Origin of the sequence: Bacillus sp. ISL-4, from assembly GCF_018613275.1 — a bacterium.
GTDB classification, from domain to species: domain Bacteria; phylum Bacillota; class Bacilli; order Bacillales; family DSM-1321; genus Peribacillus; species Peribacillus simplex_E.
This window is the reverse complement of record NZ_JAGGQN010000002.1, coordinates 1-57,671: the sequence shown is the minus strand read 5'-3', so window position 1 is coordinate 57,671 and position 57,671 is coordinate 1. Positions and strand designations below refer to the sequence as shown.

Here is a 57,671-nt window from a genome sequence, read left to right as displayed (position 1 = left end):
CAGTTTGACAGCAGTTTTCCCATATGAAAAGCCCGTTCATTTTCTGCAATCACCGCCAATGCTTGGCCCCGCATTTCCCAGCCGTCACAAAACGGACAGCTGAAAACACTCGTTCCGTATACATTCTGTATGCCTGGAATCTCCGGCAAAACATCCCGAAGACCTGTTGCGAGAAGCACTTTTTTCGCCATGTAATCCGTTCCGCCTTTCGTTTGAATTCGGAACACACCACTGGCTTTTTCAATAATCTCCACCCGCTCCTCCTTAATGGAGACGGACGGATATTTTTGGACATCCGTTCTTGCCCGCTTCTTGAACTCTGACGGCTTTACCCCATCCTGTGTGATAAATCCGTGCGACTCCTGCGTCACCCGGTTACGGGGTTTATCCTCATCAAACAAAATTGTTTTCCGTCCAGCACGCCCCATGACCAATGCGGCATTCAGTCCTGCAGGTCCTCCACCAACAATTACACAATCCAACACATGAAACACTCCTTCTTTATAAAATCTATTAAAGACCCTTAATGTCCTTAATTTGTGTAAAAAAATTTATTTTTCTTTTTTTGTTTCCTGACACTGCTCCGCAATGCTTTGAATCGTTCGTCCAGCCAGTTCTTTCTTCATGTTGCCTTCCGCCTCGATCATCACGCGCTCAATTAAACACTCGCTTTCTTCATGGTCAAACGCACAGTTGAAAAGCACCGACTGACCTTCAACCGCTTCAATAACATCCAGAAACGAAATGTCCTGCGCGCGGCGCGAAATACTGTAGCCGCCTTTTGCCCCTGGCACTGATTCAATTAATCCAGCCTTCACAAGCTTCGTCAAAATCTTCGATAAGTACGTCGGGGACAAATCCTGCATGTACGCCAGCTGATCCACGCTTACCGTCTGACCTTTTGATTCCAACGTTAAATGCACCATTGTATGTAGTGCATAATTGGTTGCCTTTGAATACTTCATTGATGCACCTCATAATTAAAACTATTACAGACTTTTAATATCCGTAATTGATTGTAACTCAAGCTGCAAAAAACCGCAAACTTTTTTCACCTCACCTAACGATTGATCATCCTTCTAAAATCTTATCTTGTAATAATTTGACTGGTTACAAACCACACGAGAAAGTAAGGCAAAAAAAAGTATAAGCCCTGTAAATACAGAACTCATACTTTTTGGGTTGAACACGTTTTTTACAACCTCTATATTTCGATTGCATTAATCATCAGGTTATTCACCAAGCTTCTTCCGGATATCCGCTGCTATGTTCTTTAGCGCTTTTTTTGATCCCCGTTCAAGGTCGTGGTTCAATTTCCTTTCTTTATAGCTGACAAATAAAGTATTGAGATCATAGCCTTCAGGATATAAATCGGCGGCCTTTATTTCCAGCTCGAGCCTATTGGCATGAATCTCCTTGAAGGTATCTTCGAAAAGAACGACGACATTATTGTATGAATCCTTTTTCTTATAAACGATTGCATATCCATTCAGTTCGCTTACCTTCACTTTGTCACCGACTTCAAATTCATAAGATGCTTCCTTAGGAGCGGCCGCTGGCTTCGCTTTTTTGATTTTACCTTCCTGGACACGCTCCAAGTCGTAGTCTTTATTGTCGATATAGAGCTTTGCCTTTTGCAGAACCTTTTCACGAACATTCATTTTTTTGGCTATCCAGAGGGCATTGCTTTCCCCGGATTGACCGATCAACAGCTTGTATTTTGGCTCAAGTGTTTCACTGTTGAATTGCATGGCCGCATTCATGAAATCACTGTGTATTTCCGAATAGCGCTTGATTTCACCATAATGGGTGGTCGCAACGGTTATGCAGCCCCTCTGATAAAATTCCTCGAGGATGGCAATCGCCAATGCGGCTCCTTCATTCGGTTCCGTTCCGCTCCCGATTTCATCGAACAGCAGTAAGGAGTTATTGGTTAATGCCCCCATGATTTCCGAGATGTTTTTCATATGCGATGAAAACGTGCTCAGTGCATTCTCGATGCTTTGATTATCACCGATATCAACGAAAACCTGATCGAAGACGGCAAGCTCCGTCCCTTCTTTCCCGGCAACATGCAGCCCTGACATGACGGCCAATGTAAGGATGCCGATCGTTTTCAGGACGACTGTTTTACCCCCGGCATTAGGGCCTGTAATAATCAAGCTGCGATAGTCCTGACCGATTTCAAAATCCAAAGGTACGCTGTCCTGCGGCAAAAGGGGATGTTTACAGCCCTTTAATGTAATATAACCATGATCATTGATTTTCGGTTCGATGGCATCCATGCTTTTACTGAACTTGGCTTTTGCGAAGATCATGTCATATTGACTGATTAACTCGATGTTTATCTTGATCGGTTTCAGCTGTTCGAAAACCGTTCCAGATAATGTGGCCAAAAGTTGATACTCTTCCATCGATTCCTCCGCTTTTAAACTGGCCAATTCTACATTCAATTTCGTCACCGAGGCAGGTTCGATGAACACGGTAGCCCCTTTTGCAGATACTTCCACGATCGTTCCGGCCACTTGATTTTTATAGGAGGCTTTGATCGGGATGGTGTAGCGCTCATCCTTTTTACTGATGAAAAATTCCTGAATGAACTCTTTATTGGCTCCGCTCTTCAAGAACTTATTCAGCCGTTCCTCTATTTTGCTTTCTGCCTTGATGATTTGGTTCCTGATCCGTTTCAGGTCCTTGCTTGCTTCGGAAACAACAGCATTTCCTTTTATGGTGAATTGAATTTCTTCTTCAATGCTCCTGAATTCAGTCATGGAGCGGGCATAGGAATGCAGTGTTGGTGCAAAGAACTCTTTATCGGTCATGAATTTCTTGATATTCCTGCAGCCTCTTAAGAAGTCTGCTATCGCCACTAACTCTGACGGCTCCAAAATCATTCCTTTTTCCAGTTTGTCGATATGGAGTCCAATATGTGAAATGCCTTTCAAGGGAATATGGCTTTCTGCATTCAGTAAGTTCCTTGCCTCCGTTGTCTCGTTCAAACGATTTTTTACGACTTTCAAAGTGCTGCTCGGCTTAAGCTGATCCAATAACGCTTTTCCTAAACCACTTACGCAATGGTTTTTCACCATTTCCTTGAGTTGGATATATTGTAATTTTTCATAAGTCATTGTATTCATTTAATGATCCTCCTTGAATGAGTGAGTGATTAAAATTCCCGAATACAAAAAATGCCCGCAATGGTCCCCCTACCTTCAAATGAACAAGCCATTTGAGTAGAAAGCTCCTGCGGGCACGTCCTTATCTATAGATAAGGACCTAAAATCGATAACAAATTGGGCAGCTCGAATAGACCTGCGTACACAAAAAAGCATGATAGGACAAATCCCACCATGCTTTTCGCCGTAACACCTGCATGTTACACGATTTATGGAAAAGGAAGCAGTCTTAAGGTAGGTATTCACAATGCAGAATTGCACTGTAAAAAAAGGCATACTTAATCCACTGACATATCAGTGATTAAATACCTTATTCAACTAAATTAGTTGATACCTACTCCCGACATAAAACACCACACCTTTTCTTAGATTGGAATTAATATACCATATCAGTAAGAAAGAGTCAATTCATTTTTTACGTTCTCCAAAGTTGAATCATTCATTAAAAGAGTCGATCAATCAAGAATACAAAAATGCGCCAAGCCCATAAGTAACTCCATTTTCAGTGTCTGAATATTCACTTTAAAATGGGGGTATGTTATCCTTATATTAACATAAACTGAAAACAGCCCAATAAGCTAACACTTGGTCACAACTAACTTACTTAATCGTCAGAAGAAGAACCATTTCCATCTTGGGAGGATGAGTGGTTCTTTTTCCGTTTCTTGGCGAACACAGACAGGATAAGACTGGTTGCTACAGCAACAAATATCTCTTTACCCATATCAGTAATTAAGTTCAATAAGAAATGAATCATGCGGCCACCTCCTTCCCCATCTATCATTAGATGGAAAAGTAAAACTGTGACCTACCACTCTATCCTCTGTTGTCCCTCTATTTTATTATATTTTTACCTATATGGTAATTATATGAAAATTAAATTATCCATAAGAGAGCGTGCGTCTTGCAAGTGCAACTAACATTTGACGCCTGTTTAGACATTAAAAATAGGGGATTATCCATTGGATAATCCCCTTTGCGGTTTAAGCTTCATCACTCATTATGAGAGGGACTGTTTTCCCTTCATTCACGTTGATCAATCCATGGTCGGTTATTTTCAGGGCCGGGCTGACAGGAAGCGATAAGGTGCTTAATGACATGATGACATTATAATGTTCGTAGCCTAACGATTTAAGTGCATCTGTCAGGTGCTGAACCTGCCTTGATACGATGTCCATTGGCTCTTCGGAAAGGATCCCACCTACCGGAAGAGGAATCATGGATAGGACCTTGCCGTCTTCAACACAGCAGACTCCGCCTTGCTTCCTTATTACTTCGTTAGCGGCAATCATCATATCCTGCTTATTATGGCCAATCACCAAAAGATTATGGTTATCATGCGAATAGGTTGTGGCAACCGCTCCACGCTTCAAAACATCACCGGTGATCAATCCGTGCGCCCGATTACCGTTTTTTCCGTATCGTTCGAATGTGGCGATTAAACCATAAGGGCTTTCTTCCCAGCATAATTGACCATTCTTCCCATCTAAACGATCATGGGTTTCAGATGTGAAAGTAGAACCATTCTGCACGTTTATGATCCGGCACTTGCTGCGTTCAGGCATATCCGGGATTGTGATGGTAAAATCGTTTTCCGTAAGTTCGGCTAGCTTCACACTTTGATAGAAATGCCCAGGAAATTGTCTTTCCTTCACTTCTTGTACATATGGCCGTGAAGATTCATAAACAAGCTCACCTTTTTTGTATACTTGTTCAATTTCAAATGTTTCCAAGTCCGATAGCAGCAGGAAATCTGCCGTTTTTCCAGGTGCAATGGCGCCCCGGTCATACATCCTCATCCGCTGTGCAGGTGTATAGGTGCATGCATAAATGGCTTTTTCCGGAGTCATCCCCATTTGAATGGCTTTCTTTAAAAGGACATTCAGATGTCCCCTGTTTTGGAAAGAGTCGGTCATGACATCATCGGTGACAAAGCAGAAATGCTCATCCAGCTGATTTTCCTTCAAGTAATCTATCACTTCTTCAGTCATTGATTTTTCTTGAATTTCAATGAACATTCCGGCAGCGATCCTCGCATCCATCCCTTCCACGGTCTGGTGTGTATGATCTGAATTCACTCCGGCATAAACAATCTTCTGCAAGTCCAAGTCGAGCAGCTTTGGAACGTGCCCCTCTATGATCAGATCTGGATAACGGGAACGGATATGGGACAAAATCTTATTCGTTTTGCAATCCGGGTCGGATATGACCTCATAGTAATTCATGATCTCACCGAGACATATAATGTCCTCAGTTTGCATCAATTCATCTATATCATCTATTTCGATAGAACCGCCTGTTGTTTCCATCGATGTGGCAGGAACGGAACTCGGGATAGCATAAAACATATCCGCTACGCAATCTTTACTCGCTTTGATCATTTCCTTCACACCGGAAATTCCGAAAACATTGGCCATTTCATGCGGTTCCGGCACGATTGTCGTCACGCCATTCTTGATTAACCCGTAGGAAAAAGTCGCAGGCGTCACCATCGTACTTTCAATGTGGAGATGGATATCGATCAGGCCTGGAACCATATACCTCCCTTGCCCATCAACGATTGTATCAGCATCGAAGGCATCCAATTCACGGTCTCCAATATAATAGAACTTTCCATCCTTGATGGCTGCATTCCCTTTAATAAATCTTTTAAAATAGCTGTTAAACACGTTGATATCTCTTACAAGCATATCCATTCGCATAACTTACCCTCCTAAGCTAGTCAACAAGCACCATCTGGTTTTTCGGAATTTCAAGGATGATTTCCTGACCCGTCCGATAGGATTCCGCCATTTCCTTGTTCACGGTGAAATCCCCTATTGGAGTTTCAACGACATATTGATAGCTTCTTCCCAGATAGGTACTTACCTTAACCCGGCCAGATAAACTATTTTCCTGAACAGCTCCAGTGTTATCTTTTTCCCTGATCCACAGATCGTCCGGCCTGATGGCGCCTATTTTTCCCGTTGTATTGGTCATTTGTGCATCCTTGTGCAGCACAAATGAGTATCCGGATTTGTTCAGTTCAATTTTACCGTCCTGATCTGTCCGCTTATCGAAGTCAATGAAGTTCTTGAAGCCGATGAAGTCTGCGACAAATTTGGTTTCAGGATATTTGTAAATGGTCGCAGGATCACTTAGCTGCTCGATGATCCCTTTATTCATGATCGCCACCTGGTCGGATATCGAAAAGCATTCTTCCTGGTCATGGGAAACATATACCGTTGTAATCCCCAGCTCTTGTTGGATACGGCGAATCTCGACCCTCATATTCACCCTTAAGTTGGCATCAAGATTGCTCAATGGCTCGTCAAATAATAGGATGTCCGGTTCAATCACCAGCGCCCTGGCAATCGCAACCCGCTGCTTTTGCCCCCCGGAAAGCTCTTGGGGATATCTCTTTTCAAACCCTTTTAAATTAACGATTTCGAGTACATTCATTACTTTTTTTTCAATTTCACTTTTAGAATTCTTTCTCAGACGAAGACCGAATGCAATATTATCGAATATCGACAAATGCGGAAATAATGCATAGTTTTGGAACACAAAGCCAAAATTCCGCTTGTTGACGGGCACTTTCGTATAGTCCTTTTCCTTGAATAAAAACTTCCCTTCGTTCGCCTGTAAAAACCCGGCAATTAAACGCAGGGTCGTCGTTTTCCCACAGCCGCTCGGGCCAAGAAGGGATACCAGTTTCCCTTTTTCAATCTCAAGATTGAAATCTTTTAATATATTCTGTTTGTTATATGCTACAGATATATCTTGTAAAGTGAATAAAGCCATCCATCATTACCTCCTTATCGTTTTGTGAAATAAGACAATCCCATGAGCCGTTCTACTATAAACATGAAGAAAGCCGTTATGAACATGAGTAATACGGAAATGGCCGAAATGGTAGGGTCGAAGTAGTTCTCTACATACGTCAGCATCTGAATCGGAAACGTACTTACCCCAGGGCCTGTCATATAAACTGAAATGTCTACATTATTGAAGGATTCCAAGAAGGCGATCATGACTGCCGCAAGAATACCTGATTTTATATTCGGAAGGACGACTGTAAAGAATGTGCCCAATTTACTGGCTCCGAGACTCTCCGCCGCTTCTTCAATGGAAAAGTCAAAGTTTGATAAGCTTGAAGAAATCACGCGGATGATGAACGGAAGCATGATAACAGTATGTCCCACAAACAGTGCCGCATAAATCGGAAGCTGATAAGTCCCCACAATATAACGTAAAAACGCAAAGCCCAGCACAATTCCCGGTATTAATATGGGAGAAACGAAAAATGCATTAATCACGCTTTTCCCTTTGAAATCAAATCTGCTTAATGCATAGGCAGCCGGCACTCCCAGTAACAGTGCCAAAAGGTTGCCTGCCAGTGAAACAAGGATGGACGTTTTAAAAGCGACCAAAAACATTTCCACATTAAAAATATTTTCATACCATCTTAAAGAAAACTCTTCTGGCGGGAACTTCAAAATATTTCCGCCTTCGAATGACGTAACGGATATGATAAGCAAAGGCCCTAGTAAAAAAAGGAACACCAGGAGAGTAAACAGGGCCAATCCTCGATTTTTTTCCTGCATACACCTCTACCCCTTTGGATTTAATTTTTTTGCCAAACCATTCATGATCGATATGATAAGGACGGTCACCGCAATCATGATGGTGGCGACAATCGATGCCACTTGCCATTCGTTCAATGTAATCGCGTTTTGATAAAGAAATGTCGAAATGACCCGCTGTTTCCCGCCTAATAAAGCAGGCGTTGTATAGGCAGTGAAGCTCCCTACAAAAACAAGGATGCTGCCAATGACCAAACCTGGAACCGAAAGCGGAATGACCACTTTTGAGAATACTGCCAACCTTGATGCTCCAAGGCTCTCCGCCGCTTTTAATAAGTCAGTCTCGATGTTCTCCATCACACCCACCAGCGTCACGATGATCAATGGCAGGAATAAATGGACCAATCCGATGATGATGGCCGTAGGCGTGTATAAAATATCCAGCGGCTTTTCAATCAAGCCCATGCTCATGAGCAATTTATTCACCACACCGTTTTTACCGATAATCACCATCCAGCTGAATGAGCGGACCACAGGGCTTGTTAATAGCGGGAAGATCGTCAGTAAAAGCATGATGGCTTTTTTTCGTTGTTTCAGTTTTGAAATATAATAAGCTGCTGGAAATCCTAATAGAATGCAAATGATTGTCGTGAACAGACTCACCCTAAGTGTCGTCAGCAGAATTTCAATAAAGTATCGATCTTGGAAAAAATCGAGATATCCTTGTATGGAAAAGCCGCCGTTTTCATTAAAAAATGTCGTGCCAATCGTCATTAGGATTGGAATGATCATGAAAATCGTTAAAAATAGAACGCCTGGAAACAGCAACAGGTATAGATAGCGTTTTTTCACCTCGGAACCCCCTGTTCGTATTATTTAAGAATTGATTATGCGAATAAACAGGTCGAAAAACGCTTCCGCATCGACATCCAGACAAACATGCGCATTTGGCGGCTTCATCAGCCTATTTTGAAAGTCGCAAACCATCTGTCCGTCACAAAGCTCACTCTTTGTTTCAACATCCACATAATATTCTTCTCTGATGACAAGATCTTCTTGCAAAGCAATCGCAACAGCCAATGGATCATGCATCGCACATGCCCATATACCGTTACGTTCAAAATACCTTTTCCGATAATCTGATGTACTTTCCCTTATATAGTCAGCAAGGGCTTCGTTTTGAATTAATTGGATATGCTCTTCACCCAATAGAACCTTTCTCGTGACATCGAGACCAACTTGCGTGATGGATGCGAATCCCGCCTGTAAAACGATTTTGGCTGCTTCAGGATCGACATACGTGTTATATTCAGAGGTTGGCGTGACATTGCCAACCCCTTGAACAACTCCGCCCATGAAAATGACTTCTTTAACGAGCTTGGTGATTTGCGGACATTTTTTCACCGCTAAGGCCAAATTCGTAAGAGGTCCCGTCATGACAAGCGTCACTTCACCAGGAAAATTCAAAATGGAATTGATGATGAAATCAGAAGCAAATCCATCATCAGGCTGCTTTTTGACTGGCACATCCTTCAAGGCTCCGCCAATCCCGTCTTCGCCATGGATCCGGTGTTCAAAATAGGGGCTCCTGATAATTGGGCTATCGGCCCCTTTTATGACTGAAATGTCCTGTTCACTCAATAAATCCAATATTTTGCATGTATTCAATGTGGCCGTATCAAGCGATACATTCCCGTTCACTGTTGTTACCGCCAATATGTCGAATTGACGGCTTTTAACAGCAAGAATGATCCCAATCGCATCATCTATTCCAGTATCCACATCAAGAATCATTTTTCTCTTCATCAAGCACACCTCGTTTCTTTCTTAGTGTGTAAGTTCACGGTTCCAACGATCGATCCATTGTTTAGAGTCTTCATTTACAAACTTCATGTCCAATACACGCAGGCTGTTAATGACGTCATCTCCATAGGTTAAGCCTTTCGCTTCCGTTTCAGAGAGCTTGACTTCCGTATTGACAGGAGAATCCACTTTCGCTTTCGCTGATTTTTCCTGAACTTCCTTGCTTAAGATGTAATTCATGAATTCGCCGGCCAATTCTTTTTGATCGCTGGCTTTAACAATATTCACCGTATTCATCACTGCGTAGCCGCCTTCTTCTGGAGAAATGAACTTAGCATTAGGAACGGCTTCCTGTAAATCGCCAAAATACATTTCCATGATCGGGCCTGCAGCGATTTCCCCTTGCGAAAACATGTTGACGAACTCTGATGTTTGCCCATATTCCTTAACCGCATTCGGCATGATCTTTTTCATTTGATCGAAGGCTTTATCTTCATTGAACTCTTCACTTCCGCTAACTTTTGAAGCGGCATCCAAAAACATCGGTCCAGTTGTTGAAGTGATGGATGGGATCGTGATCTTCCCTGCCAAATCCTTGCTCCAAAGATCTTTCCAAGAGGTGATCGGTTTACTCACTTCATCAGGATTATAGGCAATGCCAAATTGCGCAATCGTATAGGCTGGTCCAAAGTCCTCGCCATTCGGCGCTTTTGCTTTGTCGTATATATTATCAATATTCGGAATTTTGCTATCGTCAATTTTCTCAAATAACCCTTCATCGATGCCCTGCTGTGCATAGTAATCGGATAAATAGATAACATCCACGTCGCTATTCGCTTGGCGTACTTTGTTCAATCGATCTGCATTATTTCCTGAATCAACGACAATCTCGACATTGTGCTCCTTTTCAAATGGCTCATAGACTTCCGGACGGAAGAAATCATCGGCGAATCCCCATGTGGAAACGACTAATTTGGCTGGTTTTTCCTTTCCATCCTCTTTTGAAGAGCATGCAGCTAAAACTAATGTGAAAAGCGATAACATCATCAATATTTTTTTCATCATTCAAACCCCCAATTTTATATTGTTTAAAATTTCCTTTTTACTGATATAAATGTAAAAAAAGACAATCTTAAATAGAATTAAAATTCTACCCAAGATTGTCTTTTCTTTGTAAACAAAGATAAAACTTATCATTTGGTTCTCTTGTGGCGTTCCCTCCAGATATATCCGAAGGGAAATCCATTTATATGATTATATAATTTTTTCCTTCAATACAATATTGGTGAATGCCAGCTGCGTCGCTGAGTCATAATCCCTCAGGACAGCTTCAATATCCCAATTCGTTTGCGTTTCCAGCTTTTGTTTCAATTTCTTTTTATAAAGCAGGGACATATGGAAGTCAACCTCCTGCTTCAGGCTGGGAACTTCCCCTTCTAAAGCTTCAGAGCGCGGGGCACGTCGATGTTTGGCCTGGAATGTAATCACATTCTGCTCAACAGTAACCTTCAGCAGCGTCGTACCAAAGCCGAACAATTCCTTCGATACCTCATTATACATATGAGAAAGCAATTTCTTCGTTTCGTTAGAGTTTATCGGTAAGATGACTATCACCTGCCAAACTATCGTTTGAGGTAATTATATATACTTTTTTTTAATTGCACAAGATAATATTCGGATTTCAAACAAAAAAATGTTTTTTTTTAATTAAATAGTACATTTACTGACCAATACACGAATTATAAAAATAAGCATATGGGGATTTCAATATATTTATATAACTTTATATCCAATCCAGCACTTCTATTAATGAAAACTTTTTCAGAGAAATAAGCGCAGGATTGAAAACAATTGATATAACCTTGCATCGTATTGAAAACGCTATCATCTGGATTTAATATAGTTAGTACAGAGCGATTAAAAATAGAGAGTATCAAAGGCTCGTTAAATGAGGGAGGAATTATTATGAAGAAAGCTTTTGAGAAAGCGCAACAGTTCGGTAAATCTTTTATGCTCCCGATTGCCGTTTTGCCAGCGGCCGGTTTATTGCTGGGAATTGGCGGTGCTCTTTCCAATCCAAATACAGTTGAGGCCTATCCTTTTTTAGACTTTGCTTGGCTGCAGGCCCGATCATGAGTTCTGCAGGAAGCATCGTATTCGGCAACTTGCCGGTCATTTTTGCCGTAGGTGTTGCAGTAGGACTGGCACGTTCGGATAAAGGAACCGCTGCACTGGCAGCCATGATCGGCTACTTCGTCATGAACAGTTCAATAAATGCCCTGCTTCAAATAAACGGGGAACTTGCCAAAGAGAATTTGGCAGGTGCCGGACAGGGAATGGCGGTCGGGATCCAAACACTGGAGACCGGTGTGTTTGGCGGTATCGTAGTTGGTATCGTTGCCGCACTTTTGCACAATAAATATAATAAAATTCAGCTTCCGCAAGTTTTAGGGTTTTTCGGTGGTTCCCGTTTCATTCCGATCATCGTTTCCTTCGCATCCATCTTGGTTGGAGCCGTGCTTTTTATCGTATGGCCTTATTTCCAACTTTTCATAAACCAATTAGGTGCGCTGGTAACGAGCACAGGTACGATCGGGACTTTCTTTTACGGATTCATATTACGGATGCTCGGGCCGTTAGGGTTGCACCACATTTTCTACCTTCCCTTCTGGCAAACAGCTTTAGGCGGAACGATGGAGATTAAAGGGCAGATTGTAAGCGGGACCCAGAATATCTTTTTTGCGCAATTGGCCGACCCGACTACCGTCAAGTACTATGAAGGTGTTTCCCGGTTCATGTCCGGACGGTTCATCACGATGATGTTTGGTTTACCCGGCGCTGCACTGGCCATTTATCACTGCGCTAAACCTAAAAATAAGAAAGTTGTGGCCGGCTTGCTTCTTTCAGCTGCCTTGACCTCTTTCTTAACAGGCATCACCGAACCGCTTGAATTCAGTTTCTTATTTGTCGCCCCGATCCTTTATGTTTTTCATGCCTTGTTTGATGGACTTGCCTTCATGATGGCAGATATATTCAATATAACGATCGGTCAAACCTTTTCTGGAGGATTTATTGATTTTACTTTATTCGGGATACTCCAGGGTATCAGTAAAACAAACTGGATTTATGTACTGCTAGTCGGCATTCCATGGTTTTTCCTATACTACTTCACTTTTAAATTCTTGATCAGGAAGAAGAATTTGAAAGTGGTCGGCCGTGAAGATGATGAACAGGCCGCCGTTACACAAGTAACCGCATCAGAGAGAACCCAGACCATCGTCAATGGTTTAGGCGGACAGGAAAATATCGATATAGTCGATTGCTGTGCAACCCGTCTGCGTGTCACGGTAAAGGATGAATCATTGGTGAAAGAGGACGTCATTAAACAAACCGGTTCAAAAGGCGTCGTAAAAAAAGGAAATGGCATTCAAATAGTTTACGGTCCCCAAGTGACGATCATCAAAAATGAAGTGGAAGAATACTTGGGTCATTGAGAACATAGATAACGATAAGGACGTGTTAAACATGCAACAGGTGCTGGATAAAATTCACAAAAGCTTAATTGTATCATGTCAAGCATTGGAAAATGAGCCGCTGCACAGCTCATATATTATGGGACGCATGGCCATTGCTGCCAAAGAAGGCGGTGCAAAGTGCATTCGCGCAAACTCTGTAGCTGACATAATGGAAATCAAGAAAAATGTGGACCTTCCAGTCATAGGGATCATTAAACAGGTTTATGGACAAAACGATGTCTATATCACTCCCACCATGGCCGAAATTGATGCATTGATGGAAACCAAAGCGGAAATCATTGCGACGGATGCTACATCCCGGGTAAGACCAGACGGTAAAACGCTAAAGCAGTTTTATGGTGAAATAAGAACAAAATATCCCGATGTTTTACTAATGGCGGATGTATCCACCATTGAGGAAGCCATATTCGCTGACGATTTAGGATTCGATATCGTAGCGCCCACTTTATACGGCTATACAAACGAAACGTTCGGCCAGAAAATATATCAGGATGACTATGCTGTGCTCAAAGAGATAGTGAAAGCAGTGAAAAAAGCGAAAGTGATCGCGGAAGGAAATGTCATAACACCAGAAATCGCCCGCTCTGTATTGGATATGAATGTCCATGCAGTAGTAGTGGGCGGTGCCATTACCAGGCCGCAGCAAATCACTAAAAGATTCGTGGATGCTATCCAAGAATAAAACGTTGCACATAGTAATGAAAAGACCCAGACTGGCAACAGTTTGGGTCTTTTTTACGATTCATGGTTCCTCAGGTTATTGACGCCCCTAATGGATACATTAAACTATGAATACATATAAGAAATTTGAAATGGGTGATCAAATGGAATATCTCGCAGAAAACCTCATATATGGCATTGAGTGCAGCATGGACAAATTCACTAAAACAGAAGAAGAATTGGCCACTTACATTCTGCAGCGCCCTGAAGAAGTAAGTCAGTTAACCATTAGTCAAATAGCTAAAAAGCTTCATATTTCACCTGCAACCATTACGCGTTTTTGCCAGAAACTAGCCTTTTCCGGGTTCAATGAATTCAGGCATGAGTTAAAACGGTTCGTGGATCTCCGAAATACACCGAAAAATATGAAGAACATCAAGCAGGTGGATTATTTCGCTAAACTATATCAAGATCACTTAGGTATCATTGACAATACCTTTCATATAACCACATATGACGATATCCAAAAAGCTGTATCTTACCTTACACAGGCAAATAAGATTCATGTTTATGGAATAGGGAGTTCAGGTATAGCGGCCCAGGAGTTCAAGTCAAAGTTTTTCCGTATCGGCTTAACTGTTGAAGCTATTACAGATCCCCACCAGTCAATGATGGATGCAGCTTTAAGTAACGAGAATAGTGTTGTCATCGGTATTTCCATTTCCGGAACAACGAAAGAAGTGATTTCTGCAGTTAAAATCGCAAAGAAGCAAGGCTCACGCATCCTGATCTTTACTGGAGATAAGAATTCCGAGCTCTCACAGCTTGGCGATATATCGCTATTGGTTACGAGCAAGAACAGCATGCATATGGGGCAAAACATCTCTCCATTGCTTCCGCTGCTATTACTTTTTGATTTAATATATACAGAGTTGGTTGCTAAAGATTATAAAAACAGGATAAGCATCAGGGAAAAGACTTTGAAGGTATTGACCGAGAAAGACTGACTTTCGGACGATCCGTAAAAAGTACATTTACTTACCCATACACGAATCATAAAAAAAAACTGCATCTCCAATTGCTTCGATGTTACTAACAATTGGGGTGCAGTCCACTTTAAAAGACGTCTATTTTTATGTTCGTATTAAACTAAATTCCTTATTACTGGCATGGAACGTTCTTGGAGGACTTCGGAAAGAAGACTATACGCAACTACTTTATTCTTGTACTGTTTGACTACATCCACATGGTCGTTGTAAATGTACACAAATAATCGAACATCGTTTTTTCCTCTTTTAGTATCAATCATTATTGGAATCCCACTGTTCTCTGGATGTAAAAACAATTGCTCGTTCCCTGGGAATATATGAATTTTTTTCAAAAACTTAGCTTCGTTAAAATAATTAATTACTTGAATTTTGTCTTCACCTTCCAAACGTTTTCCATCAAAGGTTACGATTGCATTCGCGCCACTAATTTCTGAATGTATTTTAAATTTACTCAGAATCCAATTCACTGCATCGGTTGGAAGGCAGGTAACTAATAATTTAAGTAAACTTAAGATAATTGTCAAAATCAATACAGGCACTGTCATATTTCATCATCTCCGCTACGTTATAATTAATGTTTAATTGAAAGAGGCGGTCAGTTTTTCTTTGAAGTGACCGTTCTATTAACATGTTTCTTGTTCACTCAGCTTACAATGGTGATTTTTCCACGTATCAATTAGATTCTTTTCGTTCACATTTTCGCCACATATGTGAACAAATTCACATTTTGCCACAAATAGAGTATGCCTTGTAAATCACTCGTACAAAACATGAGCTTTATACAAGTAAGCCTATATTTCTATGCTTTTTGATATGCTATTATAATAATCATTCACGTGATATCTTAGGCTAATTTTATTACGAAGTAAATGATGCCCACAGTTAATATTAGGGCAAGACCAATATAAATATAACTAAGGTTCAACAAATTCCCTCTCGTTGCTGCAGAATAATCACTATCACTCTTCCCCGCTAACGAAAGGGTGCCAACCAGGGCAACTAAACTAATGGCTACTACTAATATTACGCTTATCGTCATGATTCAACGCCTCCCCATATTATTATCTATTTCTGAACCATTTCAAATTATTCCATCGTATTTCGTAGTGTAACTTCATAAAAAATCGTTCCTAATTGGCATATCAAAATTAAATGGTCCAGGTAGATCGCTCTTCGTAAATATATTAGAAAACCCTACTTCTCTATAATAAAAGAACAACCAATTTTAGGACCATCCAATCAAGTGAAATTTACACCATCCACTTGCTGAATTCTTTCGTTTATACATAGAAAAGTAAAAGCGCCACTGTAGAAATGACTAAGATATATTTCAAGAACTAAAGACTAACTTGCCCTCCTCGAAAAAGACAATAGTGGTTCGGTTTTAAAAAATACCGACCCCTTTTGAAATTCCCTTTGAATTTTAGCCTATAGTTAAGAGATTAACATGTGTGGAATCGACGAATACGTGCTCTGTACTTACTAACTTTGACTAATATAACTGGATCAATACTTGGGCGTCCTATCTCTGAATATATATCTTTCGCCAAATCATAAATGAAAGTGCAGTCAATGGCAGTCCCAATTTTACGAACCAAATGGTTCTCAGGCACCAGCTGATCTAAAGTAATCATTTCAAGTTGATCACACTGAATAGAATCATGTTTAGAAAGCATCCTCATCTCCTCAGGTTTTATTAAGACTGTTTTAAAACAATAAAGACTTTAAGCAAAGGAGTTCTATCTAAAAGTTAAAACTAAGTTGATTGGAACGGAGGGTGAACGGGAAAGCGTGGCCAGGGGAGACCTCGTCGAGGAGGCTCCCGGACCGCCCGCGGAAAGCGAGTGCCTTAAGGGGAAATCAAACGATCAAATTGCACTAACCGCTAAAAAGACTGTAGACAAACTCGATTTTCATCTAGTTTGTCTACAGTCTGAGAATATCATTATAAACTTTTTACAGCCTCTGCAAACCTTTTGATGCCTTCGTGAATGGAAGCCTCATTTTCCCTTGCAAAAGTAAAGCGTACATATTCCTTATTTGTACCTAATGTTGAACCGGGAACGTATATGACTCCCCTTTTGATGGATTCCTCCAGTAACTTTATCTCGTTCAATGGCACTTTCAGCTTACACCACAAATGAATTCCACCATTTGGCGAATAATACTCAACTTCTTTATGCAGGAATTGTTGAAGACTCGAAACTATTGCATCCCTTCTTTTTTCCAGTTGCCCCCTTAAGTAGGCAATATGGGCAGGAAAATACTCTGAATCCAAAAAATCATTTGCTATCCATTGAGTGAATGAGCCATGGCCGAAGTCAACCTGCTGCTTAGCATCAGATAGTCTCTCTATAACTGGTTTCGGTCCTATAATCCACCCAATTCTTAATCCGGAAGCAACAATTTTTGACAAAGAGCTTATATATAAAACATTTCCGTTGTTGTCCATCGATTTAAGAGTGGAAATTTCTTCACCGGCAAAGGAAGTTAAACTATAAGGATCGTCTTCTATGACCGGTATTCCATATTCAGATGAAAGTTCCAGAATCCTTTTACGACGGTTGATATGAAGGACAGTTCCTGTAGGATTTTGAAATACAGGGTTCAAAAAAATCATCCTGATCCGATGTTTTTTATGGAGTTCCAGTAAATCCTCCGGGTTGATGCCATCTTTATCAACTGGTAAAGGAAAAATCCTTAGCCCCGCGGATTGAAAGATGGGAAGGTTGTAACTATATGATGGATCTTCCAAAACAACGGCATCTCCTGGCTTTAACAAGCACTGGACTACCAGATGAAGGGCTTGCTGTGCACCAGAAGTAATGAGTATGGAAGATGGATGCGTATCAATTCTCCTATACTGTTTAACATGTTTGGTTATCGTATCCCTTAAAACCGCATTTCCTTGAGGGTGATCATAACCCAAACTACCAATGAAGGACCTATTAGAAATGATTTCACGTAAGGATTGGACTGGAAATAAGTCTTCTGAAAGCTCCCCGCTAGCTAAGTTAATAAGGTTATGCCCTTCCGTCTCTTTACGTATTCTTTGGGTTACTGGCATATTGGGCAAAAAAGAACCCGCTTCGATATATCTATTCCAACTAGGTATACGTTTTCGTGTAATTCCCCAAATATCCTTGCTGACCATCGTTCCGCTTCCTTTTATTCGTTCAACAAGTCCATTTGCTTCCAATTCATCATAAGCCTTAACAACTGTGCTTCTGTTAACTCCCAGTTCACTTGCCAAGAAGCGTTCAGACGGTAGCGGCTTTTCCAATAAAAATGTTCCATCAGCAATGCCACTCTCGATGTAAGCCGCTATTTGTTTATATAAAGGCTTCTTGGATTTTCTGTCAGTTTTCCATTCCATAAGCTACATCCTTTAAAATGTTTAGTTAAAAGCGTACTAAAATATTAACTTTATATACTTATTCATTCCCAAAAGCAGTAAAACCTTTTATTTTTAGTATAATCTTCAGCCGAGATTATTGCACTTTTAGGATAAAAGCTGTACTACAAAATAAAAACGAAAGCCCCCATTCCTTAAATGAAATGGAGGCTTTCGTTTCATCTTTTTCAACTATGCAGACTCCCCTTCAGCCAAGGGCGATCCCGATAGTATCCGATCGGGATTTGGATCAGGCTCGTTTTCCTCTGACCGCCTATCCTGTAAAGTTCATCACACATATTCACATCAAAGCCGAGCAGCGGGTGCCCGTTCATTCCGAGGGCTGACGAAGCTAGCAGTAATTTCTGAACGAGCATCCCCGCCTCCATTTGCTTGATGCGGTATCCTCTATATCCAAGTTGCGTTTTGGAATGGTCCCGCTCACCAACTACATGTATGCAAATCGGCACTTGCTGAAAATTCATGATATCGAGGGACATTCCGTATTGCAATCGGAGCCGCTGATCTCCTGATTGTATCTGTTGTAATGAATGTGTCGTGCTGTCGTAATGGTATGCACCATCTTGAATGTCTTCCACATTATACAAACATGCATATATTGAAACGCGATTTTCGTTGTTCTCGTTTTTTCCATCCAAGTCATTTCGATAGGAGAACGAAGCGGTTGCCTCCTGCAGGAGAGCAGCCAGTTGCCATTGACTGACTTTTCCGAGTACGAAGTCCATTTCAGGTGAAAATCGCTTCCGGCAAACTGATGCCAAGTCATAGGACAGCCGCTTCACGATAGGAAGAGCTACAATATGTCCTTCAGATTTCGCCCCATTCTTCGGATTGATCCGCCGGAATGATTGGGTGGATTCGATCATGGATGCTGCATTCATTTTAGTCAGCATCGGAAATTCCCTGATTCTTTGCGACCGAACATAGTGTTCAGGCTGAATATCCGTCAATTCCGGCAATAATTCCGTTGAGGTGACAGGCCGGTCCATACTCCTTTCTTCTCTAAATCTAAAAGAAGGTTCTGCCGATAAGGGGATCACCGCATACGTGCTCTCTTCCCCTTCCGAAAGCCCGAGCAGATGATTGATGGCCCGATCAAGGAATTGGAAGCACACCCCAGCGGCGATTCCAAACCGTTTCGCCACTTCGAGCAACTGTCCAAGAAGCACACCTGCATCAAGACCTTGCAGACGGTATGAAAAGTTATTATATTTGTAGAAGTTTTTCCAAAACATCGTCGATATAAAAACCGTGCCAAAGCATGCGGACATATCAAAGTTTTCACCAAGAGCTTTTGTTATATATGAATCAAAATTCCCTTCCCGCAGCAAAACCAGCCGGTGGTGTGCCGCATCATAATGGTATACACCAGCAGGTAATCCCTCCATCTTCAAGTACACGTACAATTCGCTTGGATACAAAGCTCCCCCTGATGGCGGAAAACGCCGGAATGACTGCATGAGTTCCTCAGATTCCGAGGAACTCTTTACCTGACTGACTTGGGTCAGGCCATATGCATACCAGAGGAAATGACCGATTCCTTTGAGGTCCTGTTTTGAAGGCCCGCCGCACCCCTCTAGCGTCAGCGGCACCTCCAGTGATAGCGGAAAAACAGGCAAGTCACGGTAAAGCTTATACGTCAGCGGTGCATCATCCCAATCCACTTCCCAATCCGGCGGACTTGCCTTTTCGATATCAAAATGCAAATTGTGCAAAAATGCCTCTAGATTCATCCTCAAACCTCCTAAATCACCGCTTATGGAAAAGGATGCGGATGCGGATTGAGCTGTTCGAATTCAAGCGGCCGTTCAGCATATCCAAGTTCCATCGGAACCCTCAGTATTCTCTCAAGCCCCGTTATTCGGGTAAGATGATGGCCGAATGTCATCGGCAGCATCCCCGGTATCATCACTTTCACGCAATGTAATCCATTCCGCGCAATTTCCGGTGTCGTCTGATCCACCACAATCACCTCGAGTTGCAATCGGCGAAACTCCTGAAGGATTTCCTGCAAATCTTCCGTCAAGTCCGGATGGTTCACCTTTTCCCCGTATTCTTCAGCGAATGTTCGCATTGGGCGATCATCATCCAGCAGAAACTGCAGTCGCTCTTCGGCTTGCGGTAAACCGTACAGCATGCCATGATCATCCATTTTCCGTACAAGTGAAGAATCATGCAGCATTTTCTCAACCTCATCCTGATTCTCTTCCAATTTATCGTCAAGTGTCAGCATCATGCCAGCCAACTCGAAGACCGCGCTTTTCACGGCCCGGATCGGGTCCAGATGGGCCCCTGCCGCACATATGATATTCAATCCTTTTTGTTTCCTGTTTTTTGCCAACGCCCATACGCTCGGGATACCATGTTCCATAGTCGAATTAAACAAATAGATATCATACCCCGCTGCCGCCCTCGCCCTGTCAATCATCAGCTCAAGTTCTTTGTCATTTGCAGAATATGGGTCAAGGCGTGTGAGGGGCAGCTGCGCATACCAGGTCAGAAGAAACGAATCACGTTCGACCACTTCCATGATGCCGTAGAAAATGGCCTCCTCCAAACTTCCCCCTAAAGCACAGCCATTGGAAGTTTCATAGACAAACCCATGACCGCAGCCCAAGCTGTAATAGGAAAGCAATTCCGGGACCAAGATCGGCCGCTCTTGCAAAAATGAGTGGCCCCACACCCAATCTATCGAGCGGTCAGGATTAAACGGTTGAAACGGGAAATCCCGCTGTGCATAATTTTCTTTCGAGTGTACCCCTATCCTGATGGGATCGAGCGCAATATCTTTAAGGTTGTTGTAACTGTCATGTATGACTGTCCGTTTACCGCGGGGCTCCATACCGCAATACCTTTCCAATCCCTCCAATATGGCAGTCATCTCACTGACCGCATATGAGAGAGTACGGCCTGCCGCTCCCTCATCTCCTATGAATAAAGGCAAATTAACACTTACATCAGCAAATGGCGGCACAAGGTCTATCATTTTATTATTCAAGAAACCTGTGCGATGGTCCAAGTAATCCTTGACCAGAACTTCATTCAGCTCTTCCATTGAACGGGTACGGTAACTGTCGGGACTGATTTTCGGACTTGGCTGCAACGAAATCCTAGCACGCTCCTTCGAGTCATCAGGTAATGTTGAGCAAACCGGACACAATGGATCTGGTAAAAATGAGTGCCACGAGCCATTCAGCGTTTTCAAGTTGATGATTGATACACACCCTTCCGAACGGGCGCATTCTCCTTTCATCGCCTTCCTTACCTCTGCACAAATCAAGTGGGCCATCTGTAAAAGGCCTGTGCGTGATGCAGCCGAGTCACGATCTATCCCCCCATTTCCCTCCAGCTGTTTGCGGATTTCCCACATTTCTTTTCGATCACGCCCGGCCATGAGATGCCTTTGGTCCGCACACTGTGAGCAGCCAGGAACATCCGGGCGCACCAACGGACCTATCACTCCCTCTCCAAATGATACGAACCCCCGCAGCCATGGAATGCCCGCTTGCCTTATCACCTCTTCCGCCTTTAAATGGACAGCTGGATTCCAGGCATCTTGCAGCAGAAGGACCATAGCCGTCGTTTGCGGTATTCCTGCCTCGAAATCGGTTTGGCGATTCACCTGATATTGGCCGGACAGGTCTTCAAAAACATGGTCGGCCAACACTCCTTCCCCGACAACCAATACGTCAGTTTTCACCCTGATTCCTCCTCTCGCAAAAACACCCCAAACACGCCTGCCATTTCTTCCTTCAAGAAAGGTTCCAGATTTAATTCGAAAACACAGATTCGCTTACTGTTCTTCTTTAAAACTTGAATGGCCGACTGTACTAGTTCAGCATTCCCTTTCACCTCGCATGAAGGAATCACAAGATTCAGGGGCATCTTTTCTTCCTCAAGAACAGGCGATGCCACTATACCTGGAGCTGTTAAGCAAACGGTCTGGTTTTGGACTTTCATGACGGCCTTTTGCAAGGCATTCCGTAATGCGATTGTTACATTCAAACCGACAGCTCCGGACCAGCCGTCGCTCGTTCCTGCCCAAACTACCGGGAAACCGGACACTTCCTCACCCAACGCGATGATCGGTTCTCCTTGCAGCCGGGTCAGCGCTTGTAGATAATACCTGCAGCGTTCATCTTCCACTTGAGCCAACTGCACCGACACGAGTTTCTCCTGATTGAACCGCTTATTGTCAAACTCTTTATCCAAACAGCTTTGCAGTCCACGGCAAACACATTCAGCAAATGTTTCCCCTGCTCCGACACAAACCGATTCCTTTATATCGTCTGCCCCCTGAAGCGGTGTAAGAGTCGGAATGAGCTGGCTGAGTGTTCGGGATACATATGCTTCAACTCCTGAAAGACCGGATTCCGTTCTCGCTTCCTCATGCGTCAGATCTGAACGGATAATTTCTGGCAGCAGTTCGGCCGGACCGGACGACAGCGGATCAACAACCTGAACTCGGCATTGGGCCAACGGCAGCTGTTTTAAATCTCCCTCATCCCAACGATGAAAGATCCCGGATTCCGAGGATGTCAACCGGCTGAAATACATAAACACCTTCCCCGGCTCACTCGGGTCCGCTTTCTGTTCGAGCCGCTGATCAAAATCTTCAATCCATGCAGCAGTCCCTTTTCCCGTCACTCCCGGGTGGGGAATGAACGGATGCCATTTTCCCTCCATTGTATCCATATCCAACAGATAAAAATGATTGGCTTGTTCTGCTGTCGTAACGCCTGTAGCGTCTTTAAACCATTCGAATACCATTATATTGGCCAACATCGCTCCGGCTGTGGCAGAAAAGGGAGATCGTGCCTGATTCTTTTCCAGCTCAGCTTGATGTAAGCGATGCCAAGCTGACTCCCAACACCCCTTGGAATCCGGATGGACAAGCGGACCAGCCATGCCTACTTGATTGATGATCAATGCAGGAAACAGGATTTTTTTCCCTTGCCTGCAAACCGAATGAAGTTCTCTTAACTCCTCTATATCACCCTCTTGTGACACATATAAAATTGAGTCAAAAGGCCGCACGACCTCCTGCCATTCAATCTCTTCTCCCTTTTCAAGCACGACCTCCCCTATGGAAACCTCGTCGTCTGTCTTACGCGCATGCGCCACGATTTCCTTCAATCTTTTTCTATTGGTCGGTACCGTGTCCGTAATGAAGATATGGAATGCGGGCAATCCGGATTCAATCAGCGAGGACACCAACGAAAGGAACAATGGGCCAGAGCCTATAGCCAACGCCTTTTTCTTTCGATAAGTTTCAAAACGGTAAGCCCCGGAATCGCCGCAGCTTTCCAGGAACTCGATTTGTGAAGCATACCTTTCAAGTACTTGATTCCTTAATTGATGGGGACTGTCCTGACTTACATCCCGTACAAACCCATTACCGTACAAAACCTCGGCAATTTCCATCACCCTGTTCCGGTATGAGCCAGGCAATCCATCCGTCAACTCGCTTAATGTATGGTTCCCGTTGAACATCGGTAATAGCTTTTCAATCCACTGGACGATCGAGCTGCCCTCCATACGGAACGAACTTATGTTATTCCTGAAATACACACCTCTATTCGGTTCCGGAAGAAAAAACGTATCTCTCTTCACTTTCAAACGCATAGAAGGGGTCAAATTCACCATTCCGCTCCTCCTAACCCGATGCATTCTAAGTACTGCTTTTAGCACAGCACTTCACTTTAATCCTATGTACGACAATTTGTCCCTTATGTCTAATTCTATAAAGAAAAGTCCCTGCAGCAACGCAGGGACTTTTCTTTATAAGACCTGAAACCTTAACCGCCGCAACGTCCGCAACGACCGCCGCACCCTCCGCAGCGTCCGCATCCGCCACAGCGTCCGCATCCACCACAGCGACCGCCGCAACCAAAGCAGCCAAAGCACAAGAAACAGCCAAAACAACCAAAGCCGCCCACACCAATGAATTGCCGGGACGAATCATCCAGATTGTACTGGTTTTGATCCCAAGGAATTGGCTGAGTTACCTGGAAATCATCGACATTCAGGTTTTGCAATTGATTTTGAAATTCATACATTTTATATAACCTCCGTTTATTATTTATAAGGTAGTGCTTAGAACAGGAAATCTGAACGAAATGGTCAGGGAATTAACACCACGTCAAATACTTCCTCCAACAAAATATGTCAGGGGAGTGGGTATTGCCACTGATTATAGCGCCTAATTTCAGCAATGACCGTTTACGATGAATACCTGAATGATCACTGAAAAAACAGAAAACCAGAAGGTTAACACCCTTCTGGTTTTCTTGTTTTCCTTATTTCAATAGGAGGATCCTTTATGTATAGCCATTACTTTCGAAGTCATATTAGTTCTGCAGCTGTTCATAACGATTCCAGTTCACCGATTTTTCCAGCACGATTGATATCAATACGCCCATTATGAGCCCATTCGTCAAAAATGGCTGTAAAAGCGTGGGAACGTTCGAAAATGCATTAGGCAGGATGTTCATCAAGCTCACTCCAATCAATACTGGTACGGCAAGCCTGAATATCGTGTCTGAAGTGAAATGCTGACCCTTGACGCTGTTGAAAGCCGTACCGAACAGCTGAAGGTAAGCAACGAACAATACTGCATTCCCGACTGTTATCGGCATGGTGGCCAGGAAAGAGATGAAAGGAGGAATGAGCCCAATTATGGTTAATAACATGCCTCCAAGTAAGAAGGGCCTCCGCTCATAGATTTGAGTGCTCTGTAAAAATCCGATGGATGAAGTAAAAGGTGTATACGGAACAAGTCCAAGCAACGGGGCGAAAATGGTAAAACCGCCAGTCATGAATAAAGAATTTCGATACTGCTTGTGTTCAGCTTTATCACCGATTAATTCCGATGCGGCTTGAATGGAAGCGAACGTGTTGCACAAATTAAGTAATCCTGCAAAAAAGGATATCGCTATTATCCCGAATTCCAGATTTGGAGCACCTAATGGGAAAAATGAAAAAGCGGCACCCGTCGATCCCATTTCTCCCCCTGCCTCCGGAAATAGCAGCTCGTAAAAAACCCATTCCACCATAATCCCGATCAATATGGAGAAATTGCTTATGGTCCTTGGTCCTTTTATCTTTAATATGCTTACTAAAAGTACAATACCCACTGATAGGAAACTGACCGGGATGTTAATTTCCCCATTCTCCGTAATCCCCAGCATCCCCTTGAAAAAGACAAAGATGAGCTGGAACGTCAGAAGGAATAAATAAACCGTCATGACCATTGGGGTGAAAATCTTCTGGACATAAGAAATCAGGTTGAAGGCAGCAATAATGAGGGTCACGACACCAGCTGCTATAAGGCCAGTAGCAATTCCCCCTCCTATCTCAGCATAACCGAGCCCTATGGATGGTGCTGATAACCCTAAATTCAACATTACTCCCCACAATAGACCGGAGTGACCTTCCATAAGTGGATACTTATGCCCCTTCCACCCCTGAAACACGCAAGCGATCCCGGTGAAAATGAGCGAGCTTCTCATGGTCATTTCCGTAACATTGGGAGGAAGATCAAAAGCTGCGCCAATCGATATGGGCACTACTACCGTATTTGCAAAAATAAAAAACAACCATTGAAAAGAAGAAAATAGAGTCACAGAAGATCTCCAGCTTTTCATAGATTCCATCTCCTTTGAACATGATACTTTTTGAAGCTCATGGTGAATTTCAATTGCCCTTCCCTTGAAAAAGGCGATAGGAAAGTACCATGCTAATAAACGCGGTTACAGGATGGTCTGCTGCCATTGCTGGACACATGATCTATGTCAGATGACCTTTGCAGACGCATGCGAAATGATAACGTTACCATTAATAGTAACAAAGACTGCGGCTCCCTGCTAATTTGTTTGCTTGACTAAGGCTGCAAGGCAAATGGACAAGCAGAAGCCAGTCCGTTAAAAATATTTCGGTGGAATATCGATAATGACATGGGAGGAAGTCCTTAACCAATATAGAAAAAAATCACTTCCACAGCATATAACATAAGTAAGTAAAAGTACATGGAATCGGAAGCCGTTCCATAACCAAAACGAAAAAGGAAATCCGGAAGTATCCAGAAATCCTTTTTCGTTTAGTCTTACCGTTCAATTGACTGCTTTTGTTTATATAGTGAACCGGAAACCAAGTTTCCTTTGTAAATGACCGCTTTACGTTCAGAACGCCTGGCAACTGCCTCTGCAGAACAGCTTGCGTCAACTAACACCAGACTTGCGGCATCTCCCGCTTTCGGCCATACCTGGTTACCCTTTTCGTCCAACGGGGTTTTTCCGCCGGTTATATACCCGAGTGCTCGGGAAAGCGAGACTTCATCAATCCATTTGAAACGTTCTGCTAACCTTCCTGCTCTCTCCAAGATGTCACCATTCCCAAGAGGGGACCATACATCAAAGATATTATCATTTCCTACTGATACTTCAACCCCTCTTTCATGTAATAAATCAACAGGGGGCATCTGCCTGTTAATAGGGACACTGGTGACGATGGAAATCCCCGCATCCCTAAGAATATCAGCCAAATCATAGGCTTCTTCCCTGGATACGTCCCCGATACCGAAAGCATGGCTTAATGCTACCCTGCCTTCCCAGCCCGCTTGCTTGGTCAGAGCTGCCAAACGTTTCATGGTGAACGTGCCCAGATGGCCTGGATCATGCAAATGCAAGTCTACATCAGCGTTCGCTTCCACTGCTAAATCCATCAATTGAACCAGCGATGCTTCAATATTGTTATCGACTGTGGCTGGATCGACCGCCCCGACGATTCCTGCACCGTTTCGCAATGCCTCCCTGACAAGCTTGACGGAACCGGACCGCAATAATCCGTGCTGCGCAAATGCGACGATTTCTGAACTGAGTCTATGAGAATAGCCAGCAAGCGCCTGTTGTACCTGTTCTAAGTTTTGCAATCCCACTCCCGGATAAATATCAACATGAGTCCGTACATGTGCAGAGCCAGAAGCTAAAAGGATTTCCAGTAAAGATTCAGCACGTTTACATGTGCTTGTTGCAATGGACGGCAAAACCCTCTTCTCATTTTCAAAGCGTTCAATGACACTTGAAGAAGGAGTGCACGCTCTCCAAACATCCCCCATCAGTGTCTTATCAAGATGAACATGCTTTTCGATGAAGGATGGTAACGCCAGCAATCCTTTTGCATCTTCCACGGGCAAATCTTCATGTATGGCTTCCCCATCTTTGACAATCTTCGTGATCTTTCCATCCTCCATCAACAGATGAAATAGCCCGGTCATCGTTCCTGTAACTCTTTCATTCTCTTTCCGGTAACCACATTCCAAACGAACATTCTTTAACCAATAGATTGTGTTCATGATCTTCATCCCTTCTTGAAATAGACCTTCAATTCGACTTCAAGGCAGATTCGCGATCGAGTCCGCCGTAAACCAGATTTCCATTGACCATAACCGCAGCACGTTTCGATCTCCTGGCAACCGCCTCGGCAGCACATGATGCATCCACAAAAACCATACTTGCGTCATTTCCCACTTGCGGCCATAAACGATTTCCTTCAGGGTCCAGTGTCTTGACCCCTCCCGTAATGAATTGGAGCGATTGAGACAATGCATACTCGTCCTTCCAGTTGTACCTCTCGGCCAATCGGCCAGCCTTTTCCAGCATATCTCCTGTACCGAACGGGGACCAGGAGTCATAAAAGCCATCGCATCCGAGAGCAACATGGACACCTTTTTCATGCAGTGAATCAATCGGGGGAATGACCCTGTTGATTGGAACTGTAGACATGATGGCTACACCCAGGTTTGATAATTCACTGGCCAGTTCATTTGATTCTCCTATTGAAACATCACCAAGCGCAAAAGCATGACTGATGGCCGCTCTGTTTTTCCACCCTGCTTCATCGATCAAAGAAGCCAGTTTCTTGATCGTATATAAACCTAAATGACCGGGATCATGTATATGAATATCAATATCTGCATCAAATTCAACGGCCAAATCGACCATTTCAAATAGGGAAGCTTCTATATTATTATCCACGCCGCCAGGATCCAGGCCGCCCACCAAAGACGCCCCTTCTTTCATCGCTTGTCTCATCAACCCTTTTGAATTCGTTCTTAGCAGTCCATGCTGTGGGAAAGCCACGATCTCGTATGTCATTTTCCCTTTGAAACGATATAATGCGCTTTGAATCTCTTCCAAGTTCTTCATACCGATGTATGGATCGATGTTAACATGCGTCCTTACATGCGTCGCCCCGCCGCTTAACAATAGTTGAAGCATCCGTTCAGCCCGGAGCCGACCGGTTTCAGCCAGTTCAGCAAGCTCTTTTGCTTCTAACTTTAAGCGTTCGATTAAATTCGGAACCGGAATGCATGATTTCCAGGGCAGTCCTAAATAAGTCTTGTCAAGATGATTATGCATCTCCTTGAAAGGAGGAAGTGCAAGCAGCTTTCCCGCGTCGTGAACAGGATCATCCGTTTTCAAAGGCATACTTGAAGCCAATTGCAATTCCTTTATGATCCCATTTTTTATATACATGTTGTATGCAGCTGTCTTCGTCCTATCAATTCGTTCATTCTCAAAGACAAATCCACTATCAAGTGTAACGTTTGTAAGCCAGTATGCTTCATTCATCAAATCACTCTCTTTAATAGAAGATTAAACACCTGTCGTCTCAAAAGATGAAATAGATCCGCTAACAACATTGCCCCTGAAGATGACAGCGGCACGCTTTGCCCTTCTAGCCACCGCTTCCGCAGAACAACTGGCTTCAAGCAACACGATATTCGCCTCATCCCCGACATTAGGCCATGCCTTGACCCCGTCTTGGTTTAATGGGGTCTTCCCTCCTGTTATGAATTGCAGGCTTTGCGCTAAGGAACGTTCCTCAATCATGCGAAACCTCTCGGCAAGCCGACCAGCCTTTTCCAGATTGTCCCCGATGCCAAAGGGTGTCCAATGATCAGTGATGCTGTCATTACCCAATTCGACTTTCACCCCTTTTTCATGAAGCAGGGGGATGGGAATCGTTCTGAAGATCGGCACTGTGGATGTAATGGAAATTCCTGTTTCCGAAAACCTTTCGGCTATGTCCGTTGCCTCCGGGATTGAAAGATCTGCCAAACCGCTTGCGTGGCTAACCGTGACCCTTCCTTGCCAGCCTGCGTCTTCCGTTAGTGAAGCGAGGCGCTGCATCGTGAAGAGTCCAAGGTGATCCGGATCATGTAAATGGACATCGATATCGGAATTATTTTCAACCGCGATATCCATGATCGTTTCAAGTGACCGCTCTATATTTTCATCAATCGTTGCGGGATCCACACCGCCTACCAGATTCGCGCCATTCTTCATGGCCTCCCTTATCAAACCGACGGAATTGCTGCGTAATAGTCCATGCTGTGGGAATGCGACGATTTCATATGTCAATTTATCCTTATATCCTTCCAATGCCTGAATGGTGGCTTCCAAGTTTTTCAGACCTATAACGGGGTCAATGTTGCAATGTGTGCGTATATGGGTAGATCCGAAGTCCAATAATAAATCTAGCATTTTTTCCGCTCTTACTTTAGCGGTAGGCAATAATTCTGGCAGTAAGACCTGCTCTTCTTCTATCCGGGTTTTCACGCCATTAATGGCAGGCATGCAAGCCTTCCACGGACCGCCATAATAGGTTTTATCAATGTGGATATGCATTTCCTTAAACGAGGGGACCATCAGGAGACCGTGAACATCATGCTGTGGATCCTGATCCGTTATCGATTCCTTCGCTAATAAAATCGAGGATATTTTTCCATTTTCAATCTTGATGTGGTAATTTCCGGTTTCAGTGCCGGTGATCGTTTCATTTTCATTATAAGTAAAACCATTTTCCAAGCGTACATTCGTCAACCAATACGATTGAGACATTAAACTCACCCTTCCACTCCAGATTGAATATGCATCACTTACATTATAGTTTTAAAAATCAACAAATAATTTCAGAATTTTTACTCGTTTTTATGTTATTTTTACTTATTGTGCCAAAGAAAAAGGCTCACCCAAATGGATGAACCTTTCTTCTTATTTCCTCATCACTTTATCGTTACGTCATTTATTTCCAGATAGCCTGAAGGGCTGATTGAAAATCCTTTTACTTCTTTAGCGACTGCAGCAACATTTTCAATGACCCTTACAGGAATATACGGGGTGTCACCCATCTCGATTTCCTGTGCCTCTGCGTACAGTTCTTTGCGTTTCCCTTCTTCTTTTTCCTTCCTGGCGGCATCTATTAAACGATCAACCTTTTCATTGCTGTAAAAGAATGTATTTCCTGCCGCTCCCTGTGATTCCGTATGAAATAGATTATATTGATTATAATCGGCATCCCCTGTCGCGTTTCTCCAACTGATGATGAACATTTCCGATTGCCCTTTATTCACTTGTTCCACGAACGAACCGTACTCCATCACCTGTACCTTCAAATTGATCCCGATACCTTTTAGTTGGGATTGCAGGACCTCGGCCAAGTTAACTCTTTCTTTACTGTCCATTGTCAGGATGGTTGCATCCAAGCCTTCTGAATATCCAGCTTCGGCCATCAGTTTCTTCGCTTCCTTCAGGTTGTAATCATAGGCTTCGAGATCTTCGTTGTAACCGAATACTTTAGAGCCCATCAAGGAGTTCGCCTTCACTCCCACATTATTAAAGACACCCTTGATGATCGAGTCCATTTCTATGGCATGGGCGATGGCTTTACGGACCCTTACATCATTGAACGGTTCTTTATTGACATTGAATCCTAAATATTCGGTACCATACCCTTCACTGCGGTAAACATCCATTGCCGGTGAAGATTCGACCTGGTCCATGACAGCTACAGGAAGAGGCTCTGCGATTTGCGCTTCACCGGTTTCAATCATCGATATCCTCGTGGAGTCTTCCGGGACGACCTTGAAGATGACCTTATCCACTTTTGGCTCATCTCCCCAATAGCTGTCGTTTTTCGTCAATGTGATTTCCTGGCCAGGGGACCATGAATCAAAAACGAAAGGACCGGTTCCATTCGGTTCCTGGATAATCTTTTTGCCATACTTTTCAATCGTTTTCGGACTGATGATTCCGCCTTCGTGATTCGCCAATATGGAAAGGAGAGGGGAAAATGGCTCCTTTAAAATGAATTGCACGGTAAATTCATCAACCGGTTTCACCTCTTTTACCATTTCGAACACTACCGCCCTGGGAGAAGCGACCTTCGGATCTAATAGTCGATCAAACGTCTTTTTTACTGCGTCTGCATTAAATGGCGTGCCATCATGAAACTTTACATCTTCCCTAAGCTTGAATTCCCAGGTCGTGTCATTTATTTGCTTCCATTTTTCTGCTAGCATTGGCTGTATCTCACTATTCTCATCCCGTTGTACAAGACCTTCATAGACTTTATGGTGAGTGACGCTAGCGGCGTTAATCGTGGACATGAACTGCTGATCCAAATTCTCAGCGTCGGATAAGCGGGCAATGACCAATGTCCCCCCTTCGTTTGATGCCCGGTTCGGATCACTTGCCGTTGTGTTTACGTCATTGTTAGAAGAACAGCCCGTAATGATGATAGCCATGATCATGACTAGAAAAAGCTTACCTGTCCCACGTTTTAACCCCATGGTCTTCTACCTCCCAATTTCATTTTTCGAACATTTATCTAATTATAGGAAATATTCTGACTACTTTTTTCGAATATCTTTACTATGTTTTTCATTTTCTTTACTTGTTGTCATGAATCGCTTCCGTATCGCTTATCGATTCCACGACCTTGAATGATGGCTTAAACAATTCTTTCTCGGGAAGCTCCTGATAATCTCTTTCCATATATCCTCTTCTCATCTTCTTAAAATATTGTTGTCCCTTATATTTGATTTCCGTAAAATCCAGATTGGGGATCATTTGATCCTTCATGACTATCTTTCCATTTATGATGGATAATTTAACGTCCCTTCCAGACCCGCTTACGAACATGGTTCGAATGGGATCATCGATTACCCCCATTTGAAAACTGTCCAAGTCAATCGCGATGATATCCGCCTTGGCCCCCGCTGCGATGCGTCCTAAATCGTTCCTGCCAAGAAAAGCGGCCGCATCAAGTGTGGCTGACCGAAAGAAATCGGCATAGACAGAGCCTTCCGTTTCTCCTTCCACCATCCGTGAGAGCATGCTGCCTGTCCTGACGTTCTGGAACATATCAGGAGGGAATGTGTCCGTACCAAGGGCTATATTGATCCCAGCCCGTTTATATTTAGCAAAAGATTCTAACGCCTCCCCATGCCTCCCGATGATCAGAGGGCAATGAATCACCGTTGTATTCGTTTCCCGCAGCAGCGCCAAGTCATCACCCTGTCCATATTTCGCTTTACTATATCCTGAAACAAAGTGGGCATGCGGGATCCCTGTTCTTGGACCGAGAAAGCCAAGGTCGTACAAATATCTGATCGGTGTAACTTGATGGGCTTTCCAGATGGTGTTGAATTCAAAACTTCCTTGTGCAGCATGCAGCTTTATCGGTACGTCCAATTTTTCGCTGTAATATTTAATCTGTTTTAATTGATCTGCCGTTTGGGACTCAATACGTTCTGGGGCAAGCATCCCTCTGACCATGCCTTCATAAGCTCCATCGAATTTTTCTACAAACTCGACCGCTTTTCGTAACCCCGCTTCCCCGGCTTTTTCATCCCAATGCAGTTTAATATTCCCGTCAGGCTGGACGACTCTCATTCCTGATTGGAAACTCGGTCCAAGGTAAATCCTTAACCCCAATCCAGCTGCATGTTCTGCCGCAGCTGCCAATTCATCATAGGTTTCAGCCCAGCTTTTATAAAAAACGGAAGTAATGGGCATCGCCGTCGTCACGCCATGAAGAATGAGTTGTGAATAAGCATACAGTGATTTAAAAGCTTCTTCTTCCTCGGTCATTAATTCAGGATGTCCGCTTTTTATAAAATTCTCTGACCAGAGAAGGTTTTTCTGTCTGTCAGCACCGGCCTCAAAATGTAAAATATCATGGTCAATGTCCCCTAATGCATTTAAATCTATGAACCCGGGACTGATAATGGCGTTACCGGCATCCATTACCTCGTCCACCTCTCCTGGATAATTTTTTCCGACATACAGAATCGTGTCTTTTTCATAAACGATTTCCGCGTTTTCCAAAATGACATGATCGCATCCATCATACCCAATTACATATCTTCCTTTAAGCTTGGTTTTCATCTTATTCCCCTTTCACCATCGCGGCAGCGTCTTCTCGTTCGTCATATCGCTTTTCATCTACATATGCCCTGGCATGGCCCCAGAAATATTTCGTCGGTTGCATATACTTTTCGAGCCCCGCACGCTTTATCGTTGAAAAGGCCTCCTCATTCGCTTCGTTGAGCACTGTACTTTCATGGACCGTCCTTACATTCCTCCCTTCCATGATCAATTTCCCATCCACGATGACATGCTCCACATCATTCGCCACTGCTTGAAATACAAGCCGGTGAACATGCATGAATTCAGGGGTCAGATGAGGCTGATGCAGATTGACCGTAATGACATCCGCTTTTTTCCCGATTTCAAGGGAGCCTATTTCATCATCCCAGCCAATGCATTTCGCAGCATCAATCGTGATCATTTCCAACAGCTTGCCTGGCGGTAAATAATAGTAGTCCCTAAGCGCTGCTTGGTGAACAAACTGTGTTTTCCTCATTGCCTGAAACATATCGAAACTTGTGGAAGGGGAAGTCCCATCCGTGGAGATTGCCACAGTTGCACCCATCTCCAATAATTCAGTTATCGGGGTACGGGCATGAACCTGGCCAAATCCAGGTGATGCACTGACGTTGGTACCTGTTTCTGCCAGTATTCTTGCCTCATCGAAAGAAATGCCCCGACAGTGCTGTAAATGGACATCTGGACCCAATAGGGCATTTTCCTTATCCTGTATCGCTAAATGAATCATCCCGCCAAAGGCATCAGAGTGAATGCGTGTGTTATATTTCCTGGCAATCTCCCTTATTTTCTTCGCTTGATAAAGGTCATGATCAGTCAGCCCATAAAGCCTGTCAGGAGATGTGGGATTCGAGGGATCCACGGAAGTCACGATGACAAATGGTGTAATGAAGGCTCTCGTGCGGTCTTCATTCGCATGGTTCAGCGCCTCGATTACAGCTTCCGCCCCCTGTAGCACTTCTTCATAGGAAACTTCCTTTACCACTCTCTTTCCGTCAACCCACCGGCTGAATGAATGGGGCCATGGGGGGTTGCAAGGACCCGTGCATACCACTTCCCTGATCCCCACTTCGGCGTATGCTTTTGCATGATTGATGGCAAAAATCGGTTCATCGGACCGCGGCATGGATCCTAACACGCTCACCCCAGTTGTCACGCCCGCCTTTAATCTCTCAAGTGAGGATAGCTTTCCTTCGTAATACCAAAAGTCATCTGTAACAAAATGCTTGTACGCATTCGTCATGATGGGCATCCAAAAATCAATATTCTCCATTGCGATCGTTTTGAACATGGAATGTCCCCCATGCCCATGAACATCTATCAACCCCGGCAATATGCATTGATGGCTGCAATCGATGACTCTTACAGCCTCATACTGCAATTTCAGATTTTCGGTGGAATCAACGGCTAAAATCCTTCCTTGATGTATGGCTACGGCGCCATCCGGCAGAATTCTCCTGTTTTGATCCATGGTTATCACGGTCCCATGGATTAGCAGTAAATCTATCATATTTCCCCCTCCTAATTGAGAAGACAGCATAACATCCTTATGCTGCCTTCCTTTTGTGATGAATTCCTACTTCACGGTTACGTCATCAAGCATTAAATAATTTGCCGGATTCAGCCAAAGTCCTTTAACCGTCCCGCCATATACGGCCAAGTGTTCATAGTTACGGATAGGAACATATGGAACTTCTTCCCTTTCAATTGCTTGTGCCTTGGAATATAGTTCCTTACGTTTATCGCCATCCGATTCTTTACGTGCATTTTCAATCAATTTATCCACTTCCGGGTTGCTGTAGAATGAACTATTTCCTGCAGCACCTTGGGATTTGCTATTGAAAAGATTGAATTGATTATAATCTCCATCCCCGGTGGCATTGCCCCAGCCGCCTATCGCTACCTGGTGCTCGCCGTTGGCTGTCGCATCAATGTAAGCCCCATACTCAAGGACTTGAATCTTGACCTTGATTCCAATTCCTTTTAACTGGGATTGAATCACCTCGGCCATATTGATCCTTTCCTTACGATCACTCGTCGTCAATGTAAACTCCAAACCATCCTTGACCCCCGCTTCAGTCAAGAGCTTCTTCGATTCATTAATATCGTAGTCGTAGCCTTTTATATCCGGATCATAACCAAACACCTTTGGGCTCATTGTCGAATTTGCCCTCGTACCGACGTCGTTATAAACCCCTTTGATAATGGAATCGACCTCGATGGCATGAGCGACCGCCTTACGGACCCGTACATCATCAAAAGGTTTTTTCTTAACATTGAAGCTTAAGTATTCAACGGCAAGGCCCTCCGTGCGATATAAATCCATCGTGCCCGACGCTTCGATCCTATCAATCTCGGTAACTGGCACTTGATCTGTCACATGTGCTTCACCCGTTTCAATCATCGCAATCCTCGTGGCATCTTCAGGGACAACCTTGAATACCACCCCATCGATCTTAGGCTTATCCCCCCAGTAATCCTTGTTTTTCGAAAGAGTGATTTCTTCACCAGGCTTCCACGATTTAAAAACAAATGGCCCTGTACCAACTGGGTTTTGTGCCAATTTGTCACTATTTTCCTTAATCGCTTTAGGGCTGATGATGCTTCCTTCATTACTCACTAAAATCGATAACAGCGGAGCATAAGGATATTTCAGCTTGAATTGTACGGTCGTTTCGTCAACGACTTTAATTTCTTTGATCATTTCCAATTTACCAGCCTGCGGCGAAGCTGTTGCCGGATCCAGTATCCTGTCGAAATTGGTTTTCACCGCTTCGGCATTGAATGGGGCCCCATCATGGAATTTGATTCCCTCCTGCAATTTGAACTCCCAAGTGACATCATCCAGCTGTTTCCACTCTTTTGCGAGCAGCGGTTTAGGATTCATGTTTTTGTCAGGAACGACCAATGTTTGATAAACCTTTTCATAAATGACGTTGGCAGATGGAATGTCTGTTATGAAATGAGGGTCCAGGGTGGTCGCGTCAGATAATCGCGCGACGATCAGCGTTCCTCCTTCTTTCGCTTTTTCCTCTGTTTCCTTGCTGCCGGTTTGTTCTGTTGCACATCCTGATAAAACGGATGAGATGCCTAATAAAGAGGCAAAAAGCAACCCAATCATACCTTTTCTCATTCTATTTCCTCCCTTTTCATCCTCCCTTTGTTTCTCCAAGTAACTTTCAGCTATGGGTACATCGGGCTTACTGTAAATTATAAAAAAAAACGGAATTTTATATTTTCAGAATCTTTACTCATTTTTTAACTATCTTTACTGCTTTTCCGCATCATATTTACTTCAATTCCTTTTTTGAATAAATTGAATGAAAGAAAAGGAGGAAGTCCAATGAAGCCAGAGGTCGTAATCAATAATACCGAATTGAATGTAAACGAAAGAAAATCTCCGAAACTAAGACACTGGAAAGCCTTTTATAAAAAATTCAAACGAAATAAATTGGCATTGGTAGGCGGGTACATCGTACTTTTTTATATTTTATTGGCTATCTTTGCACCTTTGATCTCACCGCAGGATCCCTATGAAATTGATTTAGTCAACAAACTCCAGCCTCCGTCAGCCGAACATTGGATGGGTACGGATGATAAGGGAAGGGATATTTTAAGCAGATTATTATATGGGACAAGGCTTTCATTAACGGTCGGGTTTGTCTCTGTATTCTTCGGGGCGTTCATTGGCATACTCCTCGGGTTAACAGCCGGTTATTACGGAAAATGGATCGATACCGTCATTATGAGGATTGTCGATGTTTTGCTGGCTTTCCCGGGAATATTGCTTGCCCTTGCCATCATCAGTGCCCTTGGTCCAAGTTTAATCAATGTAATGGTAGCGGTAGGAGTCTTTTCCATACCGATGTTTGCCCGGATTGTACGCGGTTCCACATTGTCAGTCAGGAAGCTGGAATATATCGATGCCATTCGTGCATTGGGAGCCACTGACTTCACGATCATATGCAAGCATATTTTTCCGAATATTCTATCACCCGTCATCGTTCAAGCCACATTACGTCTGGCAACGGCCATTCTGTCGGCAGCCGGATTATCATTCCTGGGACTTGGAGCCCAGCCGCCCTCGCCAGAATGGGGAGCGATGCTGAGCAGCGGTCGGGATTATTTGTTCAGCGCCCCCCACATCGCTTTGTTTCCGGGGATAGCGATATCAACACTGGTACTTGGTTTCAACATCTTCGGGGATGGACTAAGAGATGCCCTGGATCCAAGAATGAAAAAATAAGGAGGAGAGAAAATGTTCGTATTTATTATCCGACGGGTATCTCAAACCATACCGGTTTTACTGGGAGTAAGTCTTGTTGTTTTCCTCATCATGCAAATGGTCCCTGGAGATCCGGCAACACTGCTTGCAGGTGAAGGAGCAACTAAAGAAACGATTGAATCGCTGCGGCATGAGCTTGGCTTGGATCGTCCAATCCTCTATCAATACGTCGACTATATCCTTCATGCCGTTCAAGGTGACTTCGGGGAATCACTCCGCAGCAGCCGCCCTGTTTTGGATGAAATCATGGTCCGTTTGCCCATCACCCTTGAACTGGCACTTGCCAGCATTTTCATAACCGTCGTGCTTGGAATGATCGCAGGAATCATCTCGGCTACCAAGCAATACTCGGCAGCCGACGTTTCCATCATGATCGTTGCTTTACTGGGAATCTCGTTACCTAGTTTTTGGCTGGGCCTTATGCTTATCTACTTCTTTTCCGTGAACCTTCATTTGTTTCCGGTTTCAGGTTGGGGAACTTTCAGGCACATGATACTCCCAGCCATAACCCTTGGGGCCGGAGGGGCAGCCATTGTCGCCAGGATGACCAGGTCGAGCATGCTTGAAGTCGTTCGCCAGGACTACATCCGGACCGCAAGAGCCAAGGGATTAAAAGAATATATCATCATTTATAAACATGGCCTGAAAAATGCGCTTATCCCCGTCATTACAGTCGTTGGCCTCCAGTTCGGCGCACTCCTTGGCGGCACCGTATTGACAGAGTCCGTTTTTGCCATCAATGGACTTGGGAGATTGATAGTCGATGCAATCAGAACGAGGGATTTGCCGATGGTCCAAGGCGGGGTCCTCATCGCTTCCGTTATCTTCGTATTCATGAATTTAGCAGTGGATGTCCTCTATCGATACTTTAACAAAAGAATAGACTTGAACTAAGGAGGTATGATGATGAAACAGATTGATGATAAAATTCTGGAGGTAAAAAATCTGCAGACCCACTTTTTCACTGACGAAGGAACGAGTAAAGCAGTCAACGGAATCAGTTTCTCCCTTAATAAAGGGGAAACGCTTGGAATCGTCGGGGAGTCAGGAAGCGGGAAAAGCATAACATCACTATCATTATTAAGGCTCATTCCATCGCCACCCGGCAAGATTGCCGGTGGCAGCATCCTTTTTAAAGGGGAGGATCTGCTTACGAAGTCTGAAAAACAGATGTGGTCCATACGTGGGAATGAAATTTCGATGATATTTCAGGAGCCGATGACATCATTGAATCCCGTATATTCAGCGGGCGAGCAAATCGCAGAAGCGATCCGGCTCCATCAAAAGCTGGGAAAAAAGGAAGCATGGAATAAAGCGGTCGACATGCTTCGGCTCGTCGGCATCCCCTCACCCGAAAAAAGGGCAAAACAGGAACCGCATGAGCTAAGCGGCGGAATGAGGCAAAGGGTCATGATTGCCATGGCACTTGCCTGCCACCCTGAGGTTTTAATAGCGGATGAACCTACAACAGCACTGGATGTGACGATCCAGGCCCAAATCCTCGAACTGATCAAGACGCTGCAAAAGGATTTCGGGACGGCTGTCATTTTGATCACTCATGATTTGGGTGTCGTATACGAAACCTGTGACCGGGTTGCCGTCATGTACGCAGGAAAAATCGTCGAATACACTTTGGCCAAGGAAATATTCACAAACCCAAAACATCCATACACCATTGGCTTATTGAACTCCCTTCCGCGTCTGGACATGGACCAGGAAGAACTGACTACAATCCCCGGGACTGTTCCAAGTCCTTACAACATGCCCAAGGGCTGCAGCTTCGCTCCCCGCTGCGCACATGCGAGGGGCATTTGTGAACAGGCCGTACCGGATCTCCAGGCTATCGGCCCAAGTACCGAGGTCAGCTGCTGGATGTTCACCCCCCAATGGGAGAAGGAATATGACGCTCAAGAGAAGGTGGGAATGTAATGATGGGTGTACCAGCTGCAGAGAAAAAGGTTCTGCTTAAAGTGGATCAATTGAAACAATATTTTCCGATCAAGGGCGGGTTTTTCGGAAGAACCATCAATCATGTTAAAGCCGTTGATGATATTACCTTCGATATCCATCAAGGCGAGACCTTAAGCATAGTCGGCGAATCCGGCTGCGGAAAATCGACTACCGGAAGAGCCATCCTTCGATTGGATGAACCAACAAGCGGGAGCATTCACTTTCAGGATAAGGATTTACTGAGTTTAGGAAAAAAAGAAATGAGGCGTACCAGGAAGGATCTACAAGTCATTTTTCAAGATCCATTTGCCTCCCTTAATCCGAGACAGACGATCGGCCAAATTCTCAGAGAAGCTTTGGCCATCCAAAATGTAGTACCTAAAGAAAACCGAAAGAGCCGGATTGAAGAATTATTGGGACATGTCGGGCTGAGACCGGAATCCATGGAAAGATACCCGCATGAATTCAGCGGCGGCCAGAGACAGCGGGTCGGCATTGCGCGGGCTCTTGCAGTGGACCCAAAATTGATCATATGTGACGAAGCTGTATCTGCACTGGATGTCTCCATTCAAGCGCAAGTGCTGAATTTATTAAAATCCTTACAGCGCCAGTTCGACCTTACCTTTCTTTTCATCTCACATGATTTAGGCGTGGTCAGGCATATCTCGGATCGGGTAATGGTCATGTATCTCGGAAAGATAGTCGAAATAGCCGATAAAAAATCCATTTTCGAACGGCCGCAGCATCCATATACAAGGGCTTTGCTATCGGCCATCCCAGTACCGAATCCTGTGCATGAAAGAGAACGGATCCTATTGACGGGTGATGTCCCCTCACCCATCGACCCTCCAAGCGGCTGCCGCTTCCATACACGGTGCCCTTTTGTACAGGATATCTGCAAAACACAGCTGCCTGAACTAAAAAGATCGGCACAAAATCATCAAGTGGCTTGTCACATTGTGTCATAACCTGTAGATTTCCGAAGGGGTCTTTAGTATGATACTAATAAACAGAATAATTTAAGTTATTTAAAAATATAACCAGCAGAGGTTCTCCATGCTAAGTTACGAAGGATTCACATTAATTATCATGCTCTTCATTTTAGCTCCCATCATGGGAGCTATCGCTCTTTTATTTCTATTCATATTCGAGAAAAGGATCGACCTTCTTGAAAATAAAAACAAAGAGATCCGCCTGGAGCAAGCACTGCAAGAAGCACAGTATAATAAATTGAACCAGCAAATCCAGCCACACTTTTTGTTCAATACACTGAATGTCATACTGGGCTTGGCCCGCCTGAACAGGACGGCTGAATTGATACGGGCCTTAGAGGCATTTTCGCAATTCCTGAAATTCAAATATAAAGCATCAGAACCGTTGATCCCCCTTTCCCAGGAAATCCAGTATACCCAGCATTATCTCGACATCCAGACCCTTCGCTTCGGTGATCGGCTCAAGATTGACATGGAGTGCCCAGAACCATTATCAATCGCACTGGTCCCACCCTTCATTCTCCAGACATTGGTAGAGAACTCGTTTAAACACGGTTTGGAAAAAAAAGTGGGTGAAGCCCTGCTGCATATCCGGTTCCATCTGGATTCGCAGATGGTAAATCTGGAAGTGGCGGATAATGGATTAATGGGAAATGAATCTTCCGTTACGGACGAAGGCGGCCATGGCCTAGATAATATCCAAAAACGTTTATATTTGTATTTTAATGACCGTGCACAATTGAATATAGCTTCTAATGAATCGGGAACTAAGGTAGAGGTATCATGGCCACTTGTTTTTGATAAGAAATTGGAGGAGGCGGAGCCGGAATGAATGTATTATTAGTTGATGACGAACCATTGGTCCTTGAACAAATGGAATATATGATTCAGTCCATCTACCCTTTTTGGAAGTTTTACAAAGCTGCTGATGCCTGTCAGGCACTGACCCTCAACCAAAATCATAAAATCAACCTCGCTTTCCTGGATATTAATCTACCGGGGCGATCTGGTCTTGAATTTGGTGAAGACCTAAGGGCACTGAACAAAGAAGTCGAAATCATAATGGTGACCGCGCATCAAAGTTTCGATTATGCCCAGCAATCCATCAGGATAGGCGTTGTTGATTATTTAACGAAACCTGTAATAGAAAGTGATTTGCATAAAGTCCTGGCCAAGTATGACAAAAGGGAATCTTCTCATAACTATTCAACCCTTATTCACCATTCGCTTTCATTCATTCATGAAAATTATGCCGAAAAACTCTCCCTTTCGGACATCGCTCGTGAAGTGCATACCAATCCGACTTATTTAAGCAGGAAATTCCATGAAGAAGTCGGCACTTCCTTTTCGGAATATTTAATGCACTATAGAATAAAGGCCGCTAAAAGGGCCTTAACCAATAACACCAGCTGGAGCATATCAGACGTCGCTGAAAACTCGGGTTTCAATAGCCAGCATTATTTCAGCACTTTATTCCGGAAAATAGAGGGAATCACGCCCAAGGAGTTCCGCGAGAAAGGAAAATGAACATTGCGATCACGTACATTTCAAGAATACGTACAAGGCCCCATCCAAATCGGGATGGGTTTAGGGATCATCTCCCTCCTGGCACGCTGGGTGACAGGAACCACGATATTATCCTCCCCTGAATCGATGGTGAAGTATGGAGTTTTCGGAGGGATCGGATACGCCCTGATGGGAGCGATCGCCCTGTCCATGTTCAGCTTCATCGGAAAAAGGGTTCGGCAGGATTTCCCCGTGGGTTTGACCATCGGGGACTATTTAAAAGCCCGGCTTCACCCCCTCGGATATTGGATACTGATCGTGATTCTGGTCATAACCAGTTTACACATCTTATTCATTCAGGGAATGGCCGCGTCCACCCTATGTCAGTTTCTTTTCGATACCCCGCTCTATGTCGGATTGTTCTTTTTTTTCGGTTTTTGTGTCCTTTACGCTGGATTCGGCGGGTTAAAGCTCATTCATGGATTCGCAGCTTTTCAAGTCATCTTCATGTTTGCCGCGGTAATCTTGATTCCTTTATACTTTTTCGTCAAGGAAGGGATTCAGCCTGTTTATGATGGGATTCGTTTATACCATCCATACATGCTCGTAATCAATAAGTATGATCTATGGAGTTTTCTTTTAGCAGGACTTCTTGTCGGGTTCGGCCAGTTTTTCTTTGACCTGACATCATGGCAGCGATTATTCATGATGGAAATGAAAAAGGTTCCCTTAACATTCTCTTTATCCGGCCTTATCTGGATCATATTCCCGCTCTCCTTTTCATCCCTGTTCATCATGGTTATCTTTACGGGCGGCTTCACTGATATACACTCGATCCTGGCTGGATTGGCAAACAAAATAACGACACCATTCTTTTTCATCCTTTTTGTGCTCTGCGCTTTCAGTGCAATCACCTCAACATTCGGTGCCTGCCTGCATTCATTGGTAAGCCTGATCGTAGCCAATATTCTTGAACCATTAAAAACACAAAAAAGCGACCAGCAAAAAATAAGGATGGCCTGCCTGCTTTCAATCTGTATCGGAGGATTGGTTTTCGTTGCTACACTCTTCTATTCCCCAAACCTATTAGAGCTCTTATTTTATTCAGGCAATATATATTCGGCATTGCTGGCCCCAATCCTGGTTATCGTATTCAGCAAAGGGAAAGTCGCTGATTACATACCAATAAGCGCGGTCCTGGCCATTTTGGCTTCATACATCATCCAGCCTTATGTAAGTGAATTCCAAAGCATATGGTTTAGCGGATTGGCTTCATTGACGATCATGGTGATTTGTATGATCCTTACCCTCATCAAGAACAACTGGAGGCTCGTGAAAACAAAACGGGATTGATTAAGAAGGCGAATGGCAAAGTGGTTACATAACAAACTATGTAATCACCTCTGCGTGTATTTGGCTCCGCAGGTCTTGAGAGGACTCAATATCACAACAAATAAAAAAAATCTTTATAGATCAAGACAGTTTGTAGAAAAAAGCAAAGTTAATTGGAGCGGGTGTGCGAGACTCCTGCGGGAAAAGCGCGTCCAAGGGAGACCCCGCAGGCGAAAGATACGCCGAGGAAGGCTCCCGGACCGCCCGCGAAAAGCGAGTGCCTTACGTTCCAATCAACAATCAGTTTGCAAAATCAATTATTATCTAGTTTGTCTACATCTGAAATTCCTCTATTAATCTCGGAATAACTTAGCTTGCCACCTTTCTGAAATACCGATAAACCTTTTCTAGCTTTTGGGTTTGTTTCCCCTTTGGGCTTTCCATATTTCCAAATTCGAAAAACTTCACTTTTTTGATACCGACAAAATTGAATAACGCTCTTTTCATCAAGATTTTATGCGCATCATTCAGCCAGAGAAGTGGATACTTTGCAGGTCCCTTCATCGTGGACACACATACGACCGCCTTTCCCTTTAGAAGACCCTCTGGGAACAATCCCTTTTTATCCCTGTAGGCAAAATTCGCAGAAAATAATTGATCAATGTATCCCATCAGCATTGCCGGAGGCCTCCCCCACCAGATTGGATAGACAAAGACAATCTTGTCGGCCCAGGTAATTTGATTTCTATATTTTTCAAGCTGAGGATCACGATGCATATCACGCCTGCGTTTATGCTCATTGAACTCCAAGAGCGGATTAAAGCCCTCTTCATATAAATCCAAGACCTGCAGCCTCTTTATGTTGGGGTTCTCGTTACTGCCTTTGATGACTTTTTCTAAAAAAGCATGGCTTAAGCTTTCATGATTTGGATATGTGTAGATGACCAGCACGTTCATGTCGTACCCCCCTATTTATTTATCATTTGATAACAATAATATAACAACACCATTTTTTGTTGTCAAATGATAATTGTATTTTGATAACACTTTTGATATCTTCACAAGAGAGGTGAAAGTTATGGACAAAAAAGCTCTTTTTGAAAAAATGGTCACATTTACAACTTCCGTACATCAAGTGACACACGAATTGACCCAAAACGCCAAATCCGATTCCATCACGCCGGTACAATATAAAATTCTTGTATATATAACAGTCAGTCAGCCTGTCACACCAAGTGAAATCAGTGACTGTCAGCACATCTCCATGCCTAACACGAGCCGTGAACTGAAAAAATTAAGCGAAAAGAATTTAATTGAAAAGATAAGTGATTCGGAAGATAGACGGAAACAATACATCCGCCTCTCCAAAGAGGGGGAAATGATGATGAACGAGGCTTTTGCAATCGTGGAATCCCGTTTCCAAAGCCGGCTGCAACATGCATCAAAGGAAGATTTAGCGGATATTGACCGTGCCCTGGACATTCTTCAATCAAAACTTTTTTACTAAATAAACAAAAATGGCTCCCGAGATTGAAGTTGACAGAGAATCAACTTCAATCTCGGGAGCTCCTTCATAATCTCCATGCATGTTTTATAATCAGGTACCGCAAAAGGTGCGGTATGGCTTTGTTGACTCAGGCAGTGCGGCGTACTCAGCTTGTTCCTCGCAGTGTGCATAAGGTTTTGCAAGAACATCCAAAAGCCGTTCCATCACGCTGTAGTCCCCTTGTTCCACTGCCGCTTCCAACGCCTCTTCCACTCGGTGATTCCGTGGGATCACTGCAGGATTGCTGTTCTGCATCAACTGATTCGAAGATTCTTTCGATTCCTTCTGCCTGCCCAGTCTTGCCTGCCAAAGCTCTTGCCACTGAGCGAATTCCGGTGTACCGAAAAGGACCGTGTCCTCCACTTTATCAAAGGTCAAAGCACGGAACGTATTGGTATAGTCGGCACCATGCTTCTTCATCATACTGAGGATGCCATTAATAAGGGCTTCATCCTGAGTCTCTTCGTTGAATATCCCCAGTTTCGCCCGCATTCCTGCTAACCAATTAGCGTGATACAGATCATTAAAAACAGAAATCTTATCTTGGGCCAGTGTAACGGCCTGATCTTGGTCATCATGCAACAGCGGCAATAGGGATTCAGCGAATCGTGCAAGATTCCATCCCCCAATAACCGGCTGGTTGCCATAGGCATAGCGGCCTTGTCTATCAATTGAACTGAATACCGTTGCAGGATCATAGGCATCCATGAAGGCGCAAGGGCCATAATCGATGGTTTCCCCGCTAATCGTCATGTTGTCGGTGTTCATCACCCCATGAATGAAGCCAACCAGCTGCCATTGGGCGATAAGCTCAGCCTGACGCTTGACCACTTCCTGCAGCAGCGAGAGATAACGGCTTTCATCGGCTTCAATGTCTGGAAAATGACGCTTAATGGCATAGTCGGCAAGTGTCCGGAGTTCCTCGAGCGTGCCCCATTTTGCAGCGAATTGAAAGGTTCCGACACGAAGATGACTCGAAGCCACACGGGTCATGATGGCCCCAGGCAGCCCGGTTTCACGGATTACCGTTTCACCTGTCGTCACAACAGCCAGACTCCGGGTGGTAGGAATGCCGAGCCCGTGCATCGCCTCGCTGATGATGTATTCGCGCAGCATCGGTCCAAGTGCAGCCCGGCCATCGCCCCCGCGGGAGTATGGCGTTCTTCCTGGACCCTTTAGCTGGATATCGACCCTCTCGCCTTCTGACAAGACCTGCTCGCCAAGCAATATTGCCCGGCCGTCCCCTAACATGTTAAAATGACCGAATTGATGCCCAGCATATGCTTGTGCAAGAGGCGAAGCACCTTCAGGAACCTCGTTTCCGGCAAACACCTTCACACCATCTTCGCTTTGAAGCTTTTGAACGTTCAAACCAAGATAATCCGCCAAAGGTTCATTCAGAATGATCAACTCCGGTGAACGTACAGGAGTCGGGTTCGTGCTCGTGAAAAACTTTTCCGGAAGACGCGCATAGCTATTGTCTAAATTCCATCCTGTTTCATTAGTCATGGTTTCTCCTTTTCTTATTTTGACTTTTGTATAAATGTTCTTTCTCTCAAGATTCATATTAAAACACGCGATAAAACTCAGTTGCAGTCCATATTAATGTCTACTTCTGCCAATTAATTATACCGTTTCTTCATAAAAATGGCTCTTTTAAAGTAGCGTTAAATCCATGACAACTCCCAGGATTTCATAAAACGATTGTCTAAAGCACCAATATCCTCATCGGTCCCTTAGAATGAAAAAAAGCACCCACAGACACTTGCTTTGATGAGGCTTGGCAGACTGTCGGCGGGAAGGGGGCGGATTACTGAATTCAACTGGCACGTTTTTCAAAGAAAAAAAACTGTAGGCAAACTCGCTTTCTTCGAGTTTTGTCTACAGTCTGAAGTTTGCCGTCGATTCGGCAGGCTTTTTTATATCATCTATGATTCTCCCAAACAGGTGAACAGAAACTTGCTGTGGAGGATTCATGTTTTCTGAATGCCCCCCACCTTTTTCTGTCATCTTCCTTCCCTATTCGTCTCCAACATCCCTCTTCCAATCCAGGATATGCTTAATTCAGTAAAGTCAGGCTGATAAAGGCAATGCCAAATATACAGTACAGAATGAGGGTAAAGGGCTGGGGAAAAATAATATATACTATCATACTAATGATCATCAGCAGGATGCTGAAGGCATTTATCCTATCTCTCCATATACTCACCTTTGGTCAACTCCTTTTCCACAAGCGTAAGGTACATTTTCATCGCAAACTTCTTCCAGTGCTGCCTGATCGGCTTTGAGGAAGCACTCCTCCCACAGTCAAAGCCAACATCAGCAAAAAGTAGAGTTTCTTCTTCATCCTTCATTCCACTTTGTTATAATGGCTGTGTGCCTAATTTGTATTTTTTCATTTTTCGTTAGTAAGTAAGCGACTGATAATTTATAATTATAAAATTGAACCCGCTAAACAGCCATGTAGCCAAAATGATAAATCCATAAAAATAATTTAAATATTCAGACTTTTTAAGGGGTATGAAGTGAATGATCTATAAAACTTTCAAGGTTGTATTAAGAGCCTTGCACAAAGGACAAACCGAGGAATTCGCTTATGTTTTTGAAGGGAAAAGCTTGCTGATTGGCCGTGCTAGCCAGCACTCCAAAGCTGATTTCATGCTTTACAATGACTTCGTTTCCAGGGAACACTGTCGGATATATATGGAGGAAGGACAGCTCTTCATTGAGGATTTGGCAAGCAAACACGGTACCTCTGTGAACAAGATGCCGCTCGTACCGGGCAATCCCTGTCACATTGAACCGGGGGATTCAATTACTTTGATCAATGGACTGATTGAATTCATGATTTCCATCGACAACGATTTAACACGGGATTTCACTCCGGTGAACCCCGATTTCCAGCAAACCGTCACTATCAATGAGCACCTTCAGACCGTGATCATCAATGAAGAAGCACCCATTAAAATGCCGACAAAGGAATTCAATTGCTTTAAGCTGCTTTATGAAAATTTGGACAACCTTATTTCAAAAGAAGAGATTGTCCAGCAAGTATGGCCAGAGAGAGTCGGTGAGCCTGAGCAAATTGTAACGGCAGAAGAAATCGCTTCACTGCTGTACCGGGTGCGGAAACGGATAAATGGGCACTTCGCAATAAAAGCCGTCATTCAAAAAGGATATTATATGGAATCCATCCATTCATTCAATCTATCGGACTTATAATCACAATCATTCGAAGACATGAAAAAAAGCATTGCTGATAACAATGCTTTTTTTCATGTTTATATCAAGGACGGCAAGCAGGTATCCACCCAGTCCATTATCATTTCTTTGGCAAGTCCAGATTAGTGAATTCATCGACTGGAACGATGTCTTCTTCCATGTCCATCACCTTCAGCACAACACGGTCTCCTACATTCGTCAACACGATATCAGATAGCGCATTGACACCAGGGTCCACCGAGAACCTCTTGGCATTGCCTTCGACGATCAAATGGAATACGTATCCATTTGAGAGATTGGCATCATTGATCCTTATTACCTTCCCCTTTATTTCTTTCAACTCAAATCCTTTTTGAGGAGTCACACCGCTCACTTTCCCTAAAGAGGCAATCAGTTTTTTATAATTACGGAAAGCTTCGTCTTTCGTTTTCCCAAAGACCACTTGGGGATTATCACTATTGGCGTAAACGATCGCCACACCTTGGAACTTGCTGCCCTTTGTAACCGGAATCACATAAGTGGGAGCACCGTAAATCGTATAGAAAATTCCATTAGTGGCTTTCCAGCCTGGATATTTAGACAAAAACTCACTCGCATTTGCGTTGGATTTTGCCTCCTTTCCAGTCAGTACGGACGTAACGCCTTTATAGTACGTCATTTCACCGGTTTTGGCATTGAAAACACCGTAACCTACAAGGGTTTTGGAGTTGCCTTTTGATTTAGCCCGGGTAAAGTCCACTACATAAATCAATTCGCCTTTTTCGTTAAACGTAACTTGCATATTATCCTCATTAGGAATCAGGACATCTTTCTTCGGCCCAATCAAGGACTGGTTTTTCCACCCGTGAACATATTTCCCCCAGTAGGTCCAATATTCCAAGGCTGTTTCCAATGTGAATGTCCGATCTACCCATTTAGGTTCTTTTCCTTTTGGATAGTATTTCGTGTCCCCCGTTTCCGGATTCACCAATACCACCCCGTCCACTACGGGACCGCTGCGGTATTTCAAATAATGTCCAACTGAAGCTACGAAGAAAGGCTTTCCATCTTCGTTCGGTTCCAAATATGAATCATGGATGATTTTATTCGGATATGCCTTGCGGATGGTTCTTTCCAAATCATGATCGAGGTACTGTGAGGGAGCATACAGCATCTTCCCTTTGACAGTACTTGCCCCTTTATCCGTCGATACGGCGGAAATCAGATTATAACCTGGCGTGTATTCCGCTTTCCCGGCTTTCAAAAACCCATCCATTTCAATGGGTGATGTATAATCCAATTCATCATTGATATTGGTTAGACGGTATTCGCCTTCAGTGAAATATGATGCATTTTCTATTTTATTAATTGCTGCATCGCCTTTGGCGTCAGCCATTTTCACTGTAACGAGCGGCATGGTTTTTATATCTTGAACTTCTTCCAGCTCTTTTTTCTTATCGACCTTCGCCAATCCATGCAGATCTGCGGCTAAAGTGATCGGGTAAAACAGCATGACGACCCATGCTAATATCAAAACGACACCTAGCAAACTGTTGAAATGTACGTTCCAAGGTGTTTTTGGTTGCTTTGCCGCTTCATTCCCCCTCCGATTCCGTCGGGTGCTTGAAGATTCACTGGCACTGTACCTATACATTCTTGAATCGATGATGAGAATGAGTCCAAGAATAATGGCAAAACTCGAAAAGAATGCAGCGGCAGTAAGATCCAGCAGCATGATATCGATAACGAAAAACAATACGGCAGCAGAAACTAAAAGTCTCAGCACCTGTTCAATAAAAAAAGGTATCTCCTTTTTGGTGATTGCATTTGTCCATCTCTGCGGAATCAAGGAAAGTCCCAATATGGCAAATGGCATTTTCAATAAAATTCCTTTCAAGATGAAACCGAGTAGTGAAAGTATCATGGTTTTAAAAATCTCTCCTTGTCATGTATGTTCCCATTTACCCATTTTATCACTTTTGTACAACTAATTTACTATTTTTTAAATATATCGAAATAACGTAAAAAAAATACTAGTATTATTTACTCCAACGATGCTACTTTTATCGACTTACTATTTATATAGACTCTAGAAAAGGATGGATGCCAAAGGGGGCGAAGCCTTATGATTTATGAAGAAACTTACCAATACTTATTAAGAAATGTATCTTCCACTGAATTCGATACGTGTTTGTACGCCTTGCTCCACAGTGATTGGGACGGGGTCATCCAGAGCCCGCTTCATATGATGGCCCGAGGAGTCGGAACGACAGAAAAGTACTTAAGGCAGATCATCAATAAATTCACCGCACCACAAGGATCACTAAAAAAAGTGTTTGTGCCTGTTCATCAAGGTGAAGATATTTTATATAAGTTTAACCTTGGTCCTGCAAGTAATCTTGGCTATAACAGGAAGACGGACCGTTATTGCAAGAAATACCGTTTCTTATATTGCGATGCTTTCAAAACCTTAACGATTCATGGAAAACGGCTTCTGCTTATGGGTGCTTTCCGAATGTCCGTTTTGAAGTCTGAAGAAGTACTATTCGATTATAGTGAAATCGTTCCTGATTCAAGCTCGCTATTCACAAAGCAGCGCTTATTGGATGCAATCGATGCCATCCATGACGCTTTAGGCAATATAGTGACGATTTCTCTTGCGAGCAGAGCTTTTTCAAAGAAAGAAGTTCTGGTGTTCACCTTTACCGAAGGCGTCTTGGAGCAGTATAAGGAAAATAGGGCGGAACGGGCATTATTGCGGAGAACGATTTTTAACTCTGGCTACCTTGGGCATATCAATGATTCTGTATGCAGGGAATTGGAACGGGCCGGCAAATATATTTTCCGTTCATTTCTGCAGGAAACGAAAAACATCTCCAATGATATCCAAAAGGAACTGCAGAAGTTAGCCCGTTTCGTCTATTCTCATTCTCTTAAGAAATTTGGCCAGGCGATTCCTGCCAATGAGCAGTTACTTCTTGCCCCAAAACAAGCCTCTGCTTATTTAAGCAAAATCATGTACAATGAAACATTGGAACAGATGGTCAAGTATGCCCACCAGGCAGAATCCATCAAAAGCCTGCTTGAACGCGTTCATTTTCATAGAAACATCTCCGAGAAAGCTCTCTGCCGGGAAGTGAATGATTTGGAAATGGCTGAACATATCAAGCCCATTCTCCAAAAGTACCATCAAGCAGACTTCATCCGTCATGTGCTGAACGACTGGTGCGAAACATGGCTCATTTCCCGTGTAAAGACAGTGACAGAAGAATTCCGGGCAGAAGGAAAAGGGAAAAGTACTGATGCTGATAAGCAGGTCGCGGCCGAATATATGGCGCGGATTAGAAACGATACATATGACCAGTTGGACAGGCTGTTGACCTTGCTTCTTAAATTCGGCAATCATGCAGTTGCCCCGGCTGTCCGGAACTTCCCTCTCACTAAGAAAAAGGAAACCCTCCAATCCTATTTCGCGATCCAAAAGGAGCGTCTCGACGTTCTCTCCATTTCCTCTTAAAATCAAACGGTTTAAGCTTTTAATATGTCATTTGTTTTCCAAGAGAACGAATCCGTTCTCTTTTTTTTGCTTGTAACGAAAGCCGACTGTGAATTGCAGAATGACGATTGTGGTTTGGTGATTGGCACATTGTGGATTTCTCCCCTGAATTCGTGTATTGCATATGGATCTTGTGGATAAGGGAACTTGGGCAGCAGTTTTTTTGACGGCAGGCCATGACCCCTGTATGGGCAAGGGCATTTATCTGAAGTTATTCCAAGGGTCTAAGAATGGGTCTATATAAAGGAACTGAAAAAGGTTCTGATCATCAGTATGAATAAGGTATTGAACGTGACAAGACGCTATACGGGTAAAAGAAATGGGCCCCATTTAGAATGGAAGGCCCTCATGACTTGTTATGGTAATAATAATATTTTCCCCGAACTCTTCCGGCTTTCAAGAAGTCTATGCGCATCCGCCCCATTTTCCAACGAGAAAAGAGTCGGCTCTTTGATGAGGATTTCCCCTGACAGAATCCATTGGAACAGCTCTGCTGTTCTTCTTGTCCGTTCTTCATGGGTAGTCAGGACGTTCCAAAGGTCTCCACCTATTAATGCTTTCGATGTATCCATTAGCATTCTTGGATCGATTTTCTCAGGATCACCGCCTGCCATCCCAAAAAATACAACAGTTCCTCCAGTCTTGGTCGCCTTGAAACTATCCATCAAGGTTTGTCCCACTGATTCATAAACGACATCAAGCCCTTTACCGCCGGTTACATCCATAATGGAATCCACCCAGTCCGATCCGTAAAGGAAAACATGAGCCGCACCCATTTGTTTAGCAACAGCCGCTTTATCATTTGATGAGGTCAAGCCAATGACCTGACCGCCCTTCATCTTGATCATTTGTGTCAGTAATTGACCGACTCCACCAGCAGCAGCATGGACCAGAATGGTTTCACCTGCTTTAACTTGATGACTGTCATGAGTTAAATATTGGGCAGTCAATCCTTGAAGTAAAACGGATGCGGCCGTTTCAAAGGAAATGCCCTCAGGCAGCGGTAACAGTTTATCAGCTGGAACTGAAACCAGCTCCGCATTAGCATGGGGAACATCAGCGAACCCGACACGATCACCGACTTTCACATGATGGACATCTTCCCCAACATATTCGATGACCCCTGCCCCCTCATAACCTAGAATGAATGGGGGATCACCCACCAAATGATAATTCCCTTTCCTTCTATATACATCAGCAAAATTCAATCCGATTGCTTTCATTCGAACGATCACGGCTGATTTTGAATGTTCAGGTTCTGCAATTTCCCTTACAGATAGAACTTCCGGCCCGCCGAAATCATCAAAGACAAGTGCTTTCATCATCCTAACTCCCTTCAATGCTTCTTCATTATTTAAGATATAGGATGAACCCTTTGGTGGCAAGAAACATAAATAACCGCTCTCCCTTAAAGGCTAGAGCGGTCACTAAGTTTACTCAATCTATATTGGAACCAGGACCGTTCTTTCGTTTATTCGCAGAATATTCCTTACCGTGTGCTTCATGTTCTGCAATGATGTCCGCCTTCGGAATATGGTTATTCTTCTTCGGTGAACCGGTACGGTTGCGATGTTTTTTTCCCATAATCGTATCTCCCCTTAAATTCAATAAATGTTTAATGCCTGCTAATGTTAGCTTGTCCGATTACTCTCAAAAATAACGGCAAAATAGGCACTTCATAATAAAGGAAAAACCCTCGCGGAGGACGAATACATGTAAAACTGATATAGGAGGAGGGAAAAAAATGTTTCCTGTATTGAACACGGAAAGGTTACGCTTTCGGGAAATTCGTGAAAGTGATGCGGAAGCTGTTTTCCAATGCTTATCAAAAGATGAAGTCACCCGCTTTTATGGCCAGGATTCTTTGGAAAATGTCGAACAGGCGAAGGACATCATAACGTCCTTTGCGAAAAACTATCTTGAAAAACGAGCAATCCGATGGGGGATTGAAAGAAAAGATACACAGGAATTGATTGGTACCATCGGTTTTCATGCCCACAGTCCCAAATACAGACGGGCGGAAATCGGTTATGAAATCCATCCAGCACATTGGCGTAAAGGATTTGCGTCAGAAGCTCTTAAAGAAATTATCCCTTACGGTTTCAACGACCTTGATTTAACCCGCATCGGCGCGGTCGTTTTCCTGGAAAACCAGCCATCAAGTGAGCTCTTGCTTAAGCTGGGATTCATCCAGGAAGGAATATTAAGGAGTTATATTTACCAAAACGGTATCCCTCATGATACATATGTGTATTCCTTGCTGAAGTGAAGAAATTTGCGACACTCCTGCCGAATAACTGGCTAGCCAAGACCCCGGATACGTTTGCTTTGATGAGGCTTGGCAGACAGTCGGCGGAAAGGGAGCGGATTTCTGAAAACAGCTGGTACTTTTTTCAATAAAAAAACTGGAGTCAAACTAGATTTTCTTCTACAGTCTGTAACCCTCTTTCATATTGAAACCAAGCTCATTCGATTCAAATGCATCGGAGCATCCGTTTCCCCATTCTATTTACTTATTCGAATATGATAAAACAGCAAATAAATTACCTTAATATTCCAAATCACCCACAAAAAAAATTCACCAAAACATGACGACTCCCACTTCATGATTTAGGTGACTACAAGATAGTCCTTCAAGGCCTGCTGCAGTGTACCCTTTGTTTCTGCTTTATTATCGAGCTGAATCCCTGAACGGATCATTTTCGTAACAACCTCTGGGCGTAATCCAGTCACCACAGCTTTACACCCCATCATTGCCGTTCCATCGAGGATTTTCATCAAATCATTGATCATTTCAACTTCTATTTCGAAGATACCGGACAAATCCAAGATCAAGGTCTGTATCCGCAGTTTACCTATCTCCATCAATACTTTTTCTTCGATTATCTGTATTCGTGAATAATCGATTGTCCCGATTAACGGAAGGACACAGGTAGTGGAAGTGACGGGAATGATAGGGACGGATAGATTTTCCACCAAGTTTTGCTGAGCGAGAATCAATTTGTCTTTATAATCGGAGTAACTGACGAAAAAGGATTTAAGAAAAACATCAACACTTTCATTCACTTTTTTCTCTAATTCAAAAAAGACCTTGGAATCCTCAATAAACGCTTTCTTATCTTGTTCAAACTTATAAAGAAAGGTCCAAAGCGTTCTGCGAAGGGCTTGAATCCATTCCAGCTTGAATGAAAGCGTCAAGGAGTGGGTTGCCCACGTAACTCCCTCTTTTTCGGCAAAGGCAATCATATCCGTTTCATTCTGTTCCACTATATATCGAATGAGCTTATGTGCATTATTCAAAAGGTCGACATTTCCAATCAGTAAAATTTCTTCGATTTTATCCCTGACATTTACCGCTGCTGATAAAAGAGATTCTTCAAACTCACTTTTATTCTGCAAAAGGAATTCCATTATTTTATCTTCCTCATAAACAAAACTCACTCTTCTTCACTCCCTTTTTGAACATCCAACTGTGATTTTTGTTACTAATTACTTTCTATATGTGTGGAGTTTTTTCCTGCTAATTGCTTCTATATTAAAAATATGGATAGTAAATGAGTAAAAACCGGTTACATCTCCTCGCCTGAAAAAACATTTTTCGATGCGGAAGAAAATATCAGATGGGTGGATGATTTCCCATATTTAATGGCTTCATCGACGAAGTCTTCCAGCGTTTCCATGGAAAATGTACTGATTTTAATCAAATAACTGTATTGACCGGCTAACCGGTGGCATTCAAGTACTTCCGGATGGTTCAAGCTAAATTGATAAAAGTCTTTGCATCTATCCGTTTCGAATAATATGAATGCCGTTATGCTCCTATCAAGTTTTTCAAGTGATATTTCCGTTTTATATCCTTTTATCACTCCGCTTTCCTCTAATTTATTCACACGTTCTTTCGTTGCTGGAGCCGTTAAGGAAACTTCATGTGCCAGTTCTTTCATGGACATGCGCCCATTATTCTCCAGCAAGGAAAGTATCTTTTTATCCGTTCGATCCAATTCAATCACTCCCACTTTTTATTATTAATTAAATTAAACTAAATACATTATAAAATAAATAGAAAGGAAATGATTACGTAATTTATCGTATGTATTAGGGAATTCGCTTTTTATATAATAAATACAAATATAAATAAGGGGGATTCACGATGAAAAAAGTATTGATGCTGCTATCCAATGGATTCGAAGCGGTTGAAGCAAGTGTGTTTACAGATGTATTGGGCTGGAATAAATTAGAGGGTGATGGTACGACTGATCTGGTTACGGCAGGACTTCATGAACAATTGAAATGCACATGGAATTTCATCGTGCAGCCGGAATTGACCCTCGATCAAGTGAACCTTGATGACTTCGATGCTTTGGCCATTCCAGGAGGTTTTGAAGAAGCTGGTTTCTATGAGGATGCTTATGATCAGAGGTTTCTTGATGTGATCAAGTATTTTCATGATAAGAACAAAATCATAGCAACCATTTGTGTAGGTTCTCTACCACTAGGAAAAAGCGGGATATTGAATGGAAGAAAGGCCACTACATACAATCATCCAACCAGTAAGAGACAGGGGCAGCTAAAAGACTTTGGTGCGATTGTCGTTAATGAACCGATTGTCGTCACGGACAATATCATTACATCCTACAATCCTTCCACAGCATTCGATGTTGCCTTTACGCTCTTGGAAATGCTCACATCCAAAGATAATTGTAAACATGTGAAGGAATTGATGGGCTTCAATTAAGAATACCCTCGAAACCTACACGATTTGGATGTTGATTTCCGCTCCAGGCACTCGCTTTCCGCGGGCGGTCGGGGAGCCTCCTTGTCTTGCGCCTGCGGGGTCTCTTACCTTCCGTTCCAACCAACTGAAACTTTTTTTAACTAAAAAAACTGCAGGCAAACTCGTATTTTTCGAGTTCATCTACAGTCAGAGGTTCCGAATGAATTCGGAACCTTCTTCACGTTACTTCCAATAAGCCAATGAACGGGTTTTCATTGATTCGCGGAACTGTTTTGTTGATTCTGGCAGGACTTTATTCGTTGCATAATCGATGATGACACCATACTGGCGAATGACATCCAGACTATCCAGCTCGCCATTGGAGAATTTATCTTCTACTCTTTCTATGTTTTCCTCAAGCCATTGTTTACGGTTGTTCCTGATATACGCCCTAGCTTGATCTGTTGCTTCAACATCTATTTCGAATAAATCGAGATCTTTATCGATTTCCTTGATCACGACTCCATAGTGTTTAGATTCTGAATCAGTCACATTTTTTCACTTCCATCATTTAGGATGGCAAATCAAGATGGAAATATGTATGACAGGCGATAATGATAGACACCCTCAAAGTCCACTTTAGGTAAAGAATGGAATCTTCCAGCAGAATCTGTACTTAAATAAGCGAGAAAAGATTATTTTATGAATCTTTTTTTAAAAATCAGCTGTTTTCATGGAACTAAAGGGATATACTATAGTTTAGCTTTTATTACATTTTTGTTAGTATTTTTTCTTGCCACGCATTGTGTAATATTTTACAAGTTTTTCTATTTACATCAACAAAATGCTTATTGCAAAGGAGAATTGGATATGTCAGAAACGATTACCCAATCACAAACTGAACAACTTAATGCCAGCCAAAAACAATTAGATGTACTGGACCAATTATTAAACCCTGAGGTTCAGGAATCATTGAACACTTTAGTTGAGCAGTTACCAAAACTAACTGAGTTAGTGAATATTTTAACAAAGTCTTATGATTTCGCTCAATCGGTTGCGACTGATGATGTTTTGAAAAACGATACGGTCAGCGCCATTTCGGAGATCGCGACACCTGTTGTCGATTCAGTGAAAGGGCTTGCGGCTACTGCC

General features: G+C 43.3%; 52 protein-coding genes and 3 pseudogenes (1 of these 55 running past the window's edge). 17 read left to right on the top strand and 38 right to left on the bottom strand.

What is annotated here, in order from left to right; genetic code table 11:
- From J7J00_RS01285 to J7J00_RS01235, 11 genes are all read right to left on the bottom strand, one after another.
- A protein-coding gene (locus J7J00_RS01285) for an NAD(P)/FAD-dependent oxidoreductase (RefSeq protein WP_214786789.1) crosses the window boundary here: on the bottom strand, positions 1 to 485 show its 5' portion. Its footprint begins 421 nt before the window's first position; the window shows 485 of its 906 coding nt (coding positions 1-485); the start codon lies at positions 483 to 485; the stop codon falls past the left edge of the window.
- 66 nt (positions 486 to 551) lie between these two features.
- Positions 552 to 965 (bottom strand): Rrf2 family transcriptional regulator, encoded by a 414-nt coding sequence (locus J7J00_RS01280; protein WP_214786787.1) that lies wholly within the window; start codon positions 963 to 965, stop codon positions 552 to 554.
- Between the two features lie 267 nt (positions 966 to 1,232).
- Positions 1,233 to 3,137 (bottom strand): endonuclease MutS2, encoded by a 1,905-nt coding sequence (locus J7J00_RS01275; protein WP_214786785.1) that lies wholly within the window; start codon positions 3,135 to 3,137, stop codon positions 1,233 to 1,235.
- A 643-nt stretch (positions 3,138 to 3,780) separates the two neighbouring features.
- Positions 3,781 to 3,933, bottom strand: coding sequence for a hypothetical protein (locus J7J00_RS01270; protein WP_155726505.1), 153 nt, complete (start codon positions 3,931 to 3,933; stop codon positions 3,781 to 3,783).
- Between the two features lie 226 nt (positions 3,934 to 4,159).
- A complete protein-coding gene (locus J7J00_RS01265) occupies positions 4,160 to 5,878 on the bottom strand; it encodes an adenine deaminase (protein ID WP_214786783.1) in 1,719 nt (572 codons plus the stop codon).
- A gap of 16 nt (positions 5,879 to 5,894) precedes the next feature.
- Complete coding sequence (locus tag J7J00_RS01260) at positions 5,895 to 6,959, bottom strand: ABC transporter ATP-binding protein (RefSeq protein ID WP_214786781.1); 1,065 nt, start codon at positions 6,957 to 6,959, stop codon at positions 5,895 to 5,897.
- A 14-nt stretch (positions 6,960 to 6,973) separates the two neighbouring features.
- Positions 6,974 to 7,762 (bottom strand): ABC transporter permease, encoded by a 789-nt coding sequence (locus J7J00_RS01255; RefSeq protein WP_076372201.1) that lies wholly within the window; start codon positions 7,760 to 7,762, stop codon positions 6,974 to 6,976.
- A gap of 6 nt (positions 7,763 to 7,768) precedes the next feature.
- A complete protein-coding gene (locus tag J7J00_RS01250) occupies positions 7,769 to 8,593 on the bottom strand; it encodes an ABC transporter permease (protein ID WP_214786779.1) in 825 nt (274 codons plus the stop codon).
- A 24-nt stretch (positions 8,594 to 8,617) separates the two neighbouring features.
- Entirely contained in the window at positions 8,618 to 9,547 is a 930-nt protein-coding gene (locus J7J00_RS01245; RefSeq protein ID WP_214786777.1) for a nucleoside hydrolase, read from the bottom strand.
- A 21-nt stretch (positions 9,548 to 9,568) separates the two neighbouring features.
- Complete coding sequence (locus tag J7J00_RS01240) at positions 9,569 to 10,606, bottom strand: ABC transporter substrate-binding protein (RefSeq protein WP_214786775.1); 1,038 nt, start codon at positions 10,604 to 10,606, stop codon at positions 9,569 to 9,571.
- 192 nt (positions 10,607 to 10,798) lie between these two features.
- On the bottom strand, positions 10,799 to 11,104 hold the full coding sequence (locus J7J00_RS01235; RefSeq protein WP_081113038.1) for a DUF2294 domain-containing protein: 306 nt from the start codon (positions 11,102 to 11,104) through the stop codon (positions 10,799 to 10,801).
- Between the two features lie 405 nt (positions 11,105 to 11,509).
- Here J7J00_RS01235 and J7J00_RS01230 point away from each other — a divergent pair.
- The 3 genes and pseudogenes from J7J00_RS01230 to J7J00_RS01220 all read left to right on the top strand — a co-directional run bounded on the left by J7J00_RS01230 (position 11,510) and on the right by J7J00_RS01220 (position 14,747).
- Positions 11,510 to 13,038, top strand: a pseudogene (locus J7J00_RS01230) (maltose/glucose-specific PTS transporter subunit IIC).
- Positions 13,039 to 13,069: 31 nt separating this feature from the next.
- A complete protein-coding gene (locus J7J00_RS01225) occupies positions 13,070 to 13,762 on the top strand; it encodes an N-acetylmannosamine-6-phosphate 2-epimerase (RefSeq protein WP_214786918.1) in 693 nt (230 codons plus the stop codon).
- Positions 13,763 to 13,868: 106 nt separating this feature from the next.
- A complete protein-coding gene (locus tag J7J00_RS01220; protein WP_286201125.1) occupies positions 13,869 to 14,747 on the top strand; it encodes a MurR/RpiR family transcriptional regulator in 879 nt (292 codons plus the stop codon).
- Positions 14,748 to 14,884: 137 nt separating this feature from the next.
- Here J7J00_RS01220 and J7J00_RS01215 read toward each other — a convergent pair whose 3' ends face one another.
- From J7J00_RS01215 to J7J00_RS01145, 16 genes and pseudogenes are all read right to left on the bottom strand, one after another.
- Positions 14,885 to 15,334 carry a YfmQ family protein gene (locus J7J00_RS01215; RefSeq protein WP_214786773.1) on the bottom strand — a complete coding sequence of 150 codons (450 nt, stop codon included), beginning with the start codon at positions 15,332 to 15,334 and terminating at the stop codon, positions 14,885 to 14,887.
- A 299-nt stretch (positions 15,335 to 15,633) separates the two neighbouring features.
- A complete protein-coding gene (locus J7J00_RS01210; RefSeq protein ID WP_098373426.1) occupies positions 15,634 to 15,828 on the bottom strand; it encodes a M48 family metalloprotease in 195 nt (64 codons plus the stop codon).
- Between the two features lie 445 nt (positions 15,829 to 16,273).
- Positions 16,274 to 16,465, bottom strand: a pseudogene (locus tag J7J00_RS27820) (transposase); the annotation flags it as partial.
- A 269-nt stretch (positions 16,466 to 16,734) separates the two neighbouring features.
- A complete protein-coding gene (pdxR, locus tag J7J00_RS01205) occupies positions 16,735 to 18,165 on the bottom strand; it encodes a MocR-like pyridoxine biosynthesis transcription factor PdxR (protein WP_214786771.1) in 1,431 nt (476 codons plus the stop codon).
- Between the two features lie 206 nt (positions 18,166 to 18,371).
- The gene (locus tag J7J00_RS01200) at positions 18,372 to 19,937 is read right to left on the bottom strand and encodes a SagB family peptide dehydrogenase (protein WP_214786769.1); all 1,566 of its coding nucleotides are present in this window, start codon (positions 19,935 to 19,937) and stop codon (positions 18,372 to 18,374) included.
- Between the two features lie 23 nt (positions 19,938 to 19,960).
- Positions 19,961 to 21,904, bottom strand: coding sequence for a TOMM precursor leader peptide-binding protein (locus tag J7J00_RS01195; RefSeq protein WP_214786767.1), 1,944 nt, complete (start codon positions 21,902 to 21,904; stop codon positions 19,961 to 19,963).
- Complete coding sequence (locus J7J00_RS01190; protein WP_214786765.1) at positions 21,901 to 23,850, bottom strand: putative thiazole-containing bacteriocin maturation protein; 1,950 nt, start codon at positions 23,848 to 23,850, stop codon at positions 21,901 to 21,903. Before J7J00_RS01190 ends, J7J00_RS01195 begins: the two co-directional genes overlap by 4 nt.
- Before the next feature lie 152 nt (positions 23,851 to 24,002).
- Positions 24,003 to 24,263: a heterocycloanthracin/sonorensin family bacteriocin gene (locus tag J7J00_RS01185; RefSeq protein ID WP_214786763.1), complete on the bottom strand. Its 261-nt coding sequence runs from the start codon at positions 24,261 to 24,263 to the stop codon at positions 24,003 to 24,005.
- A gap of 291 nt (positions 24,264 to 24,554) precedes the next feature.
- Positions 24,555 to 25,850 carry a uracil/xanthine transporter gene (locus J7J00_RS01180; protein WP_214786761.1) on the bottom strand — a complete coding sequence of 432 codons (1,296 nt, stop codon included), beginning with the start codon at positions 25,848 to 25,850 and terminating at the stop codon, positions 24,555 to 24,557.
- Positions 25,851 to 26,308: 458 nt separating this feature from the next.
- The gene (locus J7J00_RS01175; RefSeq protein ID WP_214786759.1) at positions 26,309 to 27,556 is read right to left on the bottom strand and encodes an amidohydrolase; all 1,248 of its coding nucleotides are present in this window, start codon (positions 27,554 to 27,556) and stop codon (positions 26,309 to 26,311) included.
- A gap of 28 nt (positions 27,557 to 27,584) precedes the next feature.
- Positions 27,585 to 28,835, bottom strand: coding sequence for an amidohydrolase family protein (locus J7J00_RS01170; protein ID WP_214786757.1), 1,251 nt, complete (start codon positions 28,833 to 28,835; stop codon positions 27,585 to 27,587).
- Between the two features lie 24 nt (positions 28,836 to 28,859).
- The gene (locus J7J00_RS01165; protein ID WP_214786755.1) at positions 28,860 to 30,107 is read right to left on the bottom strand and encodes an amidohydrolase family protein; all 1,248 of its coding nucleotides are present in this window, start codon (positions 30,105 to 30,107) and stop codon (positions 28,860 to 28,862) included.
- Positions 30,108 to 30,271: 164 nt separating this feature from the next.
- Positions 30,272 to 31,837, bottom strand: a complete 1,566-nt coding sequence (locus J7J00_RS01160; protein ID WP_214786753.1) for a glutathione ABC transporter substrate-binding protein — start codon at positions 31,835 to 31,837, stop codon at positions 30,272 to 30,274.
- Positions 31,838 to 31,937: 100 nt separating this feature from the next.
- Positions 31,938 to 33,437 carry a chlorohydrolase family protein gene (locus tag J7J00_RS01155; protein ID WP_214786751.1) on the bottom strand — a complete coding sequence of 500 codons (1,500 nt, stop codon included), beginning with the start codon at positions 33,435 to 33,437 and terminating at the stop codon, positions 31,938 to 31,940.
- A gap of 1 nt (position 33,438) precedes the next feature.
- The gene (locus J7J00_RS01150) at positions 33,439 to 34,947 is read right to left on the bottom strand and encodes an amidohydrolase family protein (RefSeq protein ID WP_214786749.1); all 1,509 of its coding nucleotides are present in this window, start codon (positions 34,945 to 34,947) and stop codon (positions 33,439 to 33,441) included.
- 66 nt (positions 34,948 to 35,013) lie between these two features.
- Positions 35,014 to 36,570 carry a glutathione ABC transporter substrate-binding protein gene (locus tag J7J00_RS01145; RefSeq protein WP_214786747.1) on the bottom strand — a complete coding sequence of 519 codons (1,557 nt, stop codon included), beginning with the start codon at positions 36,568 to 36,570 and terminating at the stop codon, positions 35,014 to 35,016.
- A gap of 210 nt (positions 36,571 to 36,780) precedes the next feature.
- On the opposite strand from J7J00_RS01145, the gene nikC reads away from it, so the two are divergent.
- The 7 genes from nikC to J7J00_RS01110 all read left to right on the top strand — a co-directional run bounded on the left by nikC (position 36,781) and on the right by J7J00_RS01110 (position 43,523).
- The gene (gene nikC, locus J7J00_RS01140) at positions 36,781 to 37,683 is read left to right on the top strand and encodes a nickel transporter permease (protein ID WP_098373802.1); all 903 of its coding nucleotides are present in this window, start codon (positions 36,781 to 36,783) and stop codon (positions 37,681 to 37,683) included.
- 12 nt (positions 37,684 to 37,695) lie between these two features.
- Positions 37,696 to 38,616 (top strand): nickel ABC transporter permease, encoded by a 921-nt coding sequence (gene nikB, locus J7J00_RS01135; RefSeq protein WP_214786745.1) that lies wholly within the window; start codon positions 37,696 to 37,698, stop codon positions 38,614 to 38,616.
- A gap of 12 nt (positions 38,617 to 38,628) precedes the next feature.
- Positions 38,629 to 39,651 (top strand): ABC transporter ATP-binding protein, encoded by a 1,023-nt coding sequence (locus J7J00_RS01130; RefSeq protein ID WP_396020465.1) that lies wholly within the window; start codon positions 38,629 to 38,631, stop codon positions 39,649 to 39,651.
- Positions 39,651 to 40,640, top strand: a complete 990-nt coding sequence (locus tag J7J00_RS01125) for an ABC transporter ATP-binding protein (protein WP_286201124.1) — start codon at positions 39,651 to 39,653, stop codon at positions 40,638 to 40,640. The genes J7J00_RS01130 and J7J00_RS01125 overlap by 1 nt, the downstream gene beginning before the upstream one ends.
- Before the next feature lie 88 nt (positions 40,641 to 40,728).
- Positions 40,729 to 41,496, top strand: coding sequence for a sensor histidine kinase (locus tag J7J00_RS01120; protein WP_214786741.1), 768 nt, complete (start codon positions 40,729 to 40,731; stop codon positions 41,494 to 41,496).
- Positions 41,493 to 42,191, top strand: coding sequence for a response regulator transcription factor (locus J7J00_RS01115; RefSeq protein ID WP_098373799.1), 699 nt, complete (start codon positions 41,493 to 41,495; stop codon positions 42,189 to 42,191). Before J7J00_RS01120 ends, J7J00_RS01115 begins: the two co-directional genes overlap by 4 nt.
- Positions 42,192 to 42,194: 3 nt before the next feature.
- Positions 42,195 to 43,523: an SLC5/6 family protein gene (locus J7J00_RS01110; protein ID WP_214786740.1), complete on the top strand. Its 1,329-nt coding sequence runs from the start codon at positions 42,195 to 42,197 to the stop codon at positions 43,521 to 43,523.
- A 348-nt stretch (positions 43,524 to 43,871) separates the two neighbouring features.
- On the opposite strand, the gene J7J00_RS01105 is transcribed toward J7J00_RS01110, so the two are convergent.
- Positions 43,872 to 44,459: an NAD(P)H-dependent oxidoreductase gene (locus J7J00_RS01105; RefSeq protein ID WP_214786738.1), complete on the bottom strand. Its 588-nt coding sequence runs from the start codon at positions 44,457 to 44,459 to the stop codon at positions 43,872 to 43,874.
- Between the two features lie 121 nt (positions 44,460 to 44,580).
- Here J7J00_RS01105 and J7J00_RS01100 point away from each other — a divergent pair, with 121 nt between their 5' ends.
- Positions 44,581 to 45,009: a MarR family winged helix-turn-helix transcriptional regulator gene (locus J7J00_RS01100; RefSeq protein WP_214786736.1), complete on the top strand. Its 429-nt coding sequence runs from the start codon at positions 44,581 to 44,583 to the stop codon at positions 45,007 to 45,009.
- Positions 45,010 to 45,099: 90 nt separating this feature from the next.
- On the opposite strand, the gene J7J00_RS01095 is transcribed toward J7J00_RS01100, so the two are convergent.
- The 3 genes from J7J00_RS01095 to J7J00_RS01090 all read right to left on the bottom strand — a co-directional run bounded on the left by J7J00_RS01095 (position 45,100) and on the right by J7J00_RS01090 (position 47,402).
- Positions 45,100 to 46,557: a protein adenylyltransferase SelO gene (locus J7J00_RS01095; RefSeq protein ID WP_214786912.1), complete on the bottom strand. Its 1,458-nt coding sequence runs from the start codon at positions 46,555 to 46,557 to the stop codon at positions 45,100 to 45,102.
- 372 nt (positions 46,558 to 46,929) lie between these two features.
- Positions 46,930 to 47,058: a hypothetical protein gene (locus J7J00_RS27815; protein WP_286201123.1), complete on the bottom strand. Its 129-nt coding sequence runs from the start codon at positions 47,056 to 47,058 to the stop codon at positions 46,930 to 46,932.
- A 179-nt stretch (positions 47,059 to 47,237) separates the two neighbouring features.
- Positions 47,238 to 47,402, bottom strand: a complete 165-nt coding sequence (locus J7J00_RS01090) for a hypothetical protein (RefSeq protein ID WP_214786734.1) — start codon at positions 47,400 to 47,402, stop codon at positions 47,238 to 47,240.
- 175 nt (positions 47,403 to 47,577) lie between these two features.
- Here J7J00_RS01090 and J7J00_RS01085 point away from each other — a divergent pair, with 175 nt between their 5' ends.
- On the top strand, positions 47,578 to 48,270 hold the full coding sequence (locus J7J00_RS01085; protein WP_214786732.1) for an FHA domain-containing protein: 693 nt from the start codon (positions 47,578 to 47,580) through the stop codon (positions 48,268 to 48,270).
- Positions 48,271 to 48,370: 100 nt separating this feature from the next.
- On the opposite strand, the gene J7J00_RS01080 is transcribed toward J7J00_RS01085, so the two are convergent.
- The gene (locus tag J7J00_RS01080) at positions 48,371 to 50,173 is read right to left on the bottom strand and encodes a hypothetical protein (RefSeq protein WP_214786730.1); all 1,803 of its coding nucleotides are present in this window, start codon (positions 50,171 to 50,173) and stop codon (positions 48,371 to 48,373) included.
- A 201-nt stretch (positions 50,174 to 50,374) separates the two neighbouring features.
- Between J7J00_RS01080 and J7J00_RS01075 the strand changes: the two genes are divergently transcribed.
- On the top strand, positions 50,375 to 51,766 hold the full coding sequence (locus tag J7J00_RS01075; RefSeq protein WP_214786728.1) for a hypothetical protein: 1,392 nt from the start codon (positions 50,375 to 50,377) through the stop codon (positions 51,764 to 51,766).
- Positions 51,767 to 52,161: 395 nt separating this feature from the next.
- Here J7J00_RS01075 and J7J00_RS01070 read toward each other — a convergent pair whose 3' ends face one another.
- Positions 52,162 to 53,127, bottom strand: coding sequence for a quinone oxidoreductase family protein (locus J7J00_RS01070; protein ID WP_214786726.1), 966 nt, complete (start codon positions 53,125 to 53,127; stop codon positions 52,162 to 52,164).
- Between the two features lie 115 nt (positions 53,128 to 53,242).
- Entirely contained in the window at positions 53,243 to 53,389 is a 147-nt protein-coding gene (locus tag J7J00_RS01065) for a hypothetical protein (RefSeq protein WP_214786724.1), read from the bottom strand.
- A 160-nt stretch (positions 53,390 to 53,549) separates the two neighbouring features.
- Here J7J00_RS01065 and J7J00_RS01060 point away from each other — a divergent pair, with 160 nt between their 5' ends.
- On the top strand, positions 53,550 to 54,074 hold the full coding sequence (locus J7J00_RS01060) for a GNAT family N-acetyltransferase (RefSeq protein WP_214786722.1): 525 nt from the start codon (positions 53,550 to 53,552) through the stop codon (positions 54,072 to 54,074).
- Entirely contained in the window at positions 54,071 to 54,205 is a 135-nt protein-coding gene (locus J7J00_RS27810) for a hypothetical protein (RefSeq protein WP_286178749.1), read from the top strand. The genes J7J00_RS01060 and J7J00_RS27810 overlap by 4 nt, the downstream gene beginning before the upstream one ends.
- A gap of 210 nt (positions 54,206 to 54,415) precedes the next feature.
- On the opposite strand, the gene J7J00_RS01055 is transcribed toward J7J00_RS27810, so the two are convergent.
- Positions 54,416 to 55,246 (bottom strand): STAS domain-containing protein, encoded by an 831-nt coding sequence (locus tag J7J00_RS01055; protein ID WP_309487118.1) that lies wholly within the window; start codon positions 55,244 to 55,246, stop codon positions 54,416 to 54,418.
- A gap of 128 nt (positions 55,247 to 55,374) precedes the next feature.
- Positions 55,375 to 55,806: an Lrp/AsnC family transcriptional regulator gene (locus J7J00_RS01050; protein ID WP_214786720.1), complete on the bottom strand. Its 432-nt coding sequence runs from the start codon at positions 55,804 to 55,806 to the stop codon at positions 55,375 to 55,377.
- Between the two features lie 149 nt (positions 55,807 to 55,955).
- On the opposite strand from J7J00_RS01050, the gene J7J00_RS01045 reads away from it, so the two are divergent.
- Complete coding sequence (locus J7J00_RS01045; RefSeq protein ID WP_214786719.1) at positions 55,956 to 56,540, top strand: DJ-1/PfpI family protein; 585 nt, start codon at positions 55,956 to 55,958, stop codon at positions 56,538 to 56,540.
- Between the two features lie 15 nt (positions 56,541 to 56,555).
- Here J7J00_RS01045 and J7J00_RS01040 read toward each other — a convergent pair whose 3' ends face one another.
- Together J7J00_RS01040 and J7J00_RS01035 are read right to left on the bottom strand one after the other, a co-directional pair.
- Positions 56,556 to 56,720: a hypothetical protein gene (locus tag J7J00_RS01040; RefSeq protein WP_214786717.1), complete on the bottom strand. Its 165-nt coding sequence runs from the start codon at positions 56,718 to 56,720 to the stop codon at positions 56,556 to 56,558.
- A gap of 42 nt (positions 56,721 to 56,762) precedes the next feature.
- On the bottom strand, positions 56,763 to 57,071 hold the full coding sequence (locus J7J00_RS01035) for a hypothetical protein (protein ID WP_214786715.1): 309 nt from the start codon (positions 57,069 to 57,071) through the stop codon (positions 56,763 to 56,765).
- A 318-nt stretch (positions 57,072 to 57,389) separates the two neighbouring features.
- Here J7J00_RS01035 and J7J00_RS01030 point away from each other — a divergent pair.
- Positions 57,390 to 57,671 (top strand): annotated as a pseudogene (locus tag J7J00_RS01030) (DUF1641 domain-containing protein); the annotation flags it as partial.

What these genes read in the sequence shown, in the direction of transcription:
- J7J00_RS01280 (WP_214786787.1), bottom strand. Translation starts at nt 965, where the DNA reads ATGAAGTATTCAAAGGCAACCAATTATGCACTACATACAATGGTGCAT.
- J7J00_RS01275 (WP_214786785.1), bottom strand. Translation starts at nt 3,137, where the DNA reads ATGAATACAATGACTTATGAAAAATTACAATATATCCAACTCAAGGAA.
- J7J00_RS01270 (WP_155726505.1), bottom strand. Translation starts at nt 3,933, where the DNA reads ATGATTCATTTCTTATTGAACTTAATTACTGATATGGGTAAAGAGATA.
- J7J00_RS01265 (WP_214786783.1), bottom strand. Translation starts at nt 5,878, where the DNA reads ATGCGAATGGATATGCTTGTAAGAGATATCAACGTGTTTAACAGCTAT.
- J7J00_RS01260 (WP_214786781.1), bottom strand. Translation starts at nt 6,959, where the DNA reads ATGGCTTTATTCACTTTACAAGATATATCTGTAGCATATAACAAACAG.
- J7J00_RS01255 (WP_076372201.1), bottom strand. Translation starts at nt 7,762, where the DNA reads ATGCAGGAAAAAAATCGAGGATTGGCCCTGTTTACTCTCCTGGTGTTC.
- J7J00_RS01245 (WP_214786777.1), bottom strand. Translation starts at nt 9,547, where the DNA reads ATGAAGAGAAAAATGATTCTTGATGTGGATACTGGAATAGATGATGCG.
- J7J00_RS01240 (WP_214786775.1), bottom strand. Translation starts at nt 10,606, where the DNA reads ATGAAAAAAATATTGATGATGTTATCGCTTTTCACATTAGTTTTAGCT.
- J7J00_RS01235 (WP_081113038.1), bottom strand. Translation starts at nt 11,104, where the DNA reads ATGTATAATGAGGTATCGAAGGAATTGTTCGGCTTTGGTACGACGCTG.
- J7J00_RS01225 (WP_214786918.1), top strand. Translation starts at nt 13,070, where the DNA reads ATGCAACAGGTGCTGGATAAAATTCACAAAAGCTTAATTGTATCATGT.
- J7J00_RS01220 (WP_286201125.1), top strand. Translation starts at nt 13,869, where the DNA reads ATGAATACATATAAGAAATTTGAAATGGGTGATCAAATGGAATATCTC.
- J7J00_RS01215 (WP_214786773.1), bottom strand. Translation starts at nt 15,334, where the DNA reads ATGACAGTGCCTGTATTGATTTTGACAATTATCTTAAGTTTACTTAAA.
- J7J00_RS01210 (WP_098373426.1), bottom strand. Translation starts at nt 15,828, where the DNA reads ATGACGATAAGCGTAATATTAGTAGTAGCCATTAGTTTAGTTGCCCTG.
- pdxR (WP_214786771.1), bottom strand. Translation starts at nt 18,165, where the DNA reads ATGGAATGGAAAACTGACAGAAAATCCAAGAAGCCTTTATATAAACAA.
- J7J00_RS01200 (WP_214786769.1), bottom strand. Translation starts at nt 19,937, where the DNA reads ATGAATCTAGAGGCATTTTTGCACAATTTGCATTTTGATATCGAAAAG.
- J7J00_RS01190 (WP_214786765.1), bottom strand. Translation starts at nt 23,850, where the DNA reads ATGGTGAATTTGACCCCTTCTATGCGTTTGAAAGTGAAGAGAGATACG.
- J7J00_RS01185 (WP_214786763.1), bottom strand. Translation starts at nt 24,263, where the DNA reads ATGTATGAATTTCAAAATCAATTGCAAAACCTGAATGTCGATGATTTC.
- J7J00_RS01180 (WP_214786761.1), bottom strand. Translation starts at nt 25,850, where the DNA reads ATGAAAAGCTGGAGATCTTCTGTGACTCTATTTTCTTCTTTTCAATGG.
- J7J00_RS01175 (WP_214786759.1), bottom strand. Translation starts at nt 27,556, where the DNA reads ATGAACACAATCTATTGGTTAAAGAATGTTCGTTTGGAATGTGGTTAC.
- J7J00_RS01170 (WP_214786757.1), bottom strand. Translation starts at nt 28,835, where the DNA reads ATGAATGAAGCATACTGGCTTACAAACGTTACACTTGATAGTGGATTT.
- J7J00_RS01165 (WP_214786755.1), bottom strand. Translation starts at nt 30,107, where the DNA reads ATGTCTCAATCGTATTGGTTGACGAATGTACGCTTGGAAAATGGTTTT.
- J7J00_RS01160 (WP_214786753.1), bottom strand. Translation starts at nt 31,837, where the DNA reads ATGGGGTTAAAACGTGGGACAGGTAAGCTTTTTCTAGTCATGATCATG.
- J7J00_RS01155 (WP_214786751.1), bottom strand. Translation starts at nt 33,437, where the DNA reads ATGAAAACCAAGCTTAAAGGAAGATATGTAATTGGGTATGATGGATGC.
- J7J00_RS01150 (WP_214786749.1), bottom strand. Translation starts at nt 34,947, where the DNA reads ATGATAGATTTACTGCTAATCCATGGGACCGTGATAACCATGGATCAA.
- J7J00_RS01145 (WP_214786747.1), bottom strand. Translation starts at nt 36,570, where the DNA reads ATGAGAAAAGGTATGATTGGGTTGCTTTTTGCCTCTTTATTAGGCATC.
- nikC (WP_098373802.1), top strand. Translation starts at nt 36,781, where the DNA reads ATGAAGCCAGAGGTCGTAATCAATAATACCGAATTGAATGTAAACGAA.
- nikB (WP_214786745.1), top strand. Translation starts at nt 37,696, where the DNA reads ATGTTCGTATTTATTATCCGACGGGTATCTCAAACCATACCGGTTTTA.
- J7J00_RS01130 (WP_396020465.1), top strand. Translation starts at nt 38,629, where the DNA reads ATGAAACAGATTGATGATAAAATTCTGGAGGTAAAAAATCTGCAGACC.
- J7J00_RS01125 (WP_286201124.1), top strand. Translation starts at nt 39,651, where the DNA reads ATGATGGGTGTACCAGCTGCAGAGAAAAAGGTTCTGCTTAAAGTGGAT.
- J7J00_RS01120 (WP_214786741.1), top strand. Translation starts at nt 40,729, where the DNA reads ATGCTAAGTTACGAAGGATTCACATTAATTATCATGCTCTTCATTTTA.
- J7J00_RS01115 (WP_098373799.1), top strand. Translation starts at nt 41,493, where the DNA reads ATGAATGTATTATTAGTTGATGACGAACCATTGGTCCTTGAACAAATG.
- J7J00_RS01105 (WP_214786738.1), bottom strand. Translation starts at nt 44,459, where the DNA reads ATGAACGTGCTGGTCATCTACACATATCCAAATCATGAAAGCTTAAGC.
- J7J00_RS01100 (WP_214786736.1), top strand. Translation starts at nt 44,581, where the DNA reads ATGGACAAAAAAGCTCTTTTTGAAAAAATGGTCACATTTACAACTTCC.
- J7J00_RS01095 (WP_214786912.1), bottom strand. Translation starts at nt 46,557, where the DNA reads ATGACTAATGAAACAGGATGGAATTTAGACAATAGCTATGCGCGTCTT.
- J7J00_RS27815 (WP_286201123.1), bottom strand. Translation starts at nt 47,058, where the DNA reads ATGACAGAAAAAGGTGGGGGGCATTCAGAAAACATGAATCCTCCACAG.
- J7J00_RS01090 (WP_214786734.1), bottom strand. Translation starts at nt 47,402, where the DNA reads ATGAAGGATGAAGAAGAAACTCTACTTTTTGCTGATGTTGGCTTTGAC.
- J7J00_RS01085 (WP_214786732.1), top strand. Translation starts at nt 47,578, where the DNA reads ATGATCTATAAAACTTTCAAGGTTGTATTAAGAGCCTTGCACAAAGGA.
- J7J00_RS01080 (WP_214786730.1), bottom strand. Translation starts at nt 50,173, where the DNA reads ATGATACTTTCACTACTCGGTTTCATCTTGAAAGGAATTTTATTGAAA.
- J7J00_RS01075 (WP_214786728.1), top strand. Translation starts at nt 50,375, where the DNA reads ATGATTTATGAAGAAACTTACCAATACTTATTAAGAAATGTATCTTCC.
- J7J00_RS01070 (WP_214786726.1), bottom strand. Translation starts at nt 53,127, where the DNA reads ATGAAAGCACTTGTCTTTGATGATTTCGGCGGGCCGGAAGTTCTATCT.
- J7J00_RS01065 (WP_214786724.1), bottom strand. Translation starts at nt 53,389, where the DNA reads ATGGGAAAAAAACATCGCAACCGTACCGGTTCACCGAAGAAGAATAAC.
- J7J00_RS01060 (WP_214786722.1), top strand. Translation starts at nt 53,550, where the DNA reads ATGTTTCCTGTATTGAACACGGAAAGGTTACGCTTTCGGGAAATTCGT.
- J7J00_RS01045 (WP_214786719.1), top strand. Translation starts at nt 55,956, where the DNA reads ATGAAAAAAGTATTGATGCTGCTATCCAATGGATTCGAAGCGGTTGAA.
- J7J00_RS01040 (WP_214786717.1), bottom strand. Translation starts at nt 56,720, where the DNA reads ATGAACTCGAAAAATACGAGTTTGCCTGCAGTTTTTTTAGTTAAAAAA.